Origin of the sequence: Halomonas meridiana, from assembly GCF_009846525.1 — a bacterium.
Taxonomy (GTDB): Bacteria; Pseudomonadota; Gammaproteobacteria; order Pseudomonadales; family Halomonadaceae; genus Vreelandella.
The window spans coordinates 2,154,137-2,211,807 of sequence record NZ_CP024621.1; the positions used below are offsets into that span (position 1 = coordinate 2,154,137).

51 protein-coding genes, 1 tRNA gene, 1 other RNA gene and 1 pseudogene (2 of these 54 running past the window's edge) are annotated in these 57,671 nt (G+C 58.3%); 25 read left to right on the forward strand and 29 right to left on the reverse strand.

The genetic code is table 11. The features are described 5' to 3' along the window. A protein-coding gene (locus CTT34_RS10495; RefSeq protein WP_159342392.1) for a metal ABC transporter ATP-binding protein crosses the window boundary here: on the reverse strand, positions 1–516 show its 5' portion. Its footprint begins 309 nt before the window's first position; the window shows 516 of its 825 coding nt (coding positions 1–516); it begins with the start codon at positions 514–516; its stop codon lies off the left edge, out of view. Positions 517–522: 6 nt separating this feature from the next. Next, positions 523–1,443 (reverse strand): metal ABC transporter substrate-binding protein, encoded by a 921-nt coding sequence (locus tag CTT34_RS10500; RefSeq protein WP_159342393.1) that lies wholly within the window; start codon positions 1,441–1,443, stop codon positions 523–525. A gap of 153 nt (positions 1,444–1,596) precedes the next feature. On the opposite strand from CTT34_RS10500, the gene mntR reads away from it, so the two are divergent. Beyond that, positions 1,597–2,076: a manganese-binding transcriptional regulator MntR gene (mntR, locus tag CTT34_RS10505; protein ID WP_159342394.1), complete on the forward strand. Its 480-nt coding sequence runs from the start codon at positions 1,597–1,599 to the stop codon at positions 2,074–2,076. A gap of 19 nt (positions 2,077–2,095) precedes the next feature. Here the strand turns inward: mntR and CTT34_RS10510 are convergent, their stop codons facing one another. The 4 genes from CTT34_RS10510 to CTT34_RS10525 form a co-directional block, all read right to left on the reverse strand. After that, entirely contained in the window at positions 2,096–2,773 is a 678-nt protein-coding gene (locus CTT34_RS10510; RefSeq protein WP_254436364.1) for an RES family NAD+ phosphorylase, read from the reverse strand. Between the two features lie 11 nt (positions 2,774–2,784). Beyond that, positions 2,785–3,183, reverse strand: a complete 399-nt coding sequence (locus CTT34_RS10515) for an antitoxin Xre-like helix-turn-helix domain-containing protein (RefSeq protein WP_159342396.1) — start codon at positions 3,181–3,183, stop codon at positions 2,785–2,787. Positions 3,184–3,275: 92 nt separating this feature from the next. Continuing rightward, positions 3,276–4,058, reverse strand: coding sequence for a DUF3750 domain-containing protein (locus CTT34_RS10520; protein ID WP_159342397.1), 783 nt, complete (start codon positions 4,056–4,058; stop codon positions 3,276–3,278). A 55-nt stretch (positions 4,059–4,113) separates the two neighbouring features. Next, a complete protein-coding gene (locus CTT34_RS10525; RefSeq protein WP_159342398.1) occupies positions 4,114–5,007 on the reverse strand; it encodes a LysR family transcriptional regulator in 894 nt (297 codons plus the stop codon). A 131-nt stretch (positions 5,008–5,138) separates the two neighbouring features. Between CTT34_RS10525 and CTT34_RS10530 the strand changes: the two genes are divergently transcribed. Next, positions 5,139–6,320 (forward strand): MFS transporter, encoded by a 1,182-nt coding sequence (locus CTT34_RS10530; protein ID WP_159342399.1) that lies wholly within the window; start codon positions 5,139–5,141, stop codon positions 6,318–6,320. Between the two features lie 291 nt (positions 6,321–6,611). Here the strand turns inward: CTT34_RS10530 and ffs are convergent. The 3 genes from ffs to CTT34_RS10545 form a co-directional block, all read right to left on the reverse strand. Continuing rightward, positions 6,612–6,708: signal recognition particle sRNA small type (gene ffs / locus CTT34_RS10535), an RNA gene on the reverse strand. 45 nt (positions 6,709–6,753) lie between these two features. Beyond that, positions 6,754–6,830 (reverse strand) — tRNA-Met (locus CTT34_RS10540). 103 nt (positions 6,831–6,933) lie between these two features. After that, positions 6,934–7,866 carry a choline ABC transporter substrate-binding protein gene (locus CTT34_RS10545; protein ID WP_159342400.1) on the reverse strand — a complete coding sequence of 311 codons (933 nt, stop codon included), beginning with the start codon at positions 7,864–7,866 and terminating at the stop codon, positions 6,934–6,936. A 209-nt stretch (positions 7,867–8,075) separates the two neighbouring features. Here CTT34_RS10545 and betI point away from each other — a divergent pair, with 209 nt between their 5' ends. From betI to CTT34_RS10600, 11 genes are all read left to right on the forward strand, one after another. Then, positions 8,076–8,684 (forward strand): transcriptional regulator BetI, encoded by a 609-nt coding sequence (betI, locus tag CTT34_RS10550; RefSeq protein ID WP_159342401.1) that lies wholly within the window; start codon positions 8,076–8,078, stop codon positions 8,682–8,684. Between the two features lie 10 nt (positions 8,685–8,694). Next, complete coding sequence (gene betB / locus CTT34_RS10555; RefSeq protein ID WP_159342402.1) at positions 8,695–10,164, forward strand: betaine-aldehyde dehydrogenase; 1,470 nt, start codon at positions 8,695–8,697, stop codon at positions 10,162–10,164. 55 nt (positions 10,165–10,219) lie between these two features. After that, positions 10,220–11,896, forward strand: a complete 1,677-nt coding sequence (gene betA, locus CTT34_RS10560) for a choline dehydrogenase (RefSeq protein WP_159342403.1) — start codon at positions 10,220–10,222, stop codon at positions 11,894–11,896. Positions 11,897–12,103: 207 nt separating this feature from the next. Continuing rightward, positions 12,104–14,590, forward strand: coding sequence for an acyl-CoA dehydrogenase (locus tag CTT34_RS10565; protein ID WP_159342404.1), 2,487 nt, complete (start codon positions 12,104–12,106; stop codon positions 14,588–14,590). Positions 14,591–14,964: 374 nt separating this feature from the next. Beyond that, entirely contained in the window at positions 14,965–16,065 is a 1,101-nt protein-coding gene (locus CTT34_RS10570; RefSeq protein ID WP_159342405.1) for an ABC transporter ATP-binding protein, read from the forward strand. Continuing rightward, positions 16,058–17,158, forward strand: a complete 1,101-nt coding sequence (locus CTT34_RS10575) for an ABC transporter ATP-binding protein (protein ID WP_159342406.1) — start codon at positions 16,058–16,060, stop codon at positions 17,156–17,158. Before CTT34_RS10570 ends, CTT34_RS10575 begins: the two co-directional genes overlap by 8 nt. Continuing rightward, complete coding sequence (locus CTT34_RS10580; RefSeq protein WP_159342407.1) at positions 17,151–18,038, forward strand: carbohydrate ABC transporter permease; 888 nt, start codon at positions 17,151–17,153, stop codon at positions 18,036–18,038. The genes CTT34_RS10575 and CTT34_RS10580 overlap by 8 nt, the downstream gene beginning before the upstream one ends. Position 18,039: 1 nt before the next feature. Next, the gene (locus CTT34_RS10585) at positions 18,040–18,933 is read left to right on the forward strand and encodes a carbohydrate ABC transporter permease (RefSeq protein WP_159342408.1); all 894 of its coding nucleotides are present in this window, start codon (positions 18,040–18,042) and stop codon (positions 18,931–18,933) included. An 11-nt stretch (positions 18,934–18,944) separates the two neighbouring features. Then, entirely contained in the window at positions 18,945–19,217 is a 273-nt protein-coding gene (locus CTT34_RS10590; RefSeq protein ID WP_083023748.1) for a DUF2160 domain-containing protein, read from the forward strand. A gap of 82 nt (positions 19,218–19,299) precedes the next feature. Next, positions 19,300–21,039 (forward strand): ABC transporter substrate-binding protein, encoded by a 1,740-nt coding sequence (locus CTT34_RS10595; protein WP_159342409.1) that lies wholly within the window; start codon positions 19,300–19,302, stop codon positions 21,037–21,039. Positions 21,040–21,163: 124 nt separating this feature from the next. Further along, entirely contained in the window at positions 21,164–22,813 is a 1,650-nt protein-coding gene (locus CTT34_RS10600; protein ID WP_159342410.1) for a glycerol-3-phosphate dehydrogenase/oxidase, read from the forward strand. Between the two features lie 102 nt (positions 22,814–22,915). On the opposite strand, the gene CTT34_RS10605 is transcribed toward CTT34_RS10600, so the two are convergent. The 7 genes from CTT34_RS10605 to CTT34_RS10635 form a co-directional block, all read right to left on the reverse strand. Beyond that, positions 22,916–23,140 carry a hypothetical protein gene (locus CTT34_RS10605; protein ID WP_159342411.1) on the reverse strand — a complete coding sequence of 75 codons (225 nt, stop codon included), beginning with the start codon at positions 23,138–23,140 and terminating at the stop codon, positions 22,916–22,918. A gap of 604 nt (positions 23,141–23,744) precedes the next feature. After that, positions 23,745–25,229, reverse strand: coding sequence for a glycerol kinase GlpK (gene glpK, locus CTT34_RS10610; protein WP_159342412.1), 1,485 nt, complete (start codon positions 25,227–25,229; stop codon positions 23,745–23,747). 149 nt (positions 25,230–25,378) lie between these two features. Further along, a complete protein-coding gene (locus CTT34_RS10615; protein ID WP_159342413.1) occupies positions 25,379–26,137 on the reverse strand; it encodes a DeoR/GlpR family transcriptional regulator in 759 nt (252 codons plus the stop codon). 117 nt (positions 26,138–26,254) lie between these two features. Next, positions 26,255–28,093, reverse strand: coding sequence for an SLC13 family permease (locus CTT34_RS10620; RefSeq protein WP_159342414.1), 1,839 nt, complete (start codon positions 28,091–28,093; stop codon positions 26,255–26,257). A 129-nt stretch (positions 28,094–28,222) separates the two neighbouring features. Further along, complete coding sequence (locus tag CTT34_RS10625) at positions 28,223–29,026, reverse strand: enoyl-CoA hydratase-related protein (RefSeq protein ID WP_159342415.1); 804 nt, start codon at positions 29,024–29,026, stop codon at positions 28,223–28,225. Further along, on the reverse strand, positions 29,023–31,203 hold the full coding sequence (locus CTT34_RS10630; protein ID WP_159342416.1) for an acetate--CoA ligase family protein: 2,181 nt from the start codon (positions 31,201–31,203) through the stop codon (positions 29,023–29,025). Before CTT34_RS10630 ends, CTT34_RS10625 begins: the two co-directional genes overlap by 4 nt. A gap of 72 nt (positions 31,204–31,275) precedes the next feature. Further along, on the reverse strand, positions 31,276–32,085 hold the full coding sequence (locus CTT34_RS10635) for an enoyl-CoA hydratase/isomerase family protein (RefSeq protein ID WP_159342417.1): 810 nt from the start codon (positions 32,083–32,085) through the stop codon (positions 31,276–31,278). 188 nt (positions 32,086–32,273) lie between these two features. Between CTT34_RS10635 and CTT34_RS10640 the strand changes: the two genes are divergently transcribed. After that, positions 32,274–33,167 (forward strand): MurR/RpiR family transcriptional regulator, encoded by an 894-nt coding sequence (locus CTT34_RS10640; protein ID WP_159342418.1) that lies wholly within the window; start codon positions 32,274–32,276, stop codon positions 33,165–33,167. Positions 33,168–33,187: 20 nt separating this feature from the next. Here CTT34_RS10640 and CTT34_RS10645 read toward each other — a convergent pair whose 3' ends face one another. Further along, positions 33,188–34,165: an NADPH:quinone reductase gene (locus CTT34_RS10645; RefSeq protein WP_159342419.1), complete on the reverse strand. Its 978-nt coding sequence runs from the start codon at positions 34,163–34,165 to the stop codon at positions 33,188–33,190. A 177-nt stretch (positions 34,166–34,342) separates the two neighbouring features. Between CTT34_RS10645 and CTT34_RS10650 the strand changes: the two genes are divergently transcribed. Together CTT34_RS10650 and nfo are read left to right on the forward strand one after the other, a co-directional pair. After that, complete coding sequence (locus tag CTT34_RS10650; RefSeq protein WP_159342420.1) at positions 34,343–35,119, forward strand: glycerophosphodiester phosphodiesterase family protein; 777 nt, start codon at positions 34,343–34,345, stop codon at positions 35,117–35,119. Between the two features lie 72 nt (positions 35,120–35,191). Continuing rightward, a complete protein-coding gene (nfo, locus tag CTT34_RS10655; protein ID WP_159342421.1) occupies positions 35,192–36,052 on the forward strand; it encodes a deoxyribonuclease IV in 861 nt (286 codons plus the stop codon). Here nfo and CTT34_RS10660 read toward each other — a convergent pair. Then, complete coding sequence (locus tag CTT34_RS10660; protein WP_159342422.1) at positions 36,022–36,609, reverse strand: helix-turn-helix domain-containing protein; 588 nt, start codon at positions 36,607–36,609, stop codon at positions 36,022–36,024. The two genes, nfo and CTT34_RS10660, sit on opposite strands and share 31 nt — an antisense overlap. 136 nt (positions 36,610–36,745) lie before the next feature. Here CTT34_RS10660 and CTT34_RS10665 point away from each other — a divergent pair, with 136 nt between their 5' ends. Further along, positions 36,746–37,951: a benzoate/H(+) symporter BenE family transporter gene (locus tag CTT34_RS10665; RefSeq protein WP_159342423.1), complete on the forward strand. Its 1,206-nt coding sequence runs from the start codon at positions 36,746–36,748 to the stop codon at positions 37,949–37,951. An 88-nt stretch (positions 37,952–38,039) separates the two neighbouring features. Here the strand turns inward: CTT34_RS10665 and CTT34_RS10670 are convergent, their stop codons facing one another. Then, positions 38,040–38,474, reverse strand: coding sequence for a hypothetical protein (locus CTT34_RS10670; protein ID WP_159342424.1), 435 nt, complete (start codon positions 38,472–38,474; stop codon positions 38,040–38,042). Positions 38,475–38,726: 252 nt separating this feature from the next. Here CTT34_RS10670 and CTT34_RS10675 point away from each other — a divergent pair, with 252 nt between their 5' ends. Both CTT34_RS10675 and CTT34_RS10680 read left to right on the forward strand, forming a co-directional pair. Next, positions 38,727–40,460, forward strand: a complete 1,734-nt coding sequence (locus CTT34_RS10675; protein WP_159342425.1) for a proline--tRNA ligase — start codon at positions 38,727–38,729, stop codon at positions 40,458–40,460. 66 nt (positions 40,461–40,526) lie between these two features. Continuing rightward, a complete protein-coding gene (locus tag CTT34_RS10680; RefSeq protein WP_159343758.1) occupies positions 40,527–41,051 on the forward strand; it encodes a lytic transglycosylase domain-containing protein in 525 nt (174 codons plus the stop codon). On the opposite strand, the gene CTT34_RS10685 is transcribed toward CTT34_RS10680, so the two are convergent. Together CTT34_RS10685 and CTT34_RS10690 are read right to left on the reverse strand one after the other, a co-directional pair. Further along, the gene (locus CTT34_RS10685) at positions 41,048–42,250 is read right to left on the reverse strand and encodes a PqqD family protein (RefSeq protein WP_159342426.1); all 1,203 of its coding nucleotides are present in this window, start codon (positions 42,248–42,250) and stop codon (positions 41,048–41,050) included. The genes CTT34_RS10680 and CTT34_RS10685 overlap by 4 nt on opposite strands. 33 nt (positions 42,251–42,283) lie before the next feature. Continuing rightward, positions 42,284–42,526, reverse strand: coding sequence for a hypothetical protein (locus CTT34_RS10690; RefSeq protein WP_159342427.1), 243 nt, complete (start codon positions 42,524–42,526; stop codon positions 42,284–42,286). A 421-nt stretch (positions 42,527–42,947) separates the two neighbouring features. On the opposite strand from CTT34_RS10690, the gene CTT34_RS10695 reads away from it, so the two are divergent. The 4 genes from CTT34_RS10695 to CTT34_RS10710 are packed head-to-tail and all read left to right on the forward strand — an operon-like array spanning position 42,948 to position 47,302. Continuing rightward, positions 42,948–43,559, forward strand: coding sequence for a cupredoxin domain-containing protein (locus CTT34_RS10695; protein ID WP_253016158.1), 612 nt, complete (start codon positions 42,948–42,950; stop codon positions 43,557–43,559). Between the two features lie 11 nt (positions 43,560–43,570). Next, positions 43,571–45,913, forward strand: coding sequence for a bifunctional diguanylate cyclase/phosphodiesterase (locus CTT34_RS10700; RefSeq protein WP_159342429.1), 2,343 nt, complete (start codon positions 43,571–43,573; stop codon positions 45,911–45,913). A gap of 17 nt (positions 45,914–45,930) precedes the next feature. Beyond that, the gene (locus CTT34_RS10705; protein WP_159342430.1) at positions 45,931–46,788 is read left to right on the forward strand and encodes a DUF3034 family protein; all 858 of its coding nucleotides are present in this window, start codon (positions 45,931–45,933) and stop codon (positions 46,786–46,788) included. A 52-nt stretch (positions 46,789–46,840) separates the two neighbouring features. Further along, on the forward strand, positions 46,841–47,302 hold the full coding sequence (locus CTT34_RS10710) for a group I truncated hemoglobin (protein WP_159342431.1): 462 nt from the start codon (positions 46,841–46,843) through the stop codon (positions 47,300–47,302). Here the strand turns inward: CTT34_RS10710 and CTT34_RS10715 are convergent. The 4 genes from CTT34_RS10715 to CTT34_RS10725 form a co-directional block, all read right to left on the reverse strand. Beyond that, positions 47,286–48,419 carry a GGDEF domain-containing protein gene (locus CTT34_RS10715; RefSeq protein WP_254436365.1) on the reverse strand — a complete coding sequence of 378 codons (1,134 nt, stop codon included), beginning with the start codon at positions 48,417–48,419 and terminating at the stop codon, positions 47,286–47,288. The genes CTT34_RS10710 and CTT34_RS10715 overlap by 17 nt on opposite strands. Beyond that, positions 48,419–48,925 (reverse strand): hypothetical protein, encoded by a 507-nt coding sequence (locus CTT34_RS18480; protein WP_254436366.1) that lies wholly within the window; start codon positions 48,923–48,925, stop codon positions 48,419–48,421. Before CTT34_RS18480 ends, CTT34_RS10715 begins: the two co-directional genes overlap by 1 nt. A gap of 298 nt (positions 48,926–49,223) precedes the next feature. Then, entirely contained in the window at positions 49,224–49,349 is a 126-nt protein-coding gene (gene ccoM / locus CTT34_RS18640) for a cytochrome c oxidase subunit CcoM (RefSeq protein WP_290441362.1), read from the reverse strand. Between the two features lie 135 nt (positions 49,350–49,484). Beyond that, positions 49,485–50,003, reverse strand: coding sequence for an FKBP-type peptidyl-prolyl cis-trans isomerase (locus tag CTT34_RS10725; RefSeq protein ID WP_159342432.1), 519 nt, complete (start codon positions 50,001–50,003; stop codon positions 49,485–49,487). 132 nt (positions 50,004–50,135) lie between these two features. Between CTT34_RS10725 and CTT34_RS10730 the strand changes: the two genes are divergently transcribed. Further along, a complete protein-coding gene (locus CTT34_RS10730; protein ID WP_159342433.1) occupies positions 50,136–51,506 on the forward strand; it encodes an AmpG family muropeptide MFS transporter in 1,371 nt (456 codons plus the stop codon). 15 nt (positions 51,507–51,521) lie between these two features. Here the strand turns inward: CTT34_RS10730 and CTT34_RS10735 are convergent, their stop codons facing one another. Next, positions 51,522–53,342 (reverse strand): SEC-C domain-containing protein, encoded by a 1,821-nt coding sequence (locus tag CTT34_RS10735; protein ID WP_159342434.1) that lies wholly within the window; start codon positions 53,340–53,342, stop codon positions 51,522–51,524. A gap of 122 nt (positions 53,343–53,464) precedes the next feature. Beyond that, positions 53,465–54,711, reverse strand: a pseudogene (locus CTT34_RS10740) (ABC1 kinase family protein). A 187-nt stretch (positions 54,712–54,898) separates the two neighbouring features. Between CTT34_RS10740 and CTT34_RS10745 the strand changes: the two are divergent. After that, positions 54,899–56,863, forward strand: coding sequence for a DNA topoisomerase III (locus CTT34_RS10745; protein WP_159342435.1), 1,965 nt, complete (start codon positions 54,899–54,901; stop codon positions 56,861–56,863). Here CTT34_RS10745 and CTT34_RS10750 read toward each other — a convergent pair. After that, positions 56,860–57,423: a histidine phosphatase family protein gene (locus tag CTT34_RS10750; protein ID WP_159342436.1), complete on the reverse strand. Its 564-nt coding sequence runs from the start codon at positions 57,421–57,423 to the stop codon at positions 56,860–56,862. The genes CTT34_RS10745 and CTT34_RS10750 overlap by 4 nt on opposite strands. A gap of 30 nt (positions 57,424–57,453) precedes the next feature. Beyond that, on the reverse strand, positions 57,454–57,671 hold the 3' portion of the coding sequence (locus CTT34_RS10755) for a hypothetical protein (RefSeq protein WP_159342437.1). It continues 172 nt past the right edge of the window; only the last 218 of its 390 coding nucleotides appear in the window; its start codon lies beyond the right edge, outside the window; it ends in the stop codon at positions 57,454–57,456.

Sequence of the window (57,671 nt, forward strand, 5' to 3'; positions counted from 1 at the left end):
TTGCGCCAACGCACGCGCCAGCAGCACACGCTTTTTTTGACCGCCCGAGAGAGCACCGATGGGCCGGTCGGCAAACGCCAGCATGTTGACGTCGTATAACGCTTTTTCCACCGCAACACGGTGACGTGGCGCATGCCAGCGCGCAGGTAGCAGTCTCCGCCACCACGCGTCTTGGCGCATGTGGCCATAGCGGGCGCTCATCACGGTTTCCCATACCGAAATAGGGAAATCCCATTCGATGGCCTCTCGCTGGGCCATGTAAGCAATGCGCCCAGCTTTCCGATGGTGCTCGATGGCTTGACCAAATGCCGTCACGCGGCCGCGCAGAGGCTTCATGCTGCCGGTCAACACGTGAAACAGCGTCGATTTTCCTGCGCCGTTCGGCCCCACGATGGCCGTCCAACGCCCGCGAGGCAACGAGAGGTGAATGTCCTCTAACACGGGCTGACGCTGATAAGCCGCATAAACACCGCTCACTTCGATGGCGCTGGCTGGTTGAGACGGTAATGAGGACATCGTGATTTACTCGGTAGCCAAGTAGCGACGCAGCAACGCAACGTTATGACGCTGCATGGCAAAGTAATCGGCAGCCTCCCCGTCAGGCTCACTCAAAGAGTCGACATACAGCGGTCCGGCAACGGGCAGTCCGGTGTCACGTGCGATACTGGTCACATGGCGGTCAGAAATCGTACTTTCCCAGAAGAGGGCCGCCGGTTGGCGTTCGTTGATTCGGTCGATGACCCGCATCAACTGCCGTGGGGAGCCCTCTGTTTCGGCATTGGTACCCCAAATACCATCGTGCTCGAACTGATACGCATCGGCAAAATAGAGAAAGGCCGCTTCACTGGAAAGCAGTACGCGGCGATCTTCGGGAATGGCTTCGAGCGTTTCTTGAAGTTCGACATGCAGATCATGCAGCTGTGCTTCCAGTGCCGCTGCGCGCTGCTGAATCGCATCGGCTTGATGGGGCAAGCGATCCTCCAACGTGTTGGCGATGGCTTGCACGTAGCCACTGGCAGCCCGAGGATCCATCCACATGTGCGGGTCCACGTCGCCTTCCATCTCACCGGTGACGATCGTTTGCGTCCGGTAACCCGACGCCTCTGCCACAGCGATCATGGGTACGTCGTCATTGACCGTCGCCGATACTTGGCGCATCCACTGCTCTAGCTGATAGCCGTTATAAAAAACCACATCGGCATCTTCGAGCGCAGCAAAATTATCAGGGGTGAGTTCCCACTCGTGCACTTCGGCGTTAACCGGTGTCAGTACCGTGACGTTCGCATCATCACCGGCCACTTTCTTAACCAAGTCGCCAAGAACCGAAAACGTCACGGCAATCTCGATGGGCGGGTTTTGCAACTCATCGGCCTGAGCACTGGTCACAACGCCACACCAAGCGAACGACACGCCCAAGGCTGCTAGCAAGTATGGTTTAGCCACTGGATCTCTCCTCTGTGCTAGGCTCGCGTTACTGATAACTTTAGCTCAACAAAAAAGCATTGTGCAAACAGTTTAGCCTTGGCTAACAATTATCGTGAAAAATGCGCTACCATCGCCAATTAACGTTTCCACTAACTTTGATAACCTTTGCCAATGAGTGATCACCAACAGCGGCGCACCCCACCTCCCTCCGGACACAGCGGTGATGCGCTGCCGCCAGTGGAACAGCACGCCCAGCAGTACGAGGCCGTGCGCAACGCCCACGAAACGGAGCTAATCGAAGATTACGTCGAATTGATTGGCGACCTGATTCGTCATCGCGGCGAGGCCCGCGCGGCCGATATTGCTAACCGAATGGCCGTCAGCCAAGCGACGGTGTCGAAAATGATTCGTCGCTTGAACGAGTTAGGTTTGGTGACCAGCAAGCCGTATCGCTCGCTGTTTTTGACCGATGAGGGTCAAAAAATGGCGGAGACGTCCCGTGCGCGTCACGATATCGTGCTGCATTTTTTGCGAGCGCTGGGGGTGGACGACAGCACTGCCCGCATCGATGCAGAAGGGATGGAACACCATGTTAGCGATGAGACGCTCACGATCATGCAGCGCTATACCGACCAGCAGCAAAATAACTGAGCCTCTTTTCCGCACGCCTCTATGGCTGGGTGACACGTAGATGATTCACCTGGGTGATGGTGCCGTTCCAGATCATCTCTAGGTGGGTGGTCTGGATGATGTCCGTCACATGGCGCGGCGTCATGAGCGCCCAGCAGTGCGCCCCGGGTCGGCGCACCGAATGGTAACGAAGGCCGTTCAACGTACGCCGAACGTCTGCACCGAACGGCTGCGACGCCGTATAGTGATCGGGTGCGTAGACGAGATGATCGCTGGGCAGCGTCAGCGCATCGCCTATTGACACCTCCCTGAAGGTGCCTCTCAACCCTCGAAAAACGAACCGCTCATAGCGCAGCTCGGGCACACGCTGCCAGTACGCTTGCTGATGGTGCTTGACTTCCGTAATCGCGGTTTCCAACTTATCGGCAAGGTACAGCACGCCAAAACTGCCGTCGCTAAAACGTGATCCTTCTGGATTGATATGCGTAAAGGGGGCCACGGCATACGAACAGCCACGAATACCGAAAGGAATCTGCTCGAGCGGCAGCAGCGCCAGGTCACCTACCTCATTCTGCAAACGCGGATTGGTGAGTGATTGAAGTGCATGGAGAGCGGCGAACTCGTCGGGGTCAGCTACATCATCGAACAGATCGATCGGCGGAAACTTACTGTTGACCAATCGATAGCCGATCACATCACGGGCTGGCAATACGGGCAAATCAGCCGCCTTTACCACTGACCACCCCGCAGGCTATCGATGCGCTTATACGTTTCGTAAAGCGCGGCAAAATCTCCAGTCCCCATGATGGCCATGGGCGTGCGACCATTGAAATAGGGGTTGTGATTGACCATGTTCACAAACCCGTACAGGTTGTCGGGGTTATCGAATACCACACGCAGCGCCGCATGGATGTTCAGCACGTAGCTGATGCGCGCTAGCTGGTCACTATCCAGTTTGATCGCTGCCAGATCGCCGCGCCGAGCTCGAGCGTAGGTACTGTGAGAGACGCGCAGAATCGCTTCCCCCTGCTCTCCCGAGGCTCGCCACTTCTCTAGAATGCGTACCGCTGCTTTGAGGCCCACCGCGGCGGCTGCCTTATTCTGGGCAAACTCTTGCGCTGTTTGCATTGCACTTCCTAGCCTAGTGTCTACAAATACTATTGTAGGATAAAAGTGTCTGAGAATACATTTCCACACGCAATGGGGCTTGCATGGCTAGATCACAGTGCCACCGAGGATGTGTGACCGCCACCCGCCACCTTGGCAGGCATACCCAACCGGCCGATGCCAGGTAATTTAAGGGCGGGGCGCAGGATATCGATGCCGACACTCATACCCAGCAGGTTGAACTCAATGCCCTCCTCCAGCGCCAGCATGATCCCCACCACACCTCCCAGCGACAGTTGGTATCCAGTTCCGCTGGGGGTGGGAGCAACGACACCATTGAAGAGGTAGTCTTTACCCACCGCCGTGGTCGGCAGCGCAACCTCAAAGCCCTCGACTTCACGTATCACCCAGGCAATAAAGCTGTTGCTATTGGGGCCAGGCCAAACTCGGTACAAATCCGCTTGCGGATAGCGCGCCACAGCGTCTTGAATACGAGGTATTAATTCAGCGGCTTCGGCACCTCGATAATCGGCGAGCAGCTCAGGCGGATGCCCAAACCAAGCGCGATCAGGCTTGTCGATGGAAGAAACCACCGTGGGGCGGCGCCAGCTCAACACCTGATGCAGTTGATAATCTCGCGCCCCCTCTGCTTTTGTCGCAATCCAGATATGCACACCAAAGGCTCCGCGCCAGCTATAGGCACGTGCCGCGTATACCTGTACGACGGCGTCTTGGACGCGATCAGGATGGGGCGCCAATCCCGCAGACGAACGGTCGAGATTCGACCAGTGGCCATCGGTAATGACCTGGTTACTGGCCAATATCCACACCGGCCCAGCCAGCAATAAGACCAATAACGCCATTACGGCAGCCAGCCAACGCAATACGGTTTTCATCGGGGTATCCACATCAAGAGCATACGAGGAACGACGCGCATTAAAGGATTCATCATCAAAGCCTTAGCCGAGGTGCCACGAAATCGAGAAACGCACCAATTCTGCCCGAAAGCGCCGTATTACGATAATAGACCGCTTGAACCATTTCACGGGGGTTCGGGCTGATCATACGATCCATCATCAACCCCACCAGCGCGCCTTTCTCTAAGTCGTGACGAATCATAAACCGAGACATACAAGCGATACCCTCGCCTGCCAAGCACAGCTGCCGCATGACCTCGCCGCTCGAGGTTCGCAGGTGCGCTTGAATATTGGGGCCTTCCTGCGGTAGCCCTTCGACCGGCCAGCGATCCAGACTGTCTGCGTTCAGAAACCCAAGTAACTGATGATCTCGCAATGCTGCCGGGCTAACCGGCACACCGTGACGTTCCAAGTAATGTGGGTTTGCCACTAGGTGCAGTGGCGAGCGCCCCAGTAGGCGGGCGTGAAGCGTGGAGTCCTCTAGCCCACCAATGCGGATCGCGACATCCGTACGCTGCTCCAACAGATTGATGATGCTATCAGAGGCGGACAGCTCGAGCTCGATACCCGGATAATGATCGCGAAATGCGCCAATCAAAGGCACCAGTTGATGCAGTACGAAAGGCGTCGCCGCATCGACTCTAAGCCGCCCACTCGGTCGCACCTGGCTTAATCGCATCGCCTCTTCGGCTTCTTCCAGCGTGCTCAACCCCACCCTGACCCGCTCGATAAAGGCGCGCCCTTCACTGGTGAGGGTCACACTGCGGGTCGTACGGTTCAGTAATGGAATACCCAGCCGCTGCTCCAAACGCTGCACAGCACGGGAGACCTTGGCGACGGGCACATCCATCTGCCGAGCTGCGGCGCTGAAACCACCGCTATCCACGACGGCAACCAGGAGCTGCAGATCTTCGGTGCGGCTCAGCATGATGAACTCCTAGCGCACACATTATTGTCGATAACGTAAAAGTGTTTCTATTTTAGTACTGTTTATCGCATAAGGCATCCGGCGCAAACTCCGCAGCGTTACGTCGTCCCTCTCTTTTCAGGAGATTTGCCATGCCTATTGCACTGTTCGCACTGACCCTCAGTGCCTTTGCTATTGGCACCACCGAATTCGTCATTGTCGGATTGGTGCCTACCATCGCCCAAGACTTGGGCGTTTCGCTGCCTTCGGCAGGACTGTTAGTAAGCCTCTACGCCGCTGGTGTTGCCGTTGGCGCACCGGTGCTGACCGCCCTCACTGGTCGTATGAATCGCAAGCTGGTGCTGCTCGGCCTGATGGCGCTGTTCATCGTCGGTAACTTGCTGGCCTGGCAAGCGCCGGGCTACGGCTCGTTGATTACCGCACGTATTTTGACGGGGCTTGCCCACGGCGTCTTTTTCTCTATCGGCTCGACCATTGCCACCAGCTTGGTCAGCAAAGATAAAGAAGCGAGCGCGATTGCCATCATGTTCACAGGTCTTACCGTGGCGCTCGTGACCGGCGTACCGTTAGGCACGTGGATTGGACAAAACTTCGGTTGGCGCGCCACCTTCTTGGTGGTGTCGTCTCTAGGCCTAATCGCCTTGATCGGCAGCGCCCTCCTCGTCCCCAACAACTTGAAAAAGTCCGCGCCGGCGACCCTCGGCCAACAGCTCAAGGTACTTACGCACCCTCGCCTTCTGCTCGTGTACCTGATCACTATTCTGGGCTATGGCGGCACGTTCACGGCGTTCACGTACTTGGCACCCATCCTGCAAGAGGTGAGCGGCTTTGGAAATAATGCCGTGAGCTTGATCATGCTGGTCTATGGCGTATCGGTCGCCTTCGGCAACATCTACGGCGGTAAAATGGCGGACCGCATGGGGCCCATACGTGCGCTGACAGTAATCTTTTCGGGCCTCATCGCCATTTTACTGATGCTGACTCTATCAGCGGCCCATCCCATCGCCGCCGTGCTGACGGTGCTGATCTGGGGAGCCTTTGCGTTTGGTAACGTACCGGGGCTGCAAGTGTATGTGGTACAGCAAGCCGAGCGCTTCGTCCCTGAAGCTGTCGATATCGCGTCAGGGTTGAACATCGCTGCGTTCAACATTGGGATTGCGCTGGGCTCTGTCATCGGTGGCTACGTCGTCGATGGAATGCAGCTCACCGACACGGCCTGGATGGGGGCGGGTATCGTTGCGCTTGCCCTGGCGCTCACACGGCTTTCCGGCCACTGGGATCGCCAAAGAGAAAGCGATGTTACTGCACGCTAAGGCCCGTTGAAGACGTCATGAGCCTCCCGCACGACTGATCTCCCATACCCCGTAGCACTACGCCACTGCCCTGTCGATCTCTTCTCAGCCATCTGCAAGAAGAGGCAGCGCCCGGCAGTGGTTTTTTCGTGCGCGCAAGACGAAGAAACACGCGCCCTGCCAAGCTGGCTAGCAGAACCAAAAGGAGCTTTAGCGACAAGAAATAGTGTGGATAGCGACCGATAACGCCGACGCAAAGCGAAGAAGTCGACATCTGGAAAGGAGGGAAAAGGTACAGCTAAATGGAGGCGGCCCCAAAAGCCACATCCCGGCACACGCAGCCACCACTACCGTTGCTCCCTTCCGGGCCTGGCGGGGTTCGCAGTTTAGCGTTGCGGGAGGACCTAAGGGGCCACCATAATCGTATGCTTTTGAACCGCATACTGGCGCTGATTGGTGGCTACGCCCTGATTTGAACAGGGGACCCCATCATTATGAGTGATGTGCTCTAACCAGCTGAGCTACGTAGCCTTTTTGACATCAGCGGGTGCAGAGTATGCCTATATTAGCGTCAAAAGGCAAGCCGAAACGGCCTGCCTTTTTTCATCGTGCGATTCACTAAGCGCAAACGGGCTTACAGCGCTGCTTTGACAACAGGCAGTGCCTCTTCACCTTCACGCGTGGTCACGCCTTCTAACCAAGCCTCGAGTACTTCCGGGTGATCATTGAGATACGTACGCGCCGCTTCGCGAGGTTCGACACCCTCGTCCATAATGGCGCTCATCAGCTGGTTTTCCATCTCCAGCGTGAACGTCATGTTGCTCAGCAATTCACCGACGTTCGGGCAGGACTCAACGAAACCAGCACGAGTATTGGTGTAGACCGTCGCACCTCCGAGATTCGGGCCAAAGTAGTCGTCTGCATCAGACAGGTACGCCATCTCAAAATTGGTGTTCATGGGGTGCGGCTCCCAACCCAAGAAAACCATCCACTTTTCATTGGGAACCCGTGCGCTCAACTCGGCCAGCATGCCTGCCTCGCTGGAGTCGATCACCTGCCAATCGCCTAGCCCGTATGCATCATCGTCGATCATTTGCTGAATGAGTTCGTTGCCATCATTGCCCGCTTCGATGCCATGAATGCGCTGCTCGAACCGATCGGCATGTTCGGCCAAATCGTTCACCGAGGTCACCCCAGAGTCGTACACGTATTGCGGCACTGCCAGCGTGTACTTGGCACCTTGGAGGTTGGCCGTTAAGCGTTCGACGTCGCCACGCTCGATGTAGGGATCGCTAATGGACGCCATGGAGGGCATCCAGTTACCCAAGAAGACGTCGAAATCGTCATTGCGCATGCCCGCGTAGGCAATGGGGACCGAGACCGTATCGACACGGGGCTCGTAGCCTAGCGCCTCCAATACTTCGCTGGCCAAGGCGGTCGTAGCCGTGATATCGGTCCAGCCCACCTCGGCGAAACGCACGCTACTACACTCATCGGCAGCGGCCGTCATCGGCAGACAAGCGGTCACGAACAGAGCACTCATATGACGTTTGGTTAGCTGTTTCATTCGTCGTCTTTCCTCGTTATCTGTTTTATTGAAACGCGCTCTACGGCGAGCAATGCAGAGGCGAGAAACTGCTCGACACACTTTTATTGATTGAACGTTCAATAAAAAAATGCCATCATATTCAGGTAACCATGCCTACTCCTGCTTTTCAAGGCGAGGAGCCAATGGGCATTCAACGTCATTAGGAGATAGCTGTGCCTAAGGTGGGAATGGAACCAATACGCCGCCAACAGTTGATCAAGGCTACGATGGCGGCCATTGACGAAGTGGGGCTGGCCGAGGCAACGGTCATGCGCATCGCCCGCCATGCGGGTGTCTCTGCCGGCATCATTAGCCACTATTTTGGCGGCAAGGATGGCCTGCTCGAAGCCACCATGCGTCAAATATTGACGGATCTAAGCGATGCCGTCGCGGCACGACGCCATGCGTTGGAAGACGACTCTCCACGCGCTCACATCGGCGCCATCATCGAGGGCAACTTCGACCGCACCCAGGTCACCGGGCCCGCCGCGAAGACCTGGCTTGCCTTCTGGGCCAGCAGCATGCACAAGCCGGTGTTGCAACGTCTTCAATACGTTAACGACCGCCGCTTGTACGCCAATCTCTGCCACCAGTTCCATCGGGTCATGCCGCGCGCCGACGCTCGCAACGCGGCCCGTGGTTTGGCTGCCATGATCGATGGCCTGTGGCTTCGCGGCGCGCTGGCCCCGGAAGGCCTAGATGCCGCAGAAGCGCGCCATCTTGCGCACACCTATCTCGACCAGTTACTGACACATTACGGATGCTTTCAAGATGCATCCACTGCCGAACTTTATTAAGGAGATCAGCATGGCCGCTCAAGACGTACAGCCCCTCTACATCGATGGTCGCCCGGTTGATGCCACCTCCGGCGAAACGTTTACCGTCACCAACCCTTATGATGGCAGCCTGCTGGCCACGATTGGCCAAGCGAGCCAAGCCGATGTCGACAGCGCCGTTCAAGCTGCACAGCGTGGCCAGCGTGAATGGGCCGCGATGACTGGCATGGAGCGCTCGCGCATCCTGCTACGTGCCGTGGCGCTTCTTCGTGAACGCAACGACGAGCTTGCCGAGCTGGAAACCCGCAATACTGGCAAGCCCATCAGCGAAACCGCCAGCGTCGATATCGTGACCGGTGCCGATGCACTGGAGTACTACGCAGGTCTCGCCCCCGCCATTGAGGGCCACCAAATTCCCTTGCGTGACAGCTCGTTCGTTTATACCCGCCGCGAACCGCTGGGCGTGATTGGCGCCATTGGTGCCTGGAACTACCCGATTCAAATCGCCTGCTGGAAAGCGGCTCCGGCGCTGGCAGCGGGGAACGCTATCGTGTTCAAGCCCAGCGAAGTGACGCCGCTGACGGCGATGAAGCTTGCCGAAATTTTCACCGAAGCAGGCCTACCGAACGGCGTGTTCAACGTGGTGCAGGGCGATGGCCGCGTCGGTGCCATGCTGACCGAGCACGAAGGGATTGCCAAAGTCTCGTTCACCGGTGAAGTGGGCACTGGCAAAAAGGTCATGGCCGCTGCCGGTGGTTCCACGCTGAAAGACGTGACGATGGAACTCGGCGGTAAATCTCCGCTGATCGTGTTTGCAGACGCGGACCTTGACCGCGCAGCCGATGCCGCCATGATGGCGAATTTCTACTCCAGCGGCCAAATCTGCACCAACGGCACCCGCGTGTTCGTCGAGCGCAGCGTCAAAGACGCGTTCGAAGCCAAGTTGGTAGAGCGTGTAGCGCGTATCAAAGCGGGCGACCCGATGGACCCAAGCGTCAATTTCGGTCCGCTCGTCAGCTTCGAGCATCAGGAAAAAGTGCTCTCCTACATCGCGCTCGGAAAAGAGCAAGGCGCACGCGTGCTGGCCGGCGGCGACGCGTGGAACAGCGGCGAATGGGCCAAAGGCGCCTGGGCAGCCCCCACCGTATTCACCGACTGCACTGATGAGATGCGCGTTGTCAAAGAAGAGATCTTTGGCCCGGTGATGTCAGTACTCGCCTTTGATGACGAAGACGAAGTGATCCGCCGCGCCAACGACACCAAGTACGGCCTGGCTGCTGGCGTCTTCAGCGAAAGCCTGAACCGCGCGCACCGCGTCATTCATCAGTTGGAAGCAGGCATTTGCTGGGTCAACACCTGGGGCGAATCCCCGTCTGAAATGCCGGTCGGTGGCTATAAAGAGTCCGGTATTGGCCGTGAAAACGGCGTGGAAACGCTGAATCACTACACACAGACCAAGTCCGTGCAGATCGAGATGGGGCCGTTCGAGTCCGTGTTTTAAAGGCGGAGCACAGCTTTCGAACACGCCACTCCCCTTTCTTGATGAGAGAACCCCTATGTCTCAAGCAACCGAGTTTGATTACATCGTCATTGGTGCTGGTTCAGCAGGTAACGTGCTGGCCACGCGCCTGACCGAAGATAGCGATGTCAGCGTGCTGCTGTTGGAAGCCGGTGGACCTGACTACCGTTTCGATTTTCGTACCCAAATGCCCGCAGCCCTGGCCTACCCGCTGCAGGGCAAGCGTTATAACTGGGCGTTCGAAACCGATCCCGAACCGCACATGGACAACCGCCGCATGGAGTGTGGCCGAGGCAAGGGCCTCGGCGGCTCCTCGCTGATCAACGGCATGTGTTACATCCGTGGCAACGCGTTGGATTATGACAACTGGGCCAAACAGCCCGGCTTGGCGGAGTGGGACTACTTGAGCTGCCTGCCCTACTTCAAAAAGTGCGAAACCCGCGATATTGGCCCGAACGACTACCACGGTGGTGATGGCCCCGTTAGCGTGACCACGCCCAAAGCGGGCAACAACCCGCTTTATCGCACCTTTATCGAGGCGGGCAAGCAAGCGGGCTATCCGGAAACCGACGACGTCAACGGTTACCAGCAAGAGGGCTTCGGCCCGATGGACCGCTTCGTGACGCCGAAAGGCCGCCGTGCCTCGACTGCTCGCGGCTACCTGGACACGGCCAAACAGCGCAGCAACCTGACCATCGAAACCCACGCCGTCACCGACGTGATCGAATTCGATGGTAAGCGCGCCGTCGGCGTGCGCTACGAGCAAAAAGGCCAGCCCAAACAGGCTCGCGCACGCCGTGAAGTGCTGCTGTGCGGTGGCGCGATTGCCTCTCCACAAATTCTCCAGCGCTCCGGCGTGGGTAACCCAGAGTGGCTGAAAGAGCTAGGCATTCCCGTAGTGCATGAGCTGCCGGGCGTCGGCGAAAACCTGCAAGACCACCTGGAAATGTACATTCAGTACGAGTGCAAGGAGCCGATTTCGCTCTACCCGGCGCTGAAATGGTACAACCAGCCGAAGATTGGGGCCGAGTGGCTGTTTAACGGCACGGGCGTGGGCGCGAGCAATCAGTTCGAATCCTGTGGCTTTATTCGCAGCCGCGATGACGAGGAGTGGCCGAACCTGCAGTACCACTTCCTGCCGATCGCCATTAGCTACAACGGCAAGAGTGCCGTTCAAGCGCATGGCTTCCAGGCCCACGTAGGTTCCATGCGTTCAGAAAGCCGCGGCCGTATTCGTCTCACGTCCAAAGACCCCCACGCGGCACCGAGCATTCTGTTCAACTACATGGCCAAAGAGAAAGATTGGGAAGAGTTCCGCGATGCGATTCGCTTGACTCGCGAGATCATCGCTCAACCCGCGTTTGATCAATACCGAGGCCGGGAAATCGCCCCTGGCCCAGACGTGCAAAGCGACGAAGAGCTCGATAACTTCGTCAAACAGCACGCCGAAACCGCCTACCACCCCTGCGGCAGCTGCCGCATGGGCGAAGGCGAGATGGCCGTCACCGATGCCCAAGGCCGGGTACACGGGCTTGAAGGGCTGCGCGTGGTGGATGCCTCGCTGTTCCCGGTCATTCCTACCGGCAACCTGAACGCGCCCACCATCATGTTGGCGGAGAAAATTGCCGACCGCATTCGAGGTCGCGAGCCCCTGCCGCGTGCCAACGTCGACTACTACGTCGCCAACGGCGCGCCTGCCAAGCAGGTATCGTAAGCCGATATCGACACGGGTACGCCAACCCGCTGCGTCAAAACGCCATGGTGCCTCACCATGGCGTTTTTTTATGCCCTAACTGCGCTACATTGAAGATATAAAGCGAACGTATAACGGTGAAATGCTTGCACAAGACGCAATGACTCTGCGAATATTCAAACATACGTTTAAATACGTTCTTTGATAACCACCCACGGAGATTCCCCCATGCTCACCTTACTCCTCATCGTGCTCGCCGTTGCCGGCTTGCTCGTGGTGATGCGTCGCGAGGCAGGTGCCACACCCGCCCTGGCCCTACTAGGCGTATTGGGCTTAGTCGGCCTAGTGCTAGGTGCCCCAGTCATCGGCTCGCTGTTGTTGATCGGTGCAGTTGCAGTGGCCGTCGCAGGCCTACCTGCGCTGCGCCGTAAATGGCTCACTCCGCGCATCTTTGCCATCTTCAAAAAAGTAGCCCCCAAAGTATCGGCGACCGAACGTACCGCGCTGGAAGCCGGCAGCGTGTCTTGGGACGGCGAACTCTTTTCAGGCAAGCCCCAATGGCAATCGCTGCTCGACTTTAAAGATGACGGTTTGAGTGACGAAGAGCAGGCGTTTTTAGACAATCAGTGCGCCAAAGCCGCTGGCATGTGCAACGCTTGGGATATCGCCCGTGAACGCGCCGACCTGCCCCAGGAGCTGTGGGATTACCTGAAAAAAGAGGGCTTCTTCGGGATGATCATTCCGAAGGAGTACGGCGGCTTGGGCTTCTCGGCCAAGGCGCAATCCATGGTGCTGCAAAAGCTCTCCGCCAACGAGACGCTGATGGTCACCGTGGGCGTGCCCAACTCCCTCGGCCCGGGCGAACTGCTGCTGAAGTACGGCACCCAAGCCCAGAAAGATCACTACCTGCCGCGCCTGGCCGATGGCCGCGAAATTCCCTGCTTTGGCCTCACCGGCCCCCGTGCAGGCTCCGATGCGACCTCCCTTCCCGATACCGGCGTGGTCTGTAAGCAGGTCATTAATGGCGAAGAAGTCGTGGGCGTGCGCCTGAACTTCGAGAAGCGCTGGATCACCCTGGCGCCCATCGCCACCGTGGTTGGCCTAGCATTCCGTCTCTTCGACCCGGAAAACCTACTGGGCGAAGAAGAAGATCGTGGCATTACCCTGGCGCTGATTCCCCGCGATACCCAAGGCATGGAGATTGGCCGTCGTCACCACCCAATTGGCAGCCCGTTCATGAACGGCCCAATCAAAGGTAAGGACGTGTTCGTACCGCTGGAGACCATCATCGGTGGTCCGGATATGATCGGCCAAGGCTGGCGTATGCTGGTCGAGTGTCTCTCCATTGGCCGCTGCATTACGCTGCCCTCCGGTGCCACCGGCACCGCGCGCTACGCGCTGGGCTGGAGCGGCGGTTTTACCCGCGTGCGTCGTCAGTTCAACGTGCCGGTGGCCGAGATGGAAGGCGTGCAAGAGCCTTTGGCACGTATGGCATCGCTGGCCTACATTTCGGCGGCCACGGTTTACCAAACCGCTAACCTGATCGACCACGGCGAAAAGCCAGCGGTCCCCTCTGCCATCCTGAAAAGCCAGCTGACCGAGTTCCAGCGCGTGCTGCTGAGCGATGCGATGGACGTTCACGGCGGTAAAGCAGTAACGCTTGGCCCGCGCAACTACCTGGGCATTGGCTATAGTGCCAACCCGGTAGCCATCACCGTGGAAGGTGCGAACATCATGACCCGCAACCTGATGATCTTTGGTCAGGGCGCGATTCGCTGCCACCCTTATGTGCTGGAAGAGCTAGCCGCCAAAGACGCCAACGATGTAAACGCCTTCGATAAAGCCTTCTTCGGCCATGCGGGCTTGATCTTCGGCAACGCGGCGCGCGCCTTCACCCTGGGGCTTGGCCTTGGCAAGCCGAGCGTCCCGTTCAGCGGCCCCGCCGCTGGCTACGCCCAGGATATCGCGCGCCTTTCGGCGGGGTTCGGCCTGTGTGCGGATGCCGCCATGGCCAGCCTAGGCTCTGCACTGAAAAAACGCGAAATGCTCTCGGCGCGCCTAGGCGACGTACTTTCTAATCTCTACCTCGCCTCCATGGTGCTCAAGCAGTGGCATAACGGCAATAAAGTAGAAGGCGAAGAGGCGCTGCTTCATTACAGCCTGCAGTTCCTCCTTCATCGCGCGGAGCAAGCGTTCGTCGAGATCTTCGATAACTTGCCCAACCGTGCGCTGGGTAACGTATTAAAAGTCGTCGTCATGCCCACGGGTCGCCGCTGGCGCAAGCCGCAGGACGACTTGGCCCGTGATATTGCCCAGCGGGTATCCACTCATAGCGCGCTGCGTAGCAAGCTGCTTTCGAACACCTGGGACAAAGATGACGGCGCGGTGAGCAACCCGCTAGCACGCTACAACGCGTTGCTCGGTGATTACGACCGCGCTGAGAACATCTACCGTACGGTGAACAAAGCCTATGCCAAAGGCGAACTACCGCAAACGGCTCTCCACCCTGAAGCACGGGTAGAAGCAGCGCTTGAAAAAGGCTTGATCAATGACGACGAGGCCGCCTTCATGCGCACCTTTGAAGCCGAAGTACTGGAGATGCTGACCGTCGATGACTTCGCTTACGATGCCTTTGCCAATGATAAGTCGACGCTGATCGACCACAACGCAGCACCGGCCAAGGCCTCTTCGCCAACGGAAACCAGCGTCAAGTAGCCTTATTCCGCCATCTCCCAACCTACCGGCCCTTTCTGGGCCGGTTTTTTTTGCCCTCTTGCCATGTTCCAAAACGAAGCAAACGAACATGCGCACCACCCAGAGCCGATCATGGCGCACCACACCGTTTTGCCAGCCGTTTGAAAAATCGCTTTTTTGCGCTTTTCTACGCCTAAAAGCGAATACAAACGGCCATCAAAAGCGTTGCAAGTTCGCAAATGATCAACTAGCCTTTCGTTAATGAAAATATCGCATGGGTCGGTTGCCTCACAATAAACGGCAAACAAGTACGGCCAACCACCCTCCCTCGCGATCAGCGCACTACACAATTATCGATACCACCTATCAATAACAACGACGCTAGCGAGATCGGCATGTCCTTACATTTGCAAAATATCGACCACGTCGTCGGGGGTCAGTCCCATATCAGTGGGGTGGATCTCGAACTGGAACCCGGTTCCTTTAACGTATTGCTGGGACGAACCTTAGCGGGCAAAACCACGCTCATGCGTCTAATGGCAGGCTTGGAGCAACCCACCCGCGGGCGCATTTTCATGGATGGCAAAGACGTCACCGGCGTATCGGTGCGTAAACGCAACGTGTCGATGGTGTACCAGCAGTTCATCAACTACCCCAGCCTGACGGTGCGCGACAACATTGCTTCGCCGCTGAAGCTGGCCAAAACGCCGCAGCAGGAAATCGATCGCCGCGTGGGCAGCATTGCCGAAATGCTGCATATCGAACATCTCCTCGACCGCTACCCCCAAGAGCTCTCCGGCGGGCAACAGCAGCGTACCGCTATGGGCCGGGCGCTGGTCAAAGATGCCGACCTGATTCTGTTCGACGAGCCGCTGGTGAACCTGGATTACAAACTGCGCGAAGAGCTGCGTGACGAGCTGCGCGAACTCTTCAAAGCGCGCAACTGTATTGCCGTTTACGCCACTACAGAGCCCAACGAAGCGCTGGCATTAGGCGGCAATACGGCGGTACTGCATGAAGGCAAGCTACTGCAGTACGGCCCCACCGAACAGGTATATCGCGAACCCAACGGCCGTCACAGCGCCGAGATGTTCTCCGAACCGCCGATCAACATCGTGCCCGGCAAGCTGACCGAGACGGACATCACCTTTGACCAGTCGCTGCACTTTCCTTGCGATCCTGGCCTCCAGCAGCTTGCCCCCGGCGATTACGACTTCGGCGTGCGCGCCTCGCACATTACCCTCAAACCGCAGTCTGCCGATGATGTAGAGCTGCCGGTTCTGGTCGACGTTGCGGAAATCAGCGGTTCGGAAACGTTTTTGCACGTGCGCCATGAACGTTTCCCGCTGGTGCTGCACTTGGCAGGCATTCACGAGTTCCACGTGAACGATGCGATTAACGTCTATTTCCCGTCGTATCAACTGTACGCCTTCGATAAACAGGGCAGCACCGTGCACATCCCCTCCTCTGCTCAAGGGAGCGTTGCTCATGGCTGAGATTAGTTTAAAAGGCTTGGCGCACAGCTATAGCAAAAGCCCTAGCAGCCATAGCGACTACGCGATTCGCCAGATGGATCACGTGTGGCACCAGGGCGGTGCTTATGCACTGCTGGGCCCGTCGGGCTGCGGTAAATCAACCCTGCTAAACATTATTTCTGGCCTGCTGGAACCCTCCGAAGGTGACGTACTGTTCGATGGTCACCGTGTGAACGAGCTGCCGCCGGAGGAGCGCAACATCGCCCAGGTGTTCCAGTTCCCGGTGATCTACGACACCATGACGGTGTACGACAACCTGGCTTTCCCGCTGCGCAACATGAACACCCCCGAGTACAAGGTCGACCCGAAAGTTCGGGAAATTGCCGATATCCTCGACCTCACGCCGCTCCTCTCCCGGAAAGCCAAAAACCTCACCGCCGATGAGAAGCAGAAAGTCTCCATGGGCCGCGGGCTAGTGCGTGACGACGTCTCTGCCATCCTATTTGACGAACCCCTCACGGTGATCGACCCGCAGCTCAAGTGGAAGCTGCGCCGTAAGCTCAAAGAGATCCATGAGCGCTTCAATATCACCATGATCTACGTTACCCACGACCAGCTCGAAGCCTCTACCTTTGCTGACAAAATTGCGGTGATGTACGACGGTCAGGTGGTGCAGTTCGGCACGCCTCGTGAACTGTTCGAAAAACCGGCGCATACCTTCGTGGGGTACTTCATTGGCAGCCCGGGGATGAACTTCATGAGCGTCACCCATCAGGCGGGCAAAGTGATGTTTGGCAAGCTGCCGCTACCCGTGAATGAGGCCGTTAGCCGCAGCGTGGCGGCCGCAGGCTCCAGCAATATCAAGCTTGGCATTCGCCCGGAGTTCATTACGGTCAGCAACTCGCCGGAGCCAAACAGCGTACCGATTGAAGTGGTCAACCTGCAGGACTTGGGGACCTACTCGCTGCTGAGCTTTACCTTGAACGGCCAGTTGTTCAAAGCGCGTCTGCCTGAAGGTCACGCGCCGGTAGGTGACGCTGCCCATGCAGTGTTTTCCGATCAGCACATCGCGCTCTATGTCGATGAATATCTAGTGGAGATCGGCCATGAATAACAAAGTACTCAATAATCGCGCATGGCTGCTGGTACTTCCCATGCTGGTGCTGGTGGCGTTTTCCGCCATCATTCCCTTAATGACCGTGGTCAACTACTCGGTGCAGGACGTGTTGGGCCCTAACGCCCGCTTCTTCACCGGCACCGAGTGGTTCCACAGCATTCTGAACGACTCTGCGCTGCGCGACGCGTTCGTGCGCCAGATTCTGTTTTCCCTGACCATTCTCGCCATCCAAGTGCCTTTGGGCATTGGCATTGCGCTGATCATGCCCAAACGCGGTTGGCAGGCGTCCGCCGTGCTGATTCTGATTACTCTACCGCTTCTGATCCCATGGAACGTGGTGGGCAGTATTTGGCAAATCTTCACCCGTGGCGATATCGGCCTCATGGGCTACGGTCTGCGCGAGCTAGGGATCAACTACAACATCACCCGTAATGCGGGCGATGCCTGGGCAACGATTATTTTGATGGACGTTTGGCACTGGACACCGCTGGTGGCCATGCTCTGCTACAGCGGGCTGCGTTCTATCCCCGAGGCTTACTACCAAGCCGCGCGTATCGACCGCGCCTCCAAGTGGGCCATCTTCCGCTACATCCAACTGCCCAAACTCACCAACGTACTGGTTATTGCGGTGCTGCTGCGCTTTATGCACTCGTTCATGATTTACGCCGAGCCCTTTGTACTGACCGGCGGCGGCCCGGGTAGCTCCACGACCTTCCTGAGCCAGTCGCTGGCCACCATGGCCATCGGCCAGCAGGATCTGGGGCCCTCTGCCGCGTTCTCGATCATTTACTTCCTGGTCATTTTGCTCGTGAGCTGGGTGTTCTACACCACCATCATGCACATGCAAAAAGATAAGAACCCGCACGGGGGAGCATGATATGTACCGCTTAGATAACGCCCAGCAGGGCGAGAAATACAACACCATTTTTAGCCGGACAACGCCTGCACAGCGCCGCAAACGTAACGCGCGCAGCCGGTTCCGTTCACGGTTTCTGCTGGGGCTCTACCTGTTTTTGATGATTCTGCCCATTTATTGGCTGTTCAACATGTCGCTGCAGACTAACAGTGAGATTCTGGGCTCCATGACGCTATGGCCCAAGAACCTGACGTTCGATAACTACATCGGCATTTTCACTAATTCCAGCTGGTACATGGGCTATGTGAATTCAATGCTGTATGTGGCGCTCAACATGCTGATCACGATTTGCGTGGCGCTGCCTGCTGCCTATGCGTTCAGCCGCTACCGTTTCATTGGCGATAAGCACCTGTTCTTCTGGCTGCTTACCAACTTGATGGCACCGCCTGCGGTATTTCTGCTGCCCTACTTCCAGCTCTACTACTCGGTAGGTTTGTTCGATACCCATATCGCCGTGGCCCTGGCCCACTGTCTGTTCAATATTCCGCTGGCGATCTGGATTCTCGAAGGTTTCATGAGCAGCGTGCCCAAAGAGATCGATGAGACGGCGTATATCGACGGCTACAGCTTTCCGCGCTTCTTTATCAAGATTTTCATTCCTATGATCCGCTCCGGTATCGGCGTCACGCTGTTCTTCCTGTTCATGTTCTCGTGGGTAGAGCTGCTGCTGGCACGTACCCTGACGGCCACCGACGCTCAACCGATCGGCATGATCATGACCCGCACCTCCACTGCCTCGGGCATCGACTGGGGAACGCTGGCGGCCGCCGGTGTGCTGACCATCGTCCCAGGCATCCTGGTGGTGTACTTCGTTCGTAATCATATCGCCAAGGGCTTTGCCCTGGGCCGCACCTGAGGAGCAGCGCCATGACGTGGATGGTATGGACGACGCCGACTGCCATTTTCTTTTCATCCATTGCAGCGATGCTAGCAGGGATGACGCTGTGGGAGATCTTATCCCCCACCATCGAACGCAAGGGGTTTCTACCCATTAGCACCACCCGCGGCGACCGGCTGTTCATCGGCTTACTCTCCGCTGCGTTTATTCACCTGGGGGTGATTGGCTTCACTACGCTATCCATCTGGATAGCACTGGCACTATCAGCGGTATGGCTGCTGGTGTTGATGCGCTGGGGCTAGGCCAACGGCACGCTCAGCGGATGTACGGCGGTATCAAGGACGCTCACGTTATCAAGGAAGAGCACAACAAAACGAGGTCAACATGCGTAATAACAAGTTCAAACTCACTACCCTCGCCGCTAGCCTAATGCTCGCCTCGGGGAGCCTAATGGCAGACGACCACGACGCACGGGCAATTGCAGAGCGTTTGGTGGACGAGCATTTCCAGGACTCGACGCTCAGCCGTGAAGAGCAGATCGAAGAGCTACTGTGGTTCGCCAAGGCTGCCGAACCCTTCCGCGGTATGGATATACAGACCGTGGCCGAGGGCCTGACCACGCACGTGTACGAAAGCGAAGTGCTCGCGCCCGCGTTTAGCGAGCTGACCGGCATCAACCTGACTCATAACATCATTGGCGAAGGTGACGTGGTCGACACCATGCAGAACCAGATGCAGTCGGGCAACAGCATCTACGACGGTTTTGTAAACGACACCGACTCCATCGGCACCCATATTCGCTACGGCACTACCATCAACCTCAGCCAAGCGATGGAAAACGAGTGGGCGGACTACACCCTGCCCACGCTGGATCTGGACGACTTCATCGGCCTGCAGTATGGCACCGGCCCGGATGGCAGCCTTTACCAGCTACCCACCCAGCAATTCGCCAACCTCTACTGGTTCCGTTATGACTGGTTCCAGCGTGAAGACCTGCAAGCCCAGTTCCGTGACATCTACGGCTACGACCTAGGCGTGCCCACCAACTGGACTGCCTATGAAGATATCGCTGAGTTCTTTACCGAGCATGTCGGTGAAATCGACGGTACCAAGGTATACGGGCACATGGACTATGGCCGTCGCGACCCGTCGCTGGGCTGGCGCTTCCATGACTCCTGGCTCTCCATGGCAGGTATGGGCAGCCCCGGCGTACCGTCCGGTAACCCGGTGGATGACTGGGGTATTCGTGTCAACGAAGAGAGCCAGCCGGTCGGCGCAAGCGTAAGTCGCGGGGGCGCCACCAACTCCCCCGCCTCGGTGTTTGCGATGCAGAAAGCCGTGGATTGGCTGCGTGACTTCGCGCCGCCCGAAGCTCAAGGTATGACCTTTGGTGAAGCTGGCCCCGTGCCCGCCCAGGGCCATATCGCTCAGCAAATCTTCTGGTATACCGCCTTTACCGCCGACATGACCGATCCATCTGTTGCCGTGACCGACGATGAAGGCAATCCGCTGTGGCGCATGGCGCCTTCTCCCACCGGCCCCTACTGGGAAGAAGGCATGAAAGTGGGTTATCAGGACGTAGGTGCCTGGACCTTCTTCGACTCTACGCCTGAAGACCGCCGCACCGCTGCCTGGCTGTTTGCCCAGTTCACCGTGGCGAAAACCACCTCGCTGGAAAAACTGATGGCTGGCCTAACGCCGATTCGTGAGTCTGACATCTTCTCTGAGCAGATGACCGAAATGGCACCCAAACTGGGCGGTTTGGTGGAGTTCTATCGCAGTCCGAACGAATCCAACTGGACCCCCACCGGTACCAACGTACCGGACTACCCGCGCATGGCACCGCTGTGGTGGCAGAACCTGGCACCGGTCATGAGTGGCGAAGTCACCCCGCAAGAAGGTCTGGATAAGCTGGCGGCCGATATGGACAGCACCATGAACCGCCTCGCACGCGCCAACGTCTTCGACAGCTACGCCCCGGTGCTGAACGAAGAGCGTGACCCGCAGTACTGGCTTGACCAGGAAGGCGCACCCAAGCCGAAGCTGGAGAACGAAATGCCGCAAGGCACGACCGTTCCTTACGATGAAATGATGGAAGCATGGATGGCGGCCGGTACCCGCTAAGACCTGCTGGGCGGGCGCAAGCCCGCCCACTCACCGTGGTGTCATCAGCGGAGGCAGCCATGCCCTCTCCACTGGTCGAGACCGCCACCAACACGGGGCTTTTTCTTAATTAATTGGAACCGCTATGAAACTGCGTAACCGTAATGTCGAGAAATTGCACACTGATGACTTTGACGCACTGATTATCGGTGGCGGCATCAATGGTGCAGCAACCGCCGCCGCCCTGGCGGGCAAAGGTGCCAAAGTGGCCCTGATCGACCGTGGCGACTTTGCTGGCAGTACCAGCATGCACTCCTCGAACCTGGTTTGGGGCGGCATCAAATATATGGAAAGCAAAGACTTTGCGTTGGTACGTAAGCTCTGCAAAAGCCGCAACCATTTAATCAAAAGCTACCCGTCTACCGTTCAAGAAATTCGTTTCCTTACCACGATTACCAAAGGTTTCCGCCACTCTCCGCGCTATTTGTGGGCGGGCACCTGGCTTTATTGGCTGATGGGCAACGGCTTCACCAAGTTACCGCGCTTGCTCTCGCCCAAAAAGATCAAGCAAGAAGAGCCTATTATCGATATCGACGGCGCCGTTGGCGGGTTCGAGTACTCGGATGCTTACCTGCACGATAACGATGCCCGTTTCGTATTTAACTTCGTGCGCCATGCCCTCAACTACGGTGCCGTGGCGGCCAACTACGTCGAATCGTTGGGGGCCGAACGCGAAGGCGATACCTGGGTGACCAAAGCCCGCAACGTGATGGATGGCAGTACGTTCACTATTCGCTCCAAAGTATTGATCAATGCAGCTGGCCCCTGGGTCGATCAGCACAATGCGCTCACCGGGCAAAAAACCACCCACCAGCATCTTTACTCCAAAGGTATACACCTGATCGTGCCGCAGTTAACCGACACCAAGCGGGTGCTGGCATTTTTTGCGGATGATGGGCGGCTATTTTTTGTGATTCCAATGGGAAACCGCACCTGCATCGGCACCACCGACACCCATATGGAGCATCCTGAGGTGGATGTCACCGCCGACGACATCGCGTTCGTTTTGGAGAACATCAACAAGCGTCTGACGCTCGACAAACCCCTCACCCAGGAGGACATCATTTCGACACGCTGCGGCGTGCGTCCTCTGGCAATCAAAGCCGACCAGGGCAGCGACCGAGACTTCCTTCAACTATCCCGTAAACACGTCATCGATACCAACGCCGAGAGTGCCCACATCAGTATTTTCGGCGGCAAGCTCACCGACTGTTTGAACGTCGGCGACGAAATCGCCGACGAGGTGAAGCAGCTTGGCGTGTCGCTCAGCGATCCTAACTTTCACTGGTACGGCGAGCCGCCCGAAGCGGTGAAGCAGCAGTTCATGGATCAAGCCAAGCGCATGAACCTGGATGCGATGACGGCGTCAACCTCCTCGGAGCCCCTCTCCTCACGTCTGTGGCGGCGCTACGCTGAACAGGCCATCCCCATGCTGGAGAAGATCCGCCAGGACCCATCGGAAGCCGACATTTTGATCGAAGGCACCGAGTACATTCGCTGCGAGCTGGAGCATGCGCGGGATCATGAGATGATCACACAGCTGGAAGACTTCTTGCGTCGGCGGGCAAAAGTGTCGCTGGTGGTTCACCACGAGCAGTTACGCCACTCTCCAGGGCTGAAAGAGGCATGTCGTGTGCTTTTTGGCGATGAGGCAGAGGCACGGTTCACCACCTACTTCGAAGAGAACCGTGACACCTCGCGGCCGCCGGAAGAGGCGTTAGGCACCCTTTCCTGATCGTTGACGCCGTTGCCCTACACGTCACCTGCCACCACGCAGCAAACAAATACCCCGGCGAGATATTACGCCGGGGTATTCGTATTCTTGGGAACGAACGGGTTACTCTTCGTGTTCTACGAGTAGTTGTGAATCGCCTGCCAGCACTTCATCCCAGGCCTCTTCCAGAGTGTAACCCAGTCGACTATCGATGGTATCGATGACTTCAACGGCATGCTGTAGCGACTCACGGTTACTCTTCAGCGCCAACACCAGCTTGGCTAAATCTTGCTTGCTGAAAGAGCTAGCGATACGGTCGGCTTGTTGGCTCAATTCGATGCAGTTCATGGTTAGTCCCTCATGGTATGGTCAGCCGCTGCTCGTTATTGTTAGATATTTCATTAGTGAATAAACAAGCAGCCATCTTAATTAACGACGAATGGTGACGTTGCTACTCATGCTGGGCCGGGTAAGTGCCCAGTTCGGTAACTGCGAAACGGTCACAAGCGTTACAAGACCTTCGCCTTAAGCGCCCTGGTAATGCGGCAGCGCCTCGGTGTGTAGCAAGGATGAGAGCGACGTATCGGGATAACAAAACACCGCCCTGATCCATGACTTCACTATGGTTCACGGCTGTCATGCCCACAATGCATCATTGGCAGCAGGTCGGGTTGTAGCTTGACTACATAACGGCCACAAAAGCGTTATCGCTGACGCAGACTTTCAAGAAGGGAGTTAAACGACTGTTTTAACAAGGCCGGAAAAAAACGACCGTAGGAACTAACGAACTTGCCAACGATAAAAAACACCCGTTAATTAAAAACGAATGCAGTTTACTCTTAAATATCGATTCCTCTATACGACCAAGGGCGATAGCTTCGTTATAAAACCGCCATAAAAAAACGCCGCTGTGTGTCAACGGCGTTCATATTTGCGCTTTACGGTGGCCCTGTTAAGTAGAGCGCACCCGGGATACTGCATCCAACCAGCCCTGGTAGAGCTTTTCACGCGTTGCCTCTTCCATGGAGGGCGTAAAACTGCGCTCGCAGCGCCAGAGTTGCTCGATCTCCTCCAGCGTGTCGTACCAACCGAGCCGCAACCCGGCCAAATAGGCAGCCCCTAGCGCGGTGGTCTCCAGAATCGTCGGCCGATCCACCTGAACATTGAGCATATCGGCCAAGAATTGCATGACCCAGCTGTTTTTCACCATACCGCCATCGACACGCAGGTTGCCCGGTGCGGCTTCCATGTCATCGTTCATGCAGTGCTGCAGGTCGCGAGTTTGGTAACACACCGCCTGAAGCCCCGCCGCGACAATTTCGGCAATACCTGTATCGCGGGTTAAGCCAAAAATCGCGCCACGGGCCTTAGGGTCCCAGTGGGGCGCACCTAGCCCGGTAAAGGCTGGCACTAGATAAACGCTGTGGCCGCTGCGAGTTTTCTGGGCCAGCGCTTCGGTTTCCGAGGCATCGGCAAACAGGTTCAACCCATCCCGGAGCCATTGCACTGTTGCCCCTGCGACAAAGATGCTGCCCTCCATGGCATAGGTGGGCTTGCCGTTAATGCGGTAGCCAATGGTCGTCAGCAGGCGGTTACGCGATACCGAGGCCGTTTCCCCAGTGTTCACGATCATGAAGCAGCCGGTACCGTAAGTGCTTTTACCCATGCCGGGTTTGAAGCACGCCTGCCCAACAAGCGCTGCCTGCTGGTCGCCTGCAACACCTGCAATCGGCAGTGGCGCGCCCAGCCAGTGGGCTTCTACGGTGCCAAAATCGTCGCTTGAATCTTTCACCTCGGGGAGCATATTGGCGGGCACGTTAAACAGTGCCAGCAGCTCGTCATCCCAAGTTTGGTGATGAATATTAAACAACGCCGTGCGCGAAGCGTTGGTGGCATCGGTCACGTGTCTTTTACCGTCGGTTAAACGCCACATCAGAAAGCTATCGATGGTACCAAAAGCCAGTTCACCGCGGGCAGCGCGCTCGCGGGCACCCTCGACATTATCGAGAATCCAGGCGAGTTTGGTGGCGGAAAAATAAGGGTCGATCAACAGGCCGGTTTTTGCCTGCACGGCCTCGGTGTGCCCCTCGTCACGTAGCGCCTGACAGCGCTCGGAGGTGCGCCGGTCTTGCCACACAATGGCGTTGTAAAGCGGCTTACCGGTGGCGCGGTCCCACACCACGGTAGTTTCACGTTGGTTGGTAATGCCTACGCCATCCACTTGTTCTGGCGTTATCTTGGCTTTGCTTAACACCTCGCGACAGGTGGCAATCACCGAATCCCAAATGTCTTCAGGATCGTGTTCGATCCACCCATCTTGCGGAAAGTGTTGAGGAAACTCTTGCTGGGCAACTGCCGCTATTTGGCCTTGGCGATCAAACAAAATCGCGCGGGAGCTGGTCGTGCCTTGATCGATGGCGAGAATAAAGGAGGACATATCGCGTTCACTTTGTTGTAGGATCTTTCGATTTTGTCTGTTTTGTTTCGTTTTATTATCATTCAAGGCTACTCCAGGCGTCTGGAATGCTCAAGTATGAAACTCTCCCACCTTAGCCATAGCGCTCCTGAGCGGTGTTGTAGCAGGCGCTAAGCAATGTGCAGTGCGACATCGTGTTGGGTGAGCAGTCGTTGAATCGCCTCGGGGGGCTTACGGTCGGTAAACAGCGCATCCAACTGTGAGATATTGCCCTGACGCACCACCGGATTACGGTGGAATTTCGAGTAGTCGGCGGCTAGATACACCCGCCGGGAGTTAGCAATGATCGCCTGGGCAACGCGCACCTCTTGATAATCGAACTCCAGCAGCGAGCCATCCTCGTCGATGCCGCTGATCCCGATGATGCCGTAATCCACTTTGAACTGATTGATGAAGTCGATGGTGGCCTCACCAATGATTCCTCCATCTCGAGAGCGTACCTGCCCCCCCGCGATGATCACGGTGAAGTCCTCTTTATGCTGCAGAATCGCCGCCACGTTCAAGTTATTGGTAATGATCTCCAGCCCTTGATGCTCTAAAAGCGCCTGGGCGATCATCTCGTTACTGGTACCGATATTAATGAACAGCGATGCGTGGTGAGGAATGTGTTGCGCTAAGCACCGGGCAATGCGCTCTTTCTCTTCGAGATGCAGGGTTTTACGGGTGCTATAAGCAGTATTCACCGTGCTGGACTCTACCCCAACGCCGCCGTGAACCCGACGCACGCGGCCGTCGTTGGCCAACGTGTTCAAGTCCCGACGAATGGTCTGCGGCGTCACCGCGAAGTGTTCGGTGAGCTGTTCGATGCTCATATAGCCGTGCTGGCGAACCAGTTCGACGATGGCATCCTGGCGGTACTGTTGGTTCATAAGCCCGGCCTGTTCGATATTTGTTGGTCTATGTGCGTTATAGATTAGCAAAATTTTCGGAATCTAATAGCGCGAACATTCGAACAGGCCGATGTTTGGCGTGGCCTAACAGCTAGGTTATAGCGGCCACACCCACAGAATGGCGGGAATGGCCGCCGCCATGACCACCAGCGATAGCGGCAACCCCAGCTTCCAATAATCACCAAACCGGTAGCCACCGGGGCCTAACACCAGGGTATTCGACTGATGCCCAATCGGGGTTAAAAACGCACAGGAAGCACTCACGGCCACCACCATCAAGAACGGGTCCAACGAGGCATCGAAGCCGTTGGCGAGGCTGGCCGCAATGGGCGCCATCAGCAAAGCGGCGGCTGCGTTGTTGACCACGTTGGAGAGCAGCATGGAGAGCAGAAACAGTCCCACCAAGGAGACGATAATCGGCCACTCCACGCCAAAGCGCAGCAGCGCCTCGGCTATGATATCCGCACCGCCGCTGGTTTCTAGCGCTTCGCCCACGGGCAGCATGGCGGCAAGCAAGACGATCACCGGGCCATCGATGGCTTGATAGCCATCCCTCAACGGCAGTACGCCAATCAGCAGCGACACCAGCGCGGCGGTGCTCATGGCGACGGCAGCGGGCAGCAGATCGAACAGCATCGCGACGATCGCCAAGGCGAAAATCCCCACCGACACGGCCAATTTTCGCGGCTGCCCAAGATGCAGCTCACGGTTGGCCAGCGGCAGGCAGCCGAGGGTCGATAGGCTATCGGCGATTTCGTTCTCACTGCCCTGAAGCAGCAACACGTCACCGGTTTGAAAACGAATGTCTCGCAGTCGCTGCTTCAAGCGGCCACCGTCACGGGCCACGGCCACTAAATGCAAGCCAAACTGATGGTTGAGGCGCAGCTGCCGCACGCTACGATTGATCATCATCGAATCGTTACGCACGACGGCTTCGATGAGCTGTAACCCTTCGGTATCGACCGGCTGACGTTCATCGCCCTTCTCCGCGTCCTCGCCCTGCTCCTGTCCATCCTCTGGGTCTTCGGGTTCGGCAATGGCGCTAAGGCCCACTTTGTCCTCTAGCAGCTTCAGCTCGTCGGGGCCGGCTTCCAGCAGCAGGATGTCGCCCTCACGAAGCACACCATGAAACTGGTAGCCCGCTCGACGGTTGTCTTCACGAACCACCGCCAAAACGGGAATGGTTTCCTCGAGCTCATCGCGCAGCTGCTGCAGGGTCAGCCCGTTGGCCTTGGAGTCCTCGGTCACTTTCAACTCGACCAGGTAGTTAGCCGTATCGAACATGTCATCCGCTGCCGCTTGGCTGCTGCGCTTGGGCGTCAATCGCCAGCCCACCAGCACGATAAATGCCAAGCCAACGAGTGCCACCACTATGCCCACTGGTGAGAAACTAAACATGCCAAAGTTGTCGCCGGTAATATTGCCCCGGTAAGTGGAAATAATGATGTTAGGCGGCGTCCCGATCAGCGTGGTCAAGCCACCCAGGAGCGACCCAAACGCTAGCGGCATCAACAGCAGTGAAGGAGAGGTATTGTGTTCACGGGCAAGCCGCATGGCCACCGGCAGCAGCAGCGCCAGCGCCCCTACGTTATTCATCACGCCAGACAGCACAACGACCGTACCCACCAGTACGAGCAGTTGCAGCATTAAGCGCTCACCCACTTTGAGTACCTGATTGGCGATGACATCCACCACGCCGGAGCGCTCAAAACCACGGCTTAACACCAGCACCGCTGCCACGGTAATCACCGCAGGATGGCCAAAGCCTGCAAAGGCGTCATCCGCAGGCACCAGCCCAAGCATTACCGAACCTAGCAGGGCCGCCAAGGCGACCAAATCGTAGCGAAACCGACCCCAGATAAAGGCCACCAGCGTAAGCCCCAGCACGATAAACACCAGCGTGCTGGGGGTCAGTCCTAAACTTTCCAGAGTCATTCGCGTGCCATCTCCCTATGTTGTCGCTCCTCTTCCCTGACACGGAAAGTATGGAGTGTTCAGCATCACATTAGGCGATGACTATACAGCCGTACAAGCACTGAAAAATAGGAAAAAATAGCGCGCGGATTAGCGTTTCATTCGTGCCAGTAACCGCTCGACGGCTTCTAGATGTTCCGGTTCGTTGTGGCACATGCCTTGGAACACGGCGCACACATCCAGAAACGGCTTTAGCTCCATATCCGAGGCCATTTTCATGAGCCGCTTGGTGAGCCGTGTCGCTTTCGGCGGCTGGGCCGCCATGCGGTTGGCATGGGCCAGAGCGGCTTCCATCAGCTGCTCCGGCTCCACGACTTCTAGCACTACACCGTAGGCAAGCGCTTCATCAGCGCTGATCACCCGGCCTGAGAGGGTTAGCTCAAAGGCACGCTGGTAACCAATTTGGCGCTGCATAAACCACGCCCCGCCATCGCCGGGGATAATGCCTAAGTTAAGAAACGTCTCACCAAAGCTCGCCTTGCGGGACGCAATACGCAAATCGGCCATGTTGGCCAAATCAAACCCGGCACCTATCGCTGCACCATTCACGGCGGCGATGATGGGCACTTCAACTTGATGAAGCGCCAGCGGCATTCGCTGAATACCCGTGCGGTAGCGCTCAGCGACTTCGGCTACGTCCCCCGCAAAGTCGCCGCCGCGTTCGGCCATATCTTTTACATTGCCACCCGCGCAAAAAGTGCTGCCTGCACCGGTGATCACCAGCACCGAGACGTCCTGGCTATGGTTCACCCATGCAGCGGTGGCGACGATATCATCCACCAGCGCCGTGCCGGTAAGCGCATTGCGCACGTCGTGGCGGTTAAGCGTGAGCGTTGCCACACGGTTTTCCAGCGTTAGGGTAGCGTCGGTTAATTCAGGTAGCGTTCGGCTCATGATTGGCGCTCCACGATGATTCGGGCATCGACGATGGCATAGTTAGCGGCAGAATGGCCTTTCGGATAGGCAATCACCGGGTTCAAGTCTAGCTCGCTAATCTCCGGGTAGGCCTCCACCAATTGGGATACTTGCATCAGCAGTGACACCAGCGCCTGCTTATCGACCCCTGCCGCCCCGCGTACTCCCGCCAGCACTTTTTGCGCTTTGAGTTGATTGACCATGGACTGCGCGTCGCGCAGGGTCAGCGGCAGCGAGCGGAAGGCTACGTCCTCAAGCACCTCCACAAAGATACCGCCCAAACCAAACATCAGCACCGGGCCGAAAATCGGGTCGCGGAGCATGCCGATAATCACCTCAACGCCCTTCTCCGCCATTGGCGTGACCAGCACGCCCTCTACCTGGGCGTTCGGGTCGTAAGCCTGGGCGTTTAAGTGAATGGCTTGAAAGGCATCGCGCAGTGCGGCGTCACCCACTAAGTTGAGCTTGACCCCGCCCGCGTCGGATTTATGCAGAATATCTTTCGAGACCACCTTCATCGCCAGCGGCTTGCCCTGCGTGCGCTGGGCGATCTCGGCGAGTTCGTCCTCACGACGCACCAGCCACTCCTCAGGCACCGCGATACCGTGTTCCGCCAACAGCCCCTTCGCTTCAAACTCCAGTAAATCGCGCCCTTCCGCCTTGGCTGCGGCAAACATGGCCCTGCCTGTTTCCGATGGCGCGGCGGGCGCTATCGTCTCCTGCACTTGTTGGCTGGCCAGATACTCCCCTCGCTCACCTAAGGCAGCAAGCACGCGCACCGCATGCTCAATGGAGGCGTACACCGGCAAACCGGCTTCGTGTAAACGGCGCAGCGCAGGCGGTTTGATGGGGGCGTAGAGGCTGTAAATCACCAGCGGCTTCTCGGAGGCTTGAGCAAGCTCTACCATGCGCTCCGCGCCACGCATCTCGTCCCCCATCAGCGACTCCGAAAAGCGCAGGCTATACCCGCCGAACATGCCGACCAGGAAGACGCTATCGACGCCTTCATCCGCCATCACCAGCTCAATGCAGCGGGCCAGCAGCGAGGGGCTCGCATCCGAGGAGCCCGCCACGTCCACCGGGTTAAGGGTAGATGCCTGAGGCAGTAACACCTCGCGCAGTGCAGAGCGGGTAGCGTCAGAAAGCTCGGCCAGCGTCAGGCCCGCTTCAGATAACCGGTCGGCGGCGATGGTGGCTTGGCCGCCGCCGTCAGAAATCACCGCCACGCGCTTACCAGGGGCTTTTTGCAGCCGCCCTAGCCCTTCCGCCACGGGCAGGATTTCATCGGAGTACTGCACCACGCTAACGCCTGCCTGGCGCAACAAATCGACGGTCATTTGGTAGCTACCGGCCAATGCACCGGTATGGGAGCTGGCAGCCTTTTGGCCCTGCTCGGTGGCACCGGATTTATACACCACCACCGGCTTCATGGCGGTCACGTCACGGGCCACTTTCAGAAACTGCTGCCCATCACGGAAGCCTTCCACGTAGAGCGTCGCCACACGGGTATGCTCGTCTTCGCCTAGGTAGCGCAGGTAATCGTTAAAGCCGATATCACTCTGATTGCCCGGGCCAACGTAGGTGCTAAACCCCACCTGCCCATTGTGCTGGGCCTCCAGCGCCAGGGAGAGCAGCATATTGCCGGATTGGGAAACAATACCGATATCGCCCGGTTTGACGTTCTCCAGCGCCAGCAAGTTGATCTGATGGTGCAGGTTAAACATGCCGGAAGTATTCGGGCCGATAATACGCACACCGTGGGCACGGGCGGCCTCCATCATTTGTGCCTCCAATGCCGCACCCGCTTCACCGGTTTCGCCAAACCCGCTGGCCAGAATCACCGCCCCTTTCACACCCCGGCGGCCACACTCGGCAATCAGCGCAGGCACGGTGGCGGCAGGCGTACACAGCAGCGCAAGCTCGGGGCTGCCCGGCATCTCGGCAATAGAGGGCCATGCCTTCACACCTAGAATATGATCGGCTTTTGGGTTGATCGGGTAGATGCCCCCCCGGTAGCCGCCGTTGATCAGCCCGATCATGGCTTTATAGCCCCGCTTGGTCGGGTCCGCAGAGGCTCCAACGATGGCAATGCCGGTAGGGGCTAAGATGTCATGCAGCGGGCTGCGGATTGGAAGATGACCTTCGATAGTGTTCATGGCGAAACCTGTTTGACAAAGAAGTGCGCGACGGCTTGATTCAGAACTCGTTTTTAAGGGTTAAGTCCATACTCATTGGCCCTGAAAATTAGGCGGGCGCCGCTCGGCAAAGGCATCGACCCCCTCTTGCCAGTCGTCGGTGGTGGAGCAGGTAAACACCGCATCCAGCTCCTGCTGCAGCTGGCTCTCCATGCTGGTATGGGCGCTGCGGTTGACCAGCGGCTTGAGCATCGCCATGGAGACCGGCGCCTGCTTGGCAAGCCGCTCGGCGAGTGTTTGCGCTTCGGCCATCAGCTGCGCTTGGGGGTAGCTGGCCAGCGCCAAGCCGATCTTGGCGGCTTCTGGCCCATCAATTTTGTCGCCTAAATAGAGCAAGCGCCGGGCTTGGGTAAGCCCTACCAGTTGAGGCAGCAATTTTGAAACACCGCCGCCCACACAAGTGCCAATACTGGTTTCTGGAAAACCGATCTGCGCCTCGTCAGCCATCACGATAAAATCGCAGGAGACCGCCATTTCCGCGCCAGCCCCCAGCGCATAGCCGTTCACGGCTGCTACCACCGGCTTACTGAGTTTGGCGATGGCTTCGCATACGTCGTTGCCCAGCTGCAAATAGGCCCGGCGCTGAAACAGCGTGCGCTTAGCGCTGCCGTGGGCCTTCATATCGGCACCGACACAAAACGCGCGCCCTTCACCGGTCAGCACCACCGCCCGGACCTGAGGCGACTGCTGTGCTATTCGCAGCACATCCAGCAGCTCTTGGTAGAGCGCCTCAACAACCGCGTTGAGGCGCTGCGGGCGATTCAGTCGCACGGTCAATATGCGGGCATCCAGAGTGACCAGCAGCGTTTCATAATTGGGCAGCGCAGTAGCGTCAGCAGGCATGGTGCTTTTTCTAACCTCCTCGGATCAGTCGTGAAAACCTAAACGAAACGTTTGTTTCTTTATTTAAAATAAAAAGAAACGAATGTGTTTTTTTGAACGATAGAGTAGTCGCTGGGACAACGTCAATACATCTGTAGCAAAAACATTTATCATTGGCACAAATGTTTTATTTTCATAGAGAGGGTGCCATGCCAGACAACGCCACTCACGCCACCAGCCTGGACAGCATTCACCAGCAGCTAGCCGAGAGCTACGCGGCGCTTAGCCCACAGCTCAAGCGCGCCGCCAGCTATGTGCTGGAACATCCTGCTGAGATGGCGTTTCAGTCGATCCGCAAAACGGCTCAGGCAGCATCCGTCACTCCCTCCACCCTGGTCAGGCTAGCCAAGCGGCTTAGGTTCGAGAGCTACGAGCCGTTTCGGGAGGTGTTTCAATCGGCGGTACAGGCAGCGCCGGTGGAGCTATCCGGTCGCGCCAGCCAGTTGAAGCAGCAGCACCGAAACCCAGAAGCGGCGCTGTTTGCGGAGGTAGGCGACGCTGCCTTCGATAATATTGGCAGGCTGTTTACGGCGGATAACCAAACGCGCGTCAAAGAGGCCGCCGAGCGAATCTTAGCAGCGCGGCGAGTCGCCGTGGTCGGGTTTCGCGACACCTTCGCCTGCGCGTACCACTTTGCCTACGTGGGGCGCATTGCGATGCCGGAAGTGACGCTCATTCGCGGACAGGAGGGAGGCTTGCTCACCGAGTTGGCCCCGTTCAACGAGCAGGATGTGGTGGTAGCGTTTGGCTTTGAACCCTACTGCGCCGAGACGGTGAAGGCGCTGGAAATTACTCGCGCCAACGGCGTGCAGGCAATTGTGATTACCGACACGCTGCGCTCACCGCTGGTGCCGGGGGCCAGCGTAACGTTTACCGTCGCCAACGCTACGCCGCACTTTTTCCCGTCGATACTAGCGGCGATTACGCTCAGTGAAGCGATTTTGGCGGAGTGCGTGGCATTCGGCCCCGACCAGCTGGTCGATAACGTGACCCGCTTTGAGAGCCGAATGCGTCAGTTGGGTGCTTATATCGATATAGAGTAAGTGTCGATATCGAGTAAGCGTTACGGCAGCAGAATCGTGGAGCCGGTGGTTTTACGGCTCTGTAGTGCATCCTGAGCCTTACCGGCGTCTTGCAGCGGGTAGCGGTTGGCCACGTCGATGTGGATTTTGCCGCTCTCGATCATGGCGAAAAACTCGTCGCACATCATCTCTAGGCGCTCACGGGTGTCGGCGTAGCCGTTCAGGCTTGGGCGAGTCACAAACAGCGCGCCTTTTTGGTTCAAAATACCGATATTCACGCCATCCACAGGGCCAGAAGAGTTGCCGAAACTCACCATCAGCGAGCGGGGCTTCAAGCAGTCCAGCGACATTTCCCAGGTGTCTTTACCCACCGAGTCATACACCACGTCACACATCTCGCCGTTGGTCAGCTCGCGCACCCGCTCCACCACGTTCTCTTCGGTGTAGTTGATGGTCGCCCATGCACCGTTGGCCATGGCTAAGTCGGCTTTTTCCTGAGAGCTAACCGTGCCAATCAGCTTCACACCCAACGCCTTAGCCCACTGGCAGGCAATAGAGCCAACGCCACCGGCCGCCGCGTGGAACAGAATGGTCTCACCGCCTTTAAGCGCATAGGTTTGACGTAGCAGATACTGCACCGTTAAGCCTTTCAGCATGCTGGCGGCAGCGGTGTCGAAATCGATAAAATCCGGCAGTTTGACGACTTTGGACGCAGGCAGCGTGTGCAGTTCGGCGTATGCGCCCAGCGGGCCTTGGGCGTAAGCCACCCGGTCACCCACTTTGACATGCGTGACGCCCTCACCGACCGCATCCACAATGCCCGCGCCTTCGGTGCCTAGCCCTGTTGGCATAGCGGGCGCAGGGTAAAGTCCCGTACGGAAGTAGATATCGATAAAGTTCAGCCCCACCGCTTTGTTTGCGATGCGCACTTCACCGGCAGCGGGGGCGGCAGGTTCAACATCGACCCACTCCAACACTTCTGACCCACCGGTGTTAGCAAGCTGGATACGCTTAGACATCAATGACACTCCTGTTGTTAATTATTGGACATACCCTGCGCGCTATCCAACCGCGTTGGGCGTCTTAAATCAAGCCATTAGCTCACTAGGCCGACACGTCGTCGTCATGCACCCATGCTAAACTTGGCAGCATTGTGCTTCATGACGCTCAATTGGCGACCACTACACGGAGTGGCTATGACCCATCCCGCAATTTCTGTCCCCACGCTCATCGCCCACCGCGGCTACTCCGCTGCCGCGCCCGAAAACACCCTCGCAGCCGTACGCGCCGCCCACCAAGCAGGCGCAACCTGGGTGGAATTGGATGTACAGCTGCTGAAGGATGATACACCGGTCATCTGGCACGATGGCGACGTTCGCCGCTGCTCGGATGGCCGTGGCGAGCTCGCCAACCTGACATGGCAGCAGGCACAGCAGTTAGATGTGGGCAGTTGGTTTGGTGACCGCTTTGCGGGGGAAAAGATGGCCAGCCTGGAGGCTATGCTCGCCCTGCTCAACGAGCTGGAGATGGGCGTTAACCTAGAAATCAAGGTCAACAAAGGGCGTGACCCTATCCGCTTGGTGGACGTGGTACTGCCTGCTGTTCTAGCCGCCCTCCCCCCTGAGCGGCTATTGATCTCGTCGTTTGACCCCGTAGCCTTAGCCCACTGTCGCCAACATGCCCCCAAAGAGGCCCTGGCGTTAGGGGCGCTGTTTGGCAGTGTGCCCAAAAACTGGCGCGAACAGTGCGAAGCGGTCGAGGCGTTTAGTATTCACCCTCATTGGCCGCGGCTCAAACAGACCCAGGCCGCTGCCATGTGCCGCAACGGTTACCAAATTCTTTGCTACACCGCCAACGATCCCAGCGCGTTTGATAGCCGCTGGGCCTGGGGCATTGCCAGCGCCATTACCGATGAACCTGCTGCCTTTAAACGCTACCTAGACAACCGCCAGCGCGCAGGCCAGCCTGCTTAACCTGTTTAACCTGCTTAAACTTAAGCAATGACACTGGGGCAACGTCGCTGAGACAACATGATAAGGAGAACGATGAACTATCTTGGTGCGCACGTTAGCGCGGCGGGCGGCGCGGATCAGGCCGTCCTTCGTGCTGTTGATATCGGTGCAACGGCGTTTGCGCTGTTCACCAAAAACCAGCGTCAGTGGAAAGGGAAACCGCTAACGGACGAGGCCATTTCGGCCTTCAAGCAGGCCTGCAAAACCCACGGCTTTGGCCCTGAGCAGATTCTGCCCCACGACAGTTACTTGATTAACCTGGGCCACCCAGAAGCCAAGGGGCTGGCCAAGTCCCGCGCGGCGTTTTTGGATGAGATGCAGCGCTGCGAGCAACTAGGGCTGACGCTGCTCAACTTTCATCCCGGCAGCCACCTGAACAAAATCAGCGAAGCCGAGTGCCTGGCGCGCATTGCCGACTCGATCAATGAAGCGCTGTCTGACACCCAAGGCGTGACCGCCGTGATCGAAAACACCGCGGGTCAAGGCACCAACCTCGGCTGGCGTTTTGAGCACTTGGCCGAGATTATCGATCAGGTGGAGGATAAATCCCGGGTGGGCGTGTGTATCGATACCTGCCACGCTTTCGCTGCCGGGTACGACCTCCGCACCCGCGATGCGACACAGGCCACCCTGGACGAGCTTGGCAAGGTCGTAGGTTTTGAGTACTTGCGCGGCATGCATTTGAACGATGCCAAAAGCGCCTTTGCCAGCCGCGTCGATCGCCACCACAGCCTGGGTAAGGGCAATATTGGGCTCGATGCCTTTAGCACCATTATGCGAGACGAGCGCATCCACGGCATTCCGATGATTTTAGAGACCATCGAACCCGAGATATGGGCCGACGAACTCAACTGGCTGCGCGCTCAAGTGCCAGAGGCCGCGCCGGGCAAGTAGTGAATCACATCGTGAAAGCGTAATCGCGTCGCAGTGTTATTGCGCATGGCGTGGGGCCGGTCAGCAAAAAAGCGCAGCCCCTCGCCTGCCCGAAGCGTCTGCCAGCGCTCGTCAATACGCAGTTCCATCTCTCCTTCCACCACCACGATGTGCTCCACCACCCCGCTAGCGTGGGCCGACGATTCACTGAGCGCCCCTGGTGCGAGTTCGATCATGAACATCTCGAAACCCAGCAGCGGGTCGTAAGGAAACAGCAGCCGCGCCTGCATACCGGCGCTGTCGTCGCCCCATACCGACTCCCAGCCATCCCGGTGCAGTTCCCCTAATGCGGGCTTGTCACTGTCAAACAGCGTCGAAAACGACACCCGAAAGCCGCTGGCAATCTTCCAGAGCGTCGAGACCGTCGGGCTGGACTCGCCCCGCTCGATCTGGCCGAGCATCGCTTTGCTCACCCCGGTTTCACCGGCGGCACGATCCAGGCTCCAGCCACGCTCTTTGCGCAGTTGCCGCACCGTCCCCGCAATATGTTCCGCAATGGTGTGTGGCTCACTGGCCATTGGCTTCTCCTGACTACCGCTTTGGATATGTGACACAGTCTGTCGCCACCTATTGTGCGCTATAACGCACAGTGGTAACGTGAAAGACGTGCGCTATAACGCACATCTTGCCATCACAGCTTGGGAGAGGCCACCCATGGAAGCGCCATCCACCTGCCACGACTCCGCTGCGCCCAGTCTTTGGCGCGATATTAGTTTGTCGACGATCATTGCGGGCTTCGTCGCCGTGGTGATTGGCTATACCAGCTCGGCGGCGATTATTTTCCAAGCGGCGGCGGCCGCAGGGGCCAGCACGGCGCAAATCAGCTCATGGCTGTGGGCGCTAGGCATTGGGATGGGCCTGACTTCGCTGGGGCTGTCGCTGCGCTACCGGATGCCGCTGTTAACAGCGTGGTCGACACCGGGGGCGGCGTTTCTAGCGACGAGCCTTCCCGGCATTCCTATCGAAGAAGCTATCGGCGCGTTTCTGTTCTCAGCGCTACTGATCACCTTATGCGGGGTCACGGGGCTGTTCGAGCGCTTGATGCGCCACATCCCCAGCGCCATTGCCTCCGCCATGCTGGCCGGTATTCTGCTGCGCTTTGGACTTGAGCTTTTTAACGTGATGGAGCGTCAGTGGCTGCTGCCGCTAGCCATGCTGGCCGCCTGGGTCGCAGGCAGGCGTTTATGGCCCACGCTGGCAGTGCCGGGGGTGCTACTCACCGGCGTGGCTGTTGCCCTGTTACAAGGCCAAATCAGCACGCAAGGGATACCCCTCACGCCCACGCTACCGGTTTTTACCGCCCCCGCGTTCAACCCAATGACACTGCTGAGTATTGGCATACCGCTGTTCGTGATCACTATGGCGACTCAAAATCTGCCCGGCGTGGCGGTACTGCGGGCAGCAGGCTACCACCCCAACAGCTCGCCGCTAATCGCCTGGACAGGCGGCGCTACGCTGCTGCTCGCACCGTTTGGTGGTTACGCGCTGAACATGGCTGCCATTAGCGCCGCCGTGTGCATGGGGCCGGATGCTCATCCCAACCCCAAACGGCGCTATACCGCAGGCGTTGCTGCGGGCGTTTTCTATATAACCATGGGTATTTTTGGGGCAACGGTGACCGGCCTCTTCAACGCCCTGCCTAGTGTTCTGGTGCTAGCGCTGGCGGGTATTGCCTTGTTGGGCACGCTGAGCGGCGGTTTAGCAGGCGCATTTGAAAAAAGCGAACAGCGCGACGCGGCCATCGTGACGTTTTTGCTGACCGGTTCGGGCATAACGTTGCTGGGGATCGGAGGAGCCTTTTGGGGCTTGGTGGCTGGCTTAGCGGTATTGAAAATCACCACAGCGAAAGCAACATCGTAAAAAACTGTGCGGCAATACATAAATGCCCCTGGCAGGTTAGCCTGCCAGGGGCATTTAAGACGTCCGCTCAGATAAAGACGCCAACCCTCTACATCGTGGCCAGCCGCTCTTCATCCAACACGCCGGACATCCGCACCATGGCCAGCGCTTCATCCAAGCTGCCCATCTCCTCGATCACCAGCAGCTCGTTCTCCAAGCTCACCGGTTGACCTGCTTTATCCGACAGCAGCTTCTCCAGGGAGGCCACGTCCATAGCGTCGTCTAAGTGGTGAATATCGACCGATGCGCTACTCGCGCTAGGCAGGTAGATAGTGCCATTAGAGAAATCCACGGCGTAGGCAATTACCCCGGGTACGATGAAAAACAGCAGACCCACACCGTTGGCAATCGCCACCACCGGGTCGACATCACCGCTCATTTGCCCCTTCCGCTCGGGGTAAAACATGGTACCGCAACCGCTCAATGCCACAATGGAGACACCTACAACGGCCCCCGTTAACCAACGGCGAACTGCTTGCTGCATGGAGGTTCCCTCAAAATCTTGACGTACCGATAGCCGAAGCGATGTGCGTTGTTGTGGTCAAATCAGCGGCTACCGACTCAAAAGCCGCTCGATTCTAGCACACTTCCCATGCGGCACACCCTCGACAGGTTCGTTAGGATTTTGCCGCCTTACCCGCTTGGCCGTACAATGCCGAATTCAACGCTCGATTAAGCGCTACGTTCGATATAACGATTCCGCATCACCGCTACCAACCAAGGAATGCTCACGCCCATGCGCGCCAGCCAATTATTGATTGCGACATTAAAAGAAACCCCGGCCGACGCTGAAGTCATCAGCCACCAGTTAATGCTGCGCGCCGGTATGATCCGCCGTCTTACCTCGGGCCTGTACACCTGGCTGCCCCTGGGGCTGCGCACCCTGCGCAAAGTCGAAGCCATCGTGCGTGAAGAGATGAACCGCGCCGGTGCCCAAGAAGTCCTGATGCCTGCCGTTCAACCTGCTGACCTGTGGCAGGAGTCTGGCCGCTGGGAACAGTACGGCCCGGAATTGCTGCGTTTGAAGGACCGTCACGAGCGCGATTACTGCGTGGGTCCGACCCATGAAGAAGTCATCACGGACCTGGTGCGCAAAGAGATTGCCAGCTACAAGCAGCTGCCGGTGAACTTCTACCAGATTCAAACCAAATTCCGTGATGAGATTCGCCCGCGCTTTGGCGTGATGCGCTCGCGTGAGTTCATCATGAAAGATGCCTACTCCTTCCACCTGGACGAAGCCTCGCTCAAAGAGACGTACCAAAGCATGTACGACGCCTATTCGCGTATTTTCACGCGTTTGGGCCTCGACTTCCGCCCGGTGATTGCTGATAACGGCTCCATTGGCGGCACGGGCTCTCACGAATTCCACGTGCTGGCCGACTCCGGCGAAGACGATATCGTGTTCTCCAACGCGTCTGATTACGCGGCCAACATCGAAAAAGCCGAAGCGCTCCCCGCGCCGCTGGGCAGCAACGTCGAGCGCGCGGCCCCCAGCGAAGAGATGCGTCTGGTCGATACTCCGAATGCCAAAACCATCGCCACGCTGGTAGAGCAGTTCAAGCTGCCCATCGAGAAGACCGTCAAAACGTTGATGGTTCACGCGGCAGAAGGTGGCCTCATTGCGCTGCTGGTTCGCGGCGACCATGAACTCAACGAAGTCAAAGCGGAAAACCTGCCTCAGGTAAAAGCCCCGCTGACCATGGCCAGCGAAGAGGAAATTCGTGCCGTCGTCGGTGCTGGCCCGGGCTCGCTGGGCCCGGTCGGTTTAGCGATGCCGATCATCATCGACCGCAGCGTAGCCTTAATGAGCGACTTCGGCGCGGGCGCCAACGTCGATGGCAAGCACTACTTCGGCATCAACTGGGAGCGCGATGCAGCTCTGCCGCAGGTGGCTGACCTGCGTAACGTCGTAGAGGGCGACCCGTCTCCCGATGGCCAAGGCACGCTCTCGATCAAGCGCGGTATCGAAGTAGGCCACGTGTTCCAGCTTGGCAAAAAATACTCCGAAGCGATGAATGCCACCGTCCTGGGCGACAACGGCAAAACCAGCCACCCGTGGATGGGCTGCTACGGCATTGGCGTGACCCGCGTGGTCGCGGCAGCCATTGAACAGAACCACGACGATGCTGGCATTATTTGGCCCAATGCGATTGCGCCGTTCCAGGTCGCGCTAGTACCGATGAACGCGCATAAGTCACAGCGCGTGCGTGAAGAGTCCGAGCGCCTCTACCAAACGCTGACCGCTGCGGGCTTAGACGTGCTGCTGGACGACCGTGATACGCGCCCCGGCGTGAAGTTTGCTGACCTGGAACTGATGGGCGTCCCTCACCGTTTGGTGATTGGCGACCGTGGCCTGGACAACGGCGAGCTGGAGTACAAAGGCCGTCGCGATAGCGAAGCCACCATGATTCCTGCCGACAAGATCGTCGACTTCCTGCGTGAACAAGCGGGCCTTGCTAGCGCAGAGTAACCGGCAGGTATGTCACTGAGCACTCCTTGGCGGCGTTTGTCGTCTCGGTACGTGAAGTGGGTGCTGATGGGCAGCCTGATGGTGGCTGCCCACTCCGCGCCAAGCGTAGCGGCGCCTGCCCTACGCCCCACGCTAGAAGCAGCCGACCTACAAACGCCCTACGTTCAGTGGCAATTACAGCAGTGGCGCAGCCGTATGGATGCACCACTTTCCCGCTTTATCGCCTCGCCTGAACAACGCCACACCTTACTCACTCGACTCTACCAAGAGGCCCGGCTCGCCGGGCTACCGCCCGAGCTGGTGCTGGCATTAATTCAGGTCGAGAGCGCCTTTAATGCTGATGCGGTGTCGTCTGCCGGTGCCGTTGGCTTGATGCAGATCATGCCGTTTTGGGTAGAGGAGCTTGGCCTGCCCATGGACGACCTTACGGAACCCAACCGCAACCTACGCTATGGCTGCACGATTCTAGCCCACTACCTCGCCGTCGAACGGGGAGACTTTACCCGCGCTCTCGCTCGCTATAACGGCAGCCTGGGGAAGACGTGGTACCCAGAGAGAGTACTCAAAGCATGGCAAGATCACTGGCGCTAAGCGTTAACGTCTTCAATCAACCCAGCGTGATAGAACTGCGCGAGTAGCTGCGCCACGTCTTGGCGGACCTGCTCAAATTCTGCGCCTGCAAAAAAGCCTGTGAGCGTGTCACTCACGCAGTCAATATCCAGCGGTTCGTGATTCAACAGCGCCCACACGGCCCGGCTGGTGGTATTCAGCCGATGAATCGCGCCGCCCTCCTCGGCAATCACAAATAGCTCGTCGCCTAGTGGAAACTCAAACGCTGCCTCACTGGCCTGCCACTGGCGCGCATCCGTTGGCTCAAGGGCAGGTATCACGTCAGGAGTATCACAACGGGGCTGACTGGCTAATGTCAGGCCCGCTAAGGTGTCACTATCCCAGCGTTCCGTAAGCCACTGGGCTGCATCAAAGGCATCACGGTAGCGCAGCAGAAAACAGGGTAAGCCCTGAAGCAGTGGCAAGAAGCGCTCGATCAGCGCCTGATCAGATTCATGCTCGGCGAAATTTTGCTGCAGAAGCTGCCACAGCCCATCGCCTGGTTGCAGGCGGGTTAGCTGGGGCTCGTTTAGCGATTCATCGCGGTCAATCAGTAGTATCGCCCCCAGCGGGCAGCGCTGGCCGTGGCCAGCTAACTGGGTATTGTCCAAACGAAGGTAACCATAGCGGGCGTCCTTAGGGCCAAGGTGCGTTTGTACAAACTGACGAAACTCAAGAGACATCGCGTCAGGAAGCGGTAGCCGCAAGCGTGGTGCCACGCCCAGCGCAATCCCTTCCCCTTGCTTGTTGAGCGCCAGCACATCATCGCCAAACACACGCTGTCCAGCCGCTGCAAAGGCGGCGGTTAAGGTGCTTTTGCCCGCCCGGTATGTATCGGGAAAGATCACTAGCTGGCCATTGATTTCCACTGATCCGCAGTGCAAACCTACTAACTCCGGGTGACGGTAAAAATACGCGCCAGCCGCATCCGCGATAACGCTACACGCGGTGCCTACCGCGCTGTCCAGCAGCGCTCCTTCAGGCAGTGCAGGTGCTTGTTGCCAATACCCCTGCGGATGCCGCCATACGCAGATCTCCGGCGATTGGGTTTGCGCGGCGCAGGGCGTCAAGGGCCAGCCTGGCATGGCGGCTGTTAGGACGGGCAGCAACTCGTCGGCATTCACTAACCGAAGGCAAGGCCCAACGCCTTTTAGCGTATAATCTTGATGGTGGCTCGGCATGGCCGCTCCCTTACCAGCGCGGCAGCACACGGCTTAGGCGAATTTCAATGACGCCGTCGCGCTCCCAACGTGAGCGCTGGGGCCGAGAGTAATAACGCTCCGGATAGCCATGGCCATGGCGTGAATGATGCTGATGAGAATGGCGCGCTCTGGAATAATCAGGGCGGGAGTAACGGGGGCGCGAATAGTGCGGCCGGGAATAATGGGGACGTGAATAGCTGGGACGCGAATAGCTGGGTCGTGAGCGACTTGGGCGCGAGCGATGGTGATGATCACGCGCCTCGGCTTGGCCCATAGAGAACAACGTCGGCGCAACGTAAAGGGCGGCAGCCCCCAAACCTAAACTTGCCAACACTTGGCGACGAGAACGGCGCTTATTTAACAGCTTTCGGGAATTATCGATCTCTTTACTCATCACGGCTCTCCTGATCGGTACGGCAAACAGATTAACGAACACTGTTTCTAAAGCTACTCTAGCCCCGCCGACCGGGTGACACCATGCTATCTACTTGACTTCCCCATTGTTTACTCTTTTTCACTTTCTGTGAGTATATCGTTAGTGCGAAAACATGACTTTGCCACATAATAGTTACATGATAAGCCACCCCTGTACTTACTTAGGTAACTTTCCATGCTTACATTGCGTAAAGGCGTGCGTTTAACCCACCCACTGAAGACGCTTGGTTGCTTGATAGCTATGACGAGCCTATCTGCCCAAGCCGCCAATGTAAGCGTCACCGATACGGCAGGTACACCGCTGGAAAACGCGGTCATCGAAGTGTATTACGACGCTGCCACGCCGACGGATGCCCAGACGAAAAACATCGTTCAGCGCAATGCGGCCTTCAACCCTCAGGTCACGACGATTCCCACCGGCAGCCACGTGGCGTTCCCCAACGAGGACACCACACGCCATCATGTGTTTTCGTTTTCGCCCGCCAAGACATTCGACCTCGAACTCTTTTTGAGCGAAACCCCACCGCCGGTTCACTTCGAGAAAGCCGGCGTCGTGGTGCTGGGTTGTAACATCCATGATCAAATGCAGGCGTTCATCGTGGTCAGCGATGCGCCTTATGCCGCCCTGACCGACAGCGCAGGCAACCTATCTCTGCCAGCGCTTCCCGAAGGCAGCCACCGAATGCGAGTGTGGCATAGCCGGATGGATGACAGCCAAGCCGTCTGGTGGGAAGGCGAGATTAGCGATACCGACAACCTCACCGTGGCGTTGGAGCTAAACGCCATTCCTCCCCAGCCGCCCACGCTGTCGCCGCTTCAACAGCGTTTCCAAAACGCGACGCATAGTCACTAAACGAGATGACCATGCGCTTTCGCACGCGACTCACGATAGTTCTGTTGACGGTTGTGATCATTTCGCAACTGGCAACGGGCGTCGCGTTTTTGCGCGCGACGCAAAACGATGCACTGGCGAAAGGCAACCAGCGTTTGGAGGTGGGCGCCCGCGTGTTTCAACAGCTGTTGAGCATTCGTGGCGAGCAGCTGTTGGGTAACGTGGCCATCCTCGCCGACGACTTTGGCTTCAAAAGTGCCGTCGCCACCCAGGATACGGCAACCCTTTATTCGGTGCTGGCCAACCACGGTGACCGTGCCCAGGCCGACATGGTGATGCTCAGCGATTTGAGCGGTAACATTCTGGCCAGCAGCCACCATGAACAGAACAGTGCCATGCCCTTTCCAGGCCTGTTCCAGCGTGCTCAGCAAACCGGTAGCGGCGTCGGCGTGGTGATCGATAATGGCGAACCTTATGAGTTCGTGCTGTTACCGGTGCGCGCACCCAACCTGATTGGATGGATCGGCATGGGGTTTCTGATCAACGAAAACGTGACCGAAGAGATCAATGCGCTCACCGGGCTGGAAATCAGCATTGTCACCTATAACGCCAGCGGCGATATCAGCTATCTCGCCAGCTCCCACCAAGAGCAGCTCGCCATGAGTTTAATGAGCGATAGTGGCTCTCAGCTGATGGAGGGTGCCTACACCACCAGCAACCAGCTATCGCTGGACGATGACTACCTCTCTTACGCAACGACGCTCATGGCAAACCAGCGGTATCAATCCTTTGCCCTCATTCAGCTCTCCCGGAATGAGCTGTTGGGTGCATACAGCCAGCTACAGTGGCAGCTACTGAGCATCGTCGCGCTGATGGTACTGCTCACCCTGGCCGTGGCGCTATGGAGTGCACGCAGTATCAGCAGGCCGCTGATTGCGTTAGCGCAGGCCGCGAAGCGTATCGGTCAGGGCGAGCGCATCGATGACATTTCGAGCGGCAGCACGGTGACCGAGACCAATCAACTGGCGACGACGCTGCTCTCCATGCAGGAGGACATTGCCGAGCGGGAGGCCTCACTGCTCCACCAGTCGCGTCACGATCTGCTGACCAACCTACCCAACCGGGTCAGTGCCTTCGAAGATCTCCAGCGTTTTATCGTATTGGGGAAGCCTTTTACGCTGCTGCGTTTGTCCATCAATGACTTTCGCGACATCAACGACACCTTCGGTTACGAACTCGGCGACCACCTGTTAGTGACCTTGGCCGACCGTTTACAGCGCTTGGGCGCTCCCGTGGAAAAAGCGTACCGCCTGGATGGTGATGAGCTCATGCTGATGATCGACGCGCCCGAGTTACGCGAGCACATGCGCGAAGAGATCATCGCAGAGATCAGCGAGCCGGTGAGTCTGGAAAAATCGCTGATCGTCCCAGCGCTCTCTGCCGGTGAGGTCAACTACCCCGTCCATGGCGATAACGCGCAGCTACTGCTGCGCCGCTCGGATATCGCCCTCGACCAAGCGCGCCGCCATCGTCGCCCTCACGAGCGCTACGTCGAGGGTCAAGACGAGCAGCACCTGCGCCAGCTGATGCTGATTCGCGATCTCCAGGAAGCCGTCGACAACGGCGAACTATGGATGGCCTACCAGCCCAAAGTCGATACCATCACGGGCAACGTTTGCCAATTCGAAGCACTGATGCGCTGGCGTCATCCAACGCTCGGCTTTGTGCCTCCCGACGAATTCATCGGTTTGGCCGAGCGCTCGGGCAATATTGGACTGCTCTCCGACTGGATGCTGGCCCACGTATGTGAGCAGCTTTACCACTGGAAACGCCAGGGGCGGCATCTTTCGGTAGCGATCAACCTCTCCGCAAGCGATGTCATCGATCCTGGCCTGCCGATGCACATCCATGAGTTGTTCGAGAGTTATGGCTTGACGCCCGACCAGCTCGCGCTGGAAGTCACCGAAAGTGCCGTGATGCAGGATGTGAATGCCGCCACCGAAACGCTGATGGCGCTCAGCCAAATGGGACTGAAAATTGCCGTGGATGACTACGGCACCGGCTACTCGTCGCTGGCACAAATCAGACGGCTGCCGGTGGATGAGCTGAAAATCGACAAATCGTTCGTCTTGACGCTGGATACTCAGCAAGAAGATCTCACCATCGTTCGCTCGACCATCGAAATGGGCCACCACCTTGGGCTCAAGATCGTCGCCGAAGGCGTCGAGAACAGCACCAGTGCGGCGCTATTGAGCCAACTGCACTGCGATTATCTTCAGGGGTACTGGATCTCCAAACCCATGCCAGCGGAGGCCGTTACCGACTGGCTGGACCAATTCAAGACGCTATCACTCTCAGCCGCGGTCACTCACTAATTAAAACAGGGGACACTATGCGCAACACCGGCTCATCAAAACGGCGCGCGATCGTCGCGGCGACCGCACTTGGCGCGCTACTGGCTGCCACCGCTAGCATGGCGGGCAGCCGTATCCTAGGCACCGGTGCGGTCAGTGCCATCGAGGGAGCCGCGGGGGGCGGCCTTTCTCCTTGGGCCGTGCTGTCTAGCACCGCCAGCGACGACGAAATAGGCGTCACCGCAGCGGCAACGCGGGCGTGGGTCGATGACTACCAGCTCACCGTGACGGGCGCCAACGTCAATCTCCATGACCGTATGGAGTTTTCCATCGCCCGTCAGACCTTCGAGCTATCGACGCTGGGCGGAGAGCTGGAGCAGGACATTTATGGCGCTAAAGTCCGCCTCTTTGGCGATGTGCTCTACCACCCGCTCGGCGTGTGGAGCGCTGGCGTGATGCACAAGCGCTTGGTGGATGGCACCGTACCTACGGCGCTCGGTGCCGATGACGTGAACGGTACCGACGCCTATCTCAGTGCAAGCAAACTACTCTTCAACGCCTTCCTGGGTCGGAACGTGCTGCTCAACGGCACGTTGCGCAATACCTCGGCCAACCAAGGCGGCCTGCTGGGCTTTGGCGGCGACCAGGGCGGCCACGCCTGGATGGCAGAGGGCAGTGTCGGGGTCTTCGTAACACCGAGTTGGGTCGTGGGTACCGAATATCGTCAAAAGCCGGATAACCTGAGCGTTGCCGACGAAGAGGATTGGCAGAGCGTCTACAGCGCATACTTCTTCAACAAACACGTGTCGCTGACCGGCGCCTGGCTGGATTTGGGCGATATTGCGGGGCTGCCCTCTCAGCGTGGCGGCTACCTCTCCTTACAGGCGGCCTTCTAAACCGCTCTCGCGCTTCACGCGCCACGAAAAAGACGACGAAAAAGGAACCGCCATGAGACTGCATCACTCTTTGCAAAGCATTTCGCGGGGCACGCTAGTGGCCGGGGCGCTGGTCGGCGTGTTGGCGCTGGCCGGGTGTGCCCAGCACGCACAGCAGGCCACGCTGTATGAACGTATGGGCGGCCAGCCCACTATCGATGCGGTGGTCGAGAACTTGCTTTACCGCATTGCCGATGACGAGGAGATCGTCAGCTACTTTGCCAACAGCAATATCGACCTGTTCGCTGCTTCGCTAGCAACGCAGCTCTGCGATGTGGCCGACGGCCCCTGTCAGTACGATGGCCCGCCCATGGACCGCGCTCACCAAACCATGGGCATCACCGATGCGCACTTTAACCGCGTGGTGGAGTACCTGGACGCCGCCATGATCGAAGAGAACGTCCCCCTCGCCGCGCGTAACGATATGCTGGGCCGTCTAGCACCGATGTACGACGACGTCATGCGCTTGCAGTGATTTGCCAGCCATCTCGCCCAGCGGTTTTCACTTGATAAAGCGCTTTGTCGGCCGCTGCATAGGCCCCAGCAAAGGAGGTGGCATCGGCCACAAAGCGCGCGCCCCCAATGCTCAAAGTCAAATCTTTATTATCAGGATGCGCAGGATGAGGACATTGGGCGGCCTCTAACCCCACCTGCAGCGCCTCACAAAATTGGGTTAGCGCTTGGTCGCTGGGGCATGGCAGCAGCGCCGCGAACTCATCGCCTCCCAGCCGGTAGAGCCGGGCCTCTTCGCCCAGGGCATCCTCCAGCAGCGTCGCCAGTCGGCGGAGCAGGCGATCTCCCTCAGGGTGACCGAGGGCATCGTTGTACTGCTTGAAAAAATCGATATCGACCAGAATCAGCCCCATGGAGCGCCCCGAATACCTCGCCACGTCCTGATAGAGCGCGCTCCGATTACCGATGCCGGTCAGCGGGTCGCGCATGGCCCTGGCCATCCAGGCAAATTTTTCTGCGTTCGCTCGCTCGGTGCGTTTGAGCTGACGTTGGTGCATGACCCAGAACAGCAGGCCAAGGGCAAAAATCAGCACACTGGAGTAGGTCATTACTTGGTTGTGACGGCGAGTGCTGGATGAAAAGTCGTTGATGGCCATACCACGACGGTCGAGCTGATTCATTTCGATACTGGTCAAGCACTGCACCGGTACGAACAGCGCGTGGGCGGCGTCGAAGGGGTCGATTTGCTCGGTGTCGAGCAGGTCGGCGATGTCATCCATGAGCGCTAGACTGGGGGCGGTGCAGGCGTACTTCTGCCGATAGATATCTACGTCGAAGAGCCCATAGGCTAATTCCAACGAGTGGCGGGCATTGCCAACCTCCAACGGCGACGTCGCGACGAGCAGCTCCTCTTGGGCACGCTGCACGTACCCCCGAGCCCGGGTGGCCAACTGCTGGCCCGTCAGGCTGCCGGTCTGGCTAAAGTACGCCTGGATTTCCGGATAGACCCAGCGTGCTTCGTAGACGATCAGCACCATCAGCCCCACGAAGCTCATCAAGCTCAGCGAGAGCCAGGTAAACAGCCTGCCCGATCTCCAGCGAACCGGCGGCTCGGGCGGCTTCTCAGGCTCGGTAGACATCACCACTGCGCCTCGATGCTACGAATCATCCAAATCCAGTCGTTGAAGTCGCGCAAGTTCTCGACATCGCGCCCCGTGTATTCACGCTCGACCAATCGAATCGGCCCCCGCGAGCGCAGGGTCAACGGCTCACCCTCCTCGATGGTCACCAAATACCAGGTCGGGTCATCCCAGCCCCCCAGGCTTACCTCGTAATCGTCCCAGGCGGTGAAGTGCAGCGTGGGCGGCACCTCGCCAAAATGCTCGATCAAAAAGTCACGAAAGGAGACCCCGCGCATCTCCACGTCGCGGCCTTGAAAGGGGTCGAAAACGGTAAAGCTCGTATCGGCGCGATCGCGCAGATCCCCCAGCGCGACTTTTTGTGTGGAATCACCATTGATCAGGCTAAGCGCCTGGGCACTGGCGCTGAGTGGCACGCCGACAAGCAGTAAAACGACGAGCCCCCTAGCTGCTTTTGAGAGCGCCCCACTGCAACGTAAGGACAAACGAGACAGAACAGCCTTCATCGCGGTCAGCTTCCTAGTTTGGTTTAGTGCACGATAGTGGTCGAGGCACTTTACCAGAGCATGACCGCCAATGCTTTTCAACGCCAATTAACACTCACGCTTCCGTCTTATTTCTCCTCAACCGTCTCTTACCTCTCCTCCTCCATGGCATGACGCGGTATAAACACGAGGCATAAAAAAGCCGGCCCATTGGGCCGGCAACAGGAAGCTTACACCTTGGCGTAAGCCCCCTCCCCTGACGACTGTCACAGCCGATTGGCTGGAGCCGTGTCGCGCTCGCGCTAAAGCATCGTCGGCGTCACGACTTTTTACGTTCGCCTTTGCGCAAATGATCGCGAATCACGAAACCTACCCAACCCACCATAAAAGCGATCACTAAAGCGACAGTGGCCAAGCCGAAAATAACAGCCTCGTCCCAGTACATAATGTTCCCCTCTCGCCGTGATGTATGGGGCCATCGTACTGCGTCCAGAAAAGAGGAAACTGACCTGGATCAAGCTTTACCAATGACCACCATGGCGGCGATCGCGAACTTGATGCAGGTCAGTTTTTTGGGGGCTTAAAGAACTTTGCGGTCTTCTACGCTACGGTGCTCGGTGCCTGGGGGCAGCGGGTGGCCTTTGGCAAGCTCGGCACGGGTCGCCTCACGAACGTCCAAAATCGTCACCTGATAGCGCAGCGTGTGGCCTGCCAACGGATGGTTGGTGTCCACGGTGACGTTATCGCCGTCGATGGCGAGCACCGTGACGATCTGCGGGCCAGCCTCACCCTCGGTCTGAAACCGGCTGCCGGGTTCGATCGCCGCACCGCCAAACGAGGCGCGGCTCACCTCTTGCACCAGGTCTTCGTTACGCACGCCATACGCGTCGGCGGGTGCCAGCGTAACGCGCAGCTCGTCGCCTGCCGTTTTACCGGCCAAATCACGCTCCAGGCCCGGCAGAATGTTGTCGTGGCCGTGCAGATACTCCAAAGGTTGTTGACGCGCCTGGGAGTCATCCAACACGCGGGTGCTGCCATCGCTGAGCACATCGCTAAGCACGTAGTGCAAGGTCACTACCTGATGGGCGGTAATCGACATGGAAAACTCCTCTCCGGTAAGCTGTCGGCTTTGTCATGGAACGCTGACCATGAACCCTAGACACAGTCTAACATCGTCGGGTTTTTCAGCGGGCCACGTCACCGATGTTTTCTTTTGGGAGTACGTCCTTACATGCCCACCCCGACTCCCCAGCGCAGTTGGCTGGCGGCGCTTGGTATTTACTGCAAAGCGCCAGTGATCACCATGCTGTTTTTAGGCTTTTCCGCTGGCCTGCCCTTTTTACTGGTGTTTTCCACGCTCTCTGCCTGGCTGCGTAGCGATGGCGTCGACGTTGCCGCTATCGGCTTTTTTGCCTGGATCGGGATGCTCTACTCGATCAAATTCTTCTGGGCACCTGTCGTGGACCGGCTTGCTCTACCGCTACTGACGCGGGCGTTTGGGCAACGACGAGGCTGGATGCTGCTGGCCCAAGGCATGATTGCCGCTGGCCTCATTGGCTTAGCGGGCGTCGACCCCGTGGGTAATTTGGGCTGGGTGGCCGCCTTTGCGCTGCTGGTGGCGTTTGGCTCTGCGACGCAGGATATTGCGATAGACGCTTACCGTATCGAATCCGCCAATGACGATGTCCAAGCGGCCATGGCCTCCACCTATATCATCGGCTATCGCGGCGGGCTGCTGGCGGCGGGTGCCGGTGCGCTGTATGTGGCTTCGGCGGTGTCGTGGCACGCCGCCTACCTCACCATGGCGGCTCTGGTCGGCATTGGCGTGCTCACCGTCTTGATTCGACCGGAGCCCCAACGCGCTTCGCTGACCGTGCAGCTCATCCACGAGCCCAAAGTGCGCGCCTTCATCCGCGACAGCCGGGGCCAGCCGAAACCGCTGCGGCGTATGGGCGCCTGGGTGATTGGCGCCATCGTGTGCCCGTTTACCGACTTCTTTCGTCGCTTTGGCGTGAAGGCGATGGGCATTTTGCTATTTATTGCCGTGTTTCGCATCAGCGACTTGGCCATGGCCTCAATGGCCAACCCGCTGTATATCGACTTGGGCTTTTCACTGGCGACCATTGCCAACGTCACCAATATATTTGGGATTGCCATGAGCATTGCCGGGGGGATTCTTGGCGGTCTACTGGTGGCCCGCTATGGCATTGGCCCACTGCTGATTTTTGGCGCAGGGCTGGTGATGGTCACCAACCTGTTGTTTGCGGTGCTTGCGCTGATTGGCAATCAGGTGCCGATGCTGGTGGTGACGATCATCGGTGATAACCTCGCTAACGGCCTCGCCAGCGCGGTATTCATCGCGTTTTTGTCGAGCTTGACCTCGCGCGCGTATACCGCCACGCAGTACGCGCTGTTTTCGTCACTGATGACGCTGCCAGGGAAATTCCTCAGCGGGTTTGGTGGGATCGTCGTGAGTGCCCAGGGCTATGCCACGTTCTTCGTTGTGGCCACGCTGCTCGGCCTACCCGCCATTGTGCTGGCGATCTGGATCAGCCGCGACAAGCAGCTCGTGCCTGCCCCGGTGAACGGGGCAGGCCAATAAGACCGTCAGGGAGGCTCAGCGGTGGTTGGCTAGCCACTCCAGCGCCCCAGGAGTCGTGCGCCACTGGTCACGCATCAGCGTGCGGTACTGCCATGCTTCGGCTCGGGAGCCAGGGTCGACCTGCCCATCGGCGTGGGGCATGGAAGGTCTGGGGTTCTCGGCGCAGATCAGCTCCAGTGCATGGCGGTTGTGTGCCATGACGTCTTGAATGGCGATTTCCGCCGCTGCCTGCTGGCCTAACCGATAGAGCGCCAGCGTGCGCCCCATCAGAAGCCCTAGCACCAATGAACCATCGTCTTTCTGGGGCTCTTCGGTCAGTGCCAGTGCCTCTTCGTTACGGTGGTCACGGAGCAACTGGTCCAGCACCAGTTCCCTCAGACCTAGGCTGTCTTCCTGATCGATCGCCAGCAGCTCTTCGGCCAGCTCCCGTGAGTGCTGGCGGGCACCGCGCTCCATCCCGACGACCAGCGCCAATCCGGTGCGCAGCAGCATGGCATTATCGGCGTCGTCCCAGCAAAGGCTGCCATCTCCGGCGGCGCGGGCCTGCTCCAACCAGCGAGACAAGCGTAACGCCAGTGGCTCTAGCAGCGTGGGAGCCATCCACGGCAAGCTGCCGAAGCGGCTGGTCAGCGCCAGCGTCAGATCCTGCACGACCTGGGGCGCGTCTAGCCATTCAGGATGCGCACACAGTGCCGACATCCACTCCACCGCATTACCCCAGGGGTCATCACGGAAGCCTAGCGCCACGTCTTCGTCCACCATGACCTGAAACTGCTCGTGCCAAGCGGCAAACAGCGTCTCTTCGCGGGCGGTAGTGGTGTAGTGCAGGCGGCCGGACTCGGCATCCTGCTCGATGGCGAGTTTGGGAGCCACGGGCAGCGCTGCCAGCAGCGCTTGTAGCGACACCAGCGGCGTCGCCATGTCTTCTTCGGCACTCAGCAGCTGATCGGCCAGTGTGGCACCGGGGTTATCCGCCAACGCGGCCAGGAATTCGAGCTGATCTTCGTCCAGGTCTCCCTGGCGCACCAATCGGCGGTACCAGAAGTTAGCCCGCTCTTTGGCCTCGGCTTCGTGGCCTTCGTGGAGCAGCAGCATGGCCTCGATGTAGGCCAGCGTCGGAGAGTCGGGCAGCGCCTGCTGGGCTTTGACGAACGCCGCGCGAGCGCTATCCAGATCGTCGTTATCCAGGTGCATCAAACATAGCCGCTCCAGAGCGACGCCGCGCAAAAAGAGCGGCCCTCGCTCCATCACGTCGTCCAGCAAGTCGGCACGCTTGCGAGTAAAGCCACGCTCTTGATAGATATCCAACAGGATCTCGAAGGCGGGTTCAGCCTGCTCCGGCAGGCGCGACCAGTCGCTGCCATCGAACAGCGACTCCAAAATCTGCATGGAACGGCCCGTCTGGCCGCTTTCAGCGGCGATCAGCCCGGCTTCCAGCAATGCTTGCGCCGGGGCCTGCTGGCTTTCCAGGGCCGCTTTCAGGGTCGCGCCTTTCCATTCGCGCAGCGAGAGCATCCACATCATCTGTTCGGGGATTTCCGTGGGAAAACTCACGCGGTAGCAGCACTGCTTGTACTTGCGTCCAGAATCGCACCAGCACGGCTCGTTGCGGCCGGGTGTCGCCAACGGCTCGCTAGCGAACGCCAGCCGCTCCAACGGCGTTTGCGACCACAGAATGGGCGCCAGCGCTTGTGCGGTCGCCAGATCGCCGTTGAATGCTTCAGCGCCGTCGGCACGTACCCACGTCATGAAATCGGGGTAGTGCTCCTGCTGCCTGATTGCCGAGAGTGCCCCAGAGGCAAATCCCAGCAGTTGATCGACCCATACCGCCAGCATTGCCGTCTCCACTGTCTTCAAGACTATTGATCGGTGAATCCAATTAAAAAGCGCAATAGTCTAGCACGGCTGGCGGTGCTACCGCAGCGGCAATCGGCCGGTAGCAGTTTGCACCGATAGGCTCAATCGGCACGCGCCCACGCCAGCAGCGGCTGGGTACGGCCATGCATGTCCAACCGGGCTTTTAGACGCACCAAATTCCAGTAGTGACCGTTGAGCGCTCGGGAGAGCAGCAGCGTATCAGCCGGGGGCTGCAAGCGGTCCATGGCCGCCCATACTTTGGGGGTGAGTTCCCGCAAGCGGCGGTGAACGCGCACGTCGCTAAAATCCTGCTCGCCGGGGGCAAACAGCGGCGTAATGCACTCGGCGGATTCCCGATACAGCGCCAGCGGCGCCCCTTGGCCCTGGCGGCCGCCCATCTTCATCAGCGCGTCATCCATGGCCATCGGGTCCTGGTCCAGGGTGGCATCCAGTAGCTGCATCATGGCTTTGAGCCGCGCTTCGGGGACGGGAATCACCGCGCCTAGATCGTAAATCACTAAACGGCCCTGCTCGTCACAGGCGAAATTGCCCGCGTGAGGGTCGGCGTGCAGTTCACGGTAGGTAAACAGCTCTTCGGTAATCCAGTCCGCCAGCGCCACCGCCACCTTTTGCCGGGTAGCGTCGTCAGCGCTCTCTAAATCCCGCAGCGGGGTGCCGTCGACAAAGCGCATGGCCAAGACGTGCTGGCCAGAGAGTTCGAACAAGGGCTCGGGAATCACTAACTCTGGGTGATCGTGATAACGCTCGCGGTAGCGGCCCAGCGCTTCGGCTTCGGCGTGGTAATCCAGCTCGTCACGCAGCCCGGCTGCCAGCTCCTCGAACAGCGCATCCAGCCGTGCTTGGGGCACCTTGAACCAGCGCCCCAGCCCCATGATGCGCCTGACTTGCTTGAGATCGCTCTCCAGCACGTCGGCAAGGCCGGGATACTGCACTTTGAGCACCACCGTCTCGCCGTCTAGCGTTACCGCTTTGTGAACTTGGCCCATGGAGGCGCTGGCAAAAGGTCGCTCTTCTATCTTACGGAAGTGCTGGTCGATATCACCGTATTGCATCACCAGCGCTTCGCGAATCTTTGGCCAGGGCATGGGCTCGGCCTGACGCTGTAAGCGCGCCAGCTCGTTGGCCAGGTCGGGGGGCAGCAAGTCATCCCACTGGGACATGATCTGCGCCAGCTTCATGGCCGGACCTTTCAACTCCGACAAGCCCTCGAAAAGCGCCTCGCCCAACGCCCGCCAATCCGTTTGGCCGCCTAGCCGCGTTTTTAGCAGGGCCCCCCCGTGCGGGCACCCAACCCGAATAAACGTCGTGTTCTACCGCGTTCGCGCATGAACATCACCTCTCAGTGTTTAGTGTCAGCTTACTCAATCCGCTAATTTTATACAAAAACTATACGAAAAAATGACGCACGACACCTTTCAAGTACCTGTATAAATTTTCACGCCTCGACGTTCAACCCACTGAGCGGCTTCTGCTACCATGACACTCTTTCAAAGACCGCTGCCAGGGCCTACCGTATGCGCTTGATTATCGCCGAGAAACCCAGCCTCGCCCGCGCCATTGCTGACGCCCTGCCCGGTGGCGGCAAGCGCCAGGAAAGCGCGATTGTGTGCGGCGATACCACGGTGACTTGGTGCCTGGGCCACCTGCTGGAGCAAGCTCCACCGGAAGCCTACGACCCCGCCGATAAACAGTGGCGCCTCGACCGGCTGCCCATCGTGCCCGGCACATGGCAACTCGCCCCGCGCCCTAAAGCCCGTGGCCAGCTCGCGGTGATTCGCAAATTGATCAAACAGGCGACCAGCGTGGTGCACGCTGGCGACCCGGACCGCGAAGGCCAACTGCTGGTGCAAGAGGTGATCGAGCATTTGAAATACCGTGGCCCAGTGCAGCGGCTCTTGATCAGCGACCTCAACCGGCCAGCGGTCAGCCGCGCGCTGGCTAGCCTGCGGTCGAATGCTGAGTTTCAGCCGCTGTTTCAGGCCGCCCAGGCGCGCTCCCGGGCCGATTGGCTATACGGTATCAACCTGACGCGCGCTTGGACGCTCACCGGCCGCCAGGCCGGGCACGATGGCGTGCTCTCGGTGGGTCGGGTACAAACCCCGGTGCTGGGGCTAATCGTCCGGCGAGACAACAGTATCCGTGATTTCAAACCCTACCCGTTCTACCCGCTTTGGGTAGACCTACAGGTAGCGCAGGGGCAACTGCGCGCGTGGTGGGCACCGAAAGCCCATCAACCGCTGGATGAGCAAGGGCGACTGACGGACCGCACGCCCGCCGATGCCCTGGCCGCTCAGCTCCCCGGCGTGCACGGCACGCTCACCCAACTAGAACAACAAGAAAAGCGACAAGCGCCACCGCTGCCCTACTCGCTCTCAGCCCTGCAGGTAGACGCCGCCCGCCGCTTTGGGCTTTCTGCGCAGATGGTGCTGGATATCTGCCAGCGGCTATACGAACAGCACAAGCTGATTACCTACCCTCGCTCCGACTGCCGCTACCTGCCCGAAGAGCACCTGGCGCTTGCCCAACGCAGCCTCTCCGGTGCCTGCCAGAATGACGACACGCTACGAGGATGGCTTCAAGGGGCCGACTTTACCCTGCGCTCGAAAGCCTGGAACGACAAGCAGGTGGGCGCGCACCACGCCTTAGCACCGACCGGCAAGCCCGCCGATCTCAGCCAGCTTTCCGCCACCGAAGGCCATGTGTTTCGGCTGATCGTGCGCAACGTCATGGCGCAGTTCTACCGCCCGCTGCGCACCTTCGAAGTGAAAGCCGAGTTCACCCTGCTGAACGAAGCCTTCCGCGCGCGCGGCCAAAGCATCCTCGATCCTGGCTGGAAGCCGCTGTTCACCACCCGCGAAGACACCCCGCCGCTGCCGCCACTCACCCAAGGCGAGGCCTGCCAGGCCCTTGGCGCAGGCGTGGAGGAAAAAGAGACCCGGCCACCAGAACCGTTCACCGATGCCAGCCTGATCAAAGCGATGATGAACATTGGTCGCTACGTGGAGGACCCAGAGGTGCGCCGCACACTGCGCGACACCGATGGCCTGGGCACCGAAGCCACCCGCGCAGGCATCATTGAAACCCTGGTGCAACGCGGCTACCTGGTGCGCCAGCAAAAAGCGCTACGCGCCACCAAACTCGGCTGCGCGCTGATCGCCGCCCTGCCCAGCGCCGTCAGCACACCGGAACGCACCGCCCTTTGGGAGCAACGCCTGCGAGCGATCTCTGAGCAGCAAGACGACCCCAACGCCTTCCAGCACGCGCTGCTGGAAGACTTACGCGCCCTGCTCGGCCAAAGCGACGCGGCTAAATTGCGCCACAGCCTACAAACCGCCCAAGGCGAAGCTGGTGCCCCTGCCAAACGCAGCGGCGCCTCTAAGAAAAGCTATACGCGGCGTAAAAGTACGAGCGGTAAGACAACCACGGGAAGCCGCAGCAGTACGGCGGGGAAGCGGCGAACTAAGAAAACAACGGTCTAGGGTATTAACGGTCGATTGACGAAGCCAACGGTCACCTGTTCGCCAATCGAAAGATGCGTCAAACCACAATTATGATGAGGGAAGCGCGTTTTGCTCGGTAGCGCTAAAAAGTTATTCAATAGCTCACGAATCATATGCCCGTGAGTCACCACCAAAATTCGTGGATATTGCTGAGATAACAACAGATCTTTTGCGTGTTCAACGCGTTGCAAGAAAGCCCCCGGCGACTCATCGCTACAAGGCACTGGAACACCACTGGACAACTTCTGGTAGCCAACAGGCATCAGCGGCACCTCGCTGGTGAGTACCAGTTGGCCTTCTGCTAGACACGGATGTATCTCAAACGGTAGAGAACTGGCGTCTAAAAAAGGCTGCACTGTCTTCACAGCTCGTGAAAGAGGCGAGCAAAGAATTGCATCAAGCCTCAAGGAAAGCAGCCCGCTAACAATAGCGTGAGCTTGCTCGCATCCCAGTGCCGTTAGCGTTTCATCCATCCCGCTAGAAAGCCGCCCCTCCTGGTTAGATAGCGTTTCCGCGTGACGCAGTAAAAAAATATCCATTTGCATTACGTTGGTCAGAGAGCCAAATCGTTATAGAAACCACCAAACTACCAAAAGCAGCGCGTAAACGATCAGTGACATAAGTGTAACAGGCCCAAGTAAGCGTACTTTTTTGCCTTTAAAGACAGCGCCATCTTCGCCTTCTAAGGCCACTGCGCGACCAGCAAATTGCTTGTATTGCCAACTTGCAGATAATTCGAAGATTGCGAACAGTATTACGATGATGGTGCCGATCATCTGCGCTTGAA

What these genes read in the sequence shown, in the direction of transcription:
- CTT34_RS10545 (WP_159342400.1), bottom strand. Translation starts at nt 7,866, where the DNA reads ATGAAACAGCTAACCAAACGTCATATGAGTGCTCTGTTCGTGACCGCT.
- CTT34_RS10515 (WP_159342396.1), bottom strand. Translation starts at nt 3,183, where the DNA reads ATGCAAACAGCGCAAGAGTTTGCCCAGAATAAGGCAGCCGCCGCGGTG.
- CTT34_RS10625 (WP_159342415.1), bottom strand. Translation starts at nt 29,026, where the DNA reads ATGAGCCGAACGCTACCTGAATTAACCGACGCTACCCTAACGCTGGAA.
- CTT34_RS10685 (WP_159342426.1), bottom strand. Translation starts at nt 42,250, where the DNA reads ATGCCGAGCCACCATCAAGATTATACGCTAAAAGGCGTTGGGCCTTGC.
- CTT34_RS10575 (WP_159342406.1), top strand. Translation starts at nt 16,058, where the DNA reads ATGGCTGAGATTAGTTTAAAAGGCTTGGCGCACAGCTATAGCAAAAGC.
- betI (WP_159342401.1), top strand. Translation starts at nt 8,076, where the DNA reads ATGGAACCAATACGCCGCCAACAGTTGATCAAGGCTACGATGGCGGCC.
- nfo (WP_159342421.1), top strand. Translation starts at nt 35,192, where the DNA reads ATGAACTATCTTGGTGCGCACGTTAGCGCGGCGGGCGGCGCGGATCAG.
- CTT34_RS10615 (WP_159342413.1), bottom strand. Translation starts at nt 26,137, where the DNA reads ATGAACCAACAGTACCGCCAGGATGCCATCGTCGAACTGGTTCGCCAG.
- CTT34_RS10590 (WP_083023748.1), top strand. Translation starts at nt 18,945, where the DNA reads ATGACGTGGATGGTATGGACGACGCCGACTGCCATTTTCTTTTCATCC.
- CTT34_RS10715 (WP_254436365.1), bottom strand. Translation starts at nt 48,419, where the DNA reads ATGTCTACCGAGCCTGAGAAGCCGCCCGAGCCGCCGGTTCGCTGGAGA.
- CTT34_RS10530 (WP_159342399.1), top strand. Translation starts at nt 5,139, where the DNA reads ATGCCTATTGCACTGTTCGCACTGACCCTCAGTGCCTTTGCTATTGGC.
- CTT34_RS10630 (WP_159342416.1), bottom strand. Translation starts at nt 31,203, where the DNA reads ATGAACACTATCGAAGGTCATCTTCCAATCCGCAGCCCGCTGCATGAC.
- CTT34_RS10670 (WP_159342424.1), bottom strand. Translation starts at nt 38,474, where the DNA reads ATGCAGCAAGCAGTTCGCCGTTGGTTAACGGGGGCCGTTGTAGGTGTC.
- CTT34_RS10680 (WP_159343758.1), top strand. Translation starts at nt 40,527, where the DNA reads ATGGGCAGCCTGATGGTGGCTGCCCACTCCGCGCCAAGCGTAGCGGCG.
- mntR (WP_159342394.1), top strand. Translation starts at nt 1,597, where the DNA reads ATGAGTGATCACCAACAGCGGCGCACCCCACCTCCCTCCGGACACAGC.
- CTT34_RS10695 (WP_253016158.1), top strand. Translation starts at nt 42,948, where the DNA reads ATGACGAGCCTATCTGCCCAAGCCGCCAATGTAAGCGTCACCGATACG.
- CTT34_RS10605 (WP_159342411.1), bottom strand. Translation starts at nt 23,140, where the DNA reads ATGAACTGCATCGAATTGAGCCAACAAGCCGACCGTATCGCTAGCTCT.
- CTT34_RS10640 (WP_159342418.1), top strand. Translation starts at nt 32,274, where the DNA reads ATGCCAGACAACGCCACTCACGCCACCAGCCTGGACAGCATTCACCAG.
- CTT34_RS10700 (WP_159342429.1), top strand. Translation starts at nt 43,571, where the DNA reads ATGCGCTTTCGCACGCGACTCACGATAGTTCTGTTGACGGTTGTGATC.
- CTT34_RS10520 (WP_159342397.1), bottom strand. Translation starts at nt 4,058, where the DNA reads ATGAAAACCGTATTGCGTTGGCTGGCTGCCGTAATGGCGTTATTGGTC.
- CTT34_RS10745 (WP_159342435.1), top strand. Translation starts at nt 54,899, where the DNA reads ATGCGCTTGATTATCGCCGAGAAACCCAGCCTCGCCCGCGCCATTGCT.
- CTT34_RS10580 (WP_159342407.1), top strand. Translation starts at nt 17,151, where the DNA reads ATGAATAACAAAGTACTCAATAATCGCGCATGGCTGCTGGTACTTCCC.
- CTT34_RS10635 (WP_159342417.1), bottom strand. Translation starts at nt 32,085, where the DNA reads ATGCCTGCTGACGCTACTGCGCTGCCCAATTATGAAACGCTGCTGGTC.
- CTT34_RS18480 (WP_254436366.1), bottom strand. Translation starts at nt 48,925, where the DNA reads ATGAAGGCTGTTCTGTCTCGTTTGTCCTTACGTTGCAGTGGGGCGCTC.
- glpK (WP_159342412.1), bottom strand. Translation starts at nt 25,229, where the DNA reads ATGTCCTCCTTTATTCTCGCCATCGATCAAGGCACGACCAGCTCCCGC.
- CTT34_RS10600 (WP_159342410.1), top strand. Translation starts at nt 21,164, where the DNA reads ATGAAACTGCGTAACCGTAATGTCGAGAAATTGCACACTGATGACTTT.
- ccoM (WP_290441362.1), bottom strand. Translation starts at nt 49,349, where the DNA reads ATGTACTGGGACGAGGCTGTTATTTTCGGCTTGGCCACTGTCGCTTTA.
- CTT34_RS10620 (WP_159342414.1), bottom strand. Translation starts at nt 28,093, where the DNA reads ATGACTCTGGAAAGTTTAGGACTGACCCCCAGCACGCTGGTGTTTATC.
- CTT34_RS10725 (WP_159342432.1), bottom strand. Translation starts at nt 50,003, where the DNA reads ATGTCGATTACCGCCCATCAGGTAGTGACCTTGCACTACGTGCTTAGC.
- betB (WP_159342402.1), top strand. Translation starts at nt 8,695, where the DNA reads ATGGCCGCTCAAGACGTACAGCCCCTCTACATCGATGGTCGCCCGGTT.
- betA (WP_159342403.1), top strand. Translation starts at nt 10,220, where the DNA reads ATGTCTCAAGCAACCGAGTTTGATTACATCGTCATTGGTGCTGGTTCA.
- CTT34_RS10730 (WP_159342433.1), top strand. Translation starts at nt 50,136, where the DNA reads ATGCCCACCCCGACTCCCCAGCGCAGTTGGCTGGCGGCGCTTGGTATT.
- CTT34_RS10710 (WP_159342431.1), top strand. Translation starts at nt 46,841, where the DNA reads ATGAGACTGCATCACTCTTTGCAAAGCATTTCGCGGGGCACGCTAGTG.
- CTT34_RS10565 (WP_159342404.1), top strand. Translation starts at nt 12,104, where the DNA reads ATGCTCACCTTACTCCTCATCGTGCTCGCCGTTGCCGGCTTGCTCGTG.
- CTT34_RS10645 (WP_159342419.1), bottom strand. Translation starts at nt 34,165, where the DNA reads ATGTCTAAGCGTATCCAGCTTGCTAACACCGGTGGGTCAGAAGTGTTG.
- CTT34_RS10665 (WP_159342423.1), top strand. Translation starts at nt 36,746, where the DNA reads ATGGAAGCGCCATCCACCTGCCACGACTCCGCTGCGCCCAGTCTTTGG.
- CTT34_RS10750 (WP_159342436.1), bottom strand. Translation starts at nt 57,423, where the DNA reads ATGGATATTTTTTTACTGCGTCACGCGGAAACGCTATCTAACCAGGAG.
- CTT34_RS10595 (WP_159342409.1), top strand. Translation starts at nt 19,300, where the DNA reads ATGCGTAATAACAAGTTCAAACTCACTACCCTCGCCGCTAGCCTAATG.
- CTT34_RS10660 (WP_159342422.1), bottom strand. Translation starts at nt 36,609, where the DNA reads ATGGCCAGTGAGCCACACACCATTGCGGAACATATTGCGGGGACGGTG.
- CTT34_RS10735 (WP_159342434.1), bottom strand. Translation starts at nt 53,342, where the DNA reads ATGCTGGCGGTATGGGTCGATCAACTGCTGGGATTTGCCTCTGGGGCA.
- CTT34_RS10705 (WP_159342430.1), top strand. Translation starts at nt 45,931, where the DNA reads ATGCGCAACACCGGCTCATCAAAACGGCGCGCGATCGTCGCGGCGACC.
- CTT34_RS10585 (WP_159342408.1), top strand. Translation starts at nt 18,040, where the DNA reads ATGTACCGCTTAGATAACGCCCAGCAGGGCGAGAAATACAACACCATT.
- CTT34_RS10650 (WP_159342420.1), top strand. Translation starts at nt 34,343, where the DNA reads ATGACCCATCCCGCAATTTCTGTCCCCACGCTCATCGCCCACCGCGGC.
- CTT34_RS10525 (WP_159342398.1), bottom strand. Translation starts at nt 5,007, where the DNA reads ATGCTGAGCCGCACCGAAGATCTGCAGCTCCTGGTTGCCGTCGTGGAT.
- CTT34_RS10675 (WP_159342425.1), top strand. Translation starts at nt 38,727, where the DNA reads ATGCGCGCCAGCCAATTATTGATTGCGACATTAAAAGAAACCCCGGCC.
- CTT34_RS10570 (WP_159342405.1), top strand. Translation starts at nt 14,965, where the DNA reads ATGTCCTTACATTTGCAAAATATCGACCACGTCGTCGGGGGTCAGTCC.